Consider the following 57,671-nt stretch of genomic DNA (forward strand, 5'->3'; position numbering starts at 1 on the left):
CTGAAAAAAATATTCGTTCAGGTTATAATTTTGCAAAAGCACTTGGTTTAAAGCCCTCGCTCTATCACATCGATACAATTTCACCACAACTCGAAAGACAATTTCATGCATCATCTACTCGCTCTAGAAGAATAAAGGACCCTGTGTGGAATAAAAATATTGAAGAGACGTCATTAGAAATGGTGAATGCAACCCTAGGTCGTCTTAATATAAGTAAAGAAGATATCGATTTTGAAAATTTTGAAGGTTCAATCAATGAGGGGATTGAACATTTAAGTGAAGACTCTGAAATGGAAATTCTATCAGTTGGTGCTAGTCACCATGGTGATCTTCATCGCTTTTTTCTAAATACATTTGCTGAAAAATCTCTCTTTAATTTAAAAAGGGATGTTCTTATCAATAAATCAGGTGTCGATAATTTTAAAAGAATAACCTATCTCATTCCCTACGAATCTCTTGATAAAGATGATTTAGCTAAAGTTGCTAATTTGGCAAGATGTAACAATGCCAAAGTGCATATGGACTGTATCGTTCCACTAAATTTTGTTAGCTATAACTTAGAAGTTTTTCCTGAAGGGCCGTATCCTAGAGAAATTATAGCTAATGAAATGTCTGAACTTCATAAAGGTGCAGAGGATGAATTACAAAAAGCGGTAGCAATTTTAAAAGAAGAAGGTGTAAATGCAAATTATACTTTAAAAATGATTCTTAATGCTGATCCAGGACAACGTTTAGAGGAGCTAGTTAAAGAAGAGAAGACAGACCTTGTCGTGATAAAACCACAACATTATATTTTTGATCATCTCTCTCTAGGAAGCATAACATTAGATATTATGAAGAATACTGACTGTAACTTATATCTTCTACATGTTTAAGCAACGTCTTCTTCAATTGTTCTTTTTAAATCAATAAAGTCCACGGGCTTGTTGAAGTAGTGTTTGATATCAAGCATTCTTACTTCTTCTAAGGTTTTTTGGTCTTCATATGCTGACATCATGTAAATTAGGATGTTTGGGAAGTTGATTTTTACTTGTTTAACTAGTTCAAAGCCACTTAGGTAAGGCATATTGATATCAGTAACAAGAACAGATATATCCTTACCTTCTTCACTGTTAAGTTTCTTTAGTGCATCTTTTCCAGAAAGAGCAAAGTTCGTTTTAAACTTACCATCTAAAACATCCTCTTCAAAAATCATTGCAATTAATTCGAGAAGCGCCTCTTCATCATCTACAAATAGGATATTAGTCGCCATCACTATGCCTCCATCTTTCTTTAGGGATGTTTAGAATTACCTCTGTCCAGTGTCCAATGTCACTTACAAATGAAATATCAATTCTATCACTTTGAAGTAGAAACTTTGCAATAGCAAGGCCAAGACCTCCTCCTGTCTTCTGTGATGTTGAAGAGAAGAATGGGAGAGTAATACTTTTAACATAGTCTTCAGATATACCAACTCCGGTGTCGTATATCTTGATCATGAGTGCCTGACTCATTTTGTTCACTTCAATACTAATCTTTATCTCTTTTTTAATACCATCTTTTGCTTCTTTAATAGCATTGATTGAATTTTTTAAAATATTTTTAAAGGCCTGAATGAAGTTTGGCCCTGTAATAAATAAATTATAATCTTGAATATTTTTGGGAAGAATAAGTTTTATTTCTTGTTCTTTAAATTCTTGTTTTAATTCAATTGAAATACTTTTATCGATAAGCTTCTTTACATTATATAGTTCTTTAACATTGGAGACAGAGCGGAATGTTAGATCAATTGTTTCGACAATATCATTAATGCGTTTATTAGCATCTCTCATAACTGTAAGTAAGGTTTCAATTCTTTCTTGTCTTTGCTCTTTTCGAAATAACTCGGCCCTTAGGATTTGATATGAGTTCAATGTAAGTGTTAATGGGTTTTTTAGTTCGTGGGCCATGCCCTTTGTAAGATCAAGAATACGCTGAAAGTTGGCCCTTTCAATTTCGCCTTCTTTCTTTTTTAATAATTCTTTGGCCTGTTTTTCGACAATGTCCATAAGTTCGATTTCGGTAAGTTTTTTTATGGTGATATCACAAATATAACCTTCTAGTGCCACAAATTCATCATTTTCAAATATACCAATTCCTTGCTCCCATACATAGATATAGTGACCTTTTTTATGCCTTATACGATATTCGATAGTAAAGAACGTCTTGTTGTCGATGGCCAACTGCACTTCATTCCAAACTCTTGGTAAATCCTCTGGATGGAAAATATCTGAAAAGGACAATTCTTTATTATTGATAAACTCTTCGGCCTTATAACCTAGAATTCTTTCTACTCCTGAGGTCATAAAGAGCATTGTCCAGTTCTTATCATTTAGGCATCGATAGGCAATGCCATCAATATTCTCTAGTAGTATGTCGAGATTAAGCTTGTTTTCCACAAGTGCTTCTTCGGCAATAGCATTTGTTGAGTGGATTAAAGAATGTTTAAATAAATAACTAACTTAAGTTATTAATATTAGTGGGGCCTGTAGACCGTTCACTTTATATACACAGTCGTAGATATTTCAAATATTGAGTAACTTATTTAAAAATCATTTAATCTCATATCTATAACTATGATGAAGAAACTTAAAATTCTATTCTTATGTATTTCATTTTTTTGGAGTACTGTTCAGGCCAATACTTTAGATTATCAGTGTATTGATGCTTATAAAAATAAGATTGAGACATTCTATCATAAAGATCAGTCAGTAAATCAAGATAGAAATGATTGGGTATATAAGTTAAAGGGCTACTACTGGCTTGCAAAGGTTGTTAGTCATCCTGTTGCTGTATTCATTGTGGCGTTTGTACCTTTTTCAATACCTGTCGTTCTAGGGATTACAGCAGTTGCTTCATTCTTTGATATTTTGAAGAATGAAAAAGGGATTATTGGTACGTATATCATTTTAAAGATGTCTGAATTAACTGAAGATGAAATTGCTAACCAAGATATTGATTCAAAAATAGAAGAAGAAGTTCTTGAACTACAAGAAAACAAATATAGCCGTGAAAATAATCTTTTTTTCACATTTGTAAATCGCGTCAATCGTAAATATAAGAATACGAATTATTCATATGAAGAGGTTCGTAAGGCCGTAATCGAGATTGCCACTGAAAATGATGGGCTATGTAAACGTAAGGGAAAAGAAAAGTTTATCTCTCTTAGTCGTTTAATTCGTTTAACAAAAAAGAAACTTAATACTAATAGAGGTTTAATTGAAAATTCGCTTTAGAACATTATCACTGCTGATCACTTTTTTTATCACTTTCAATGCTCATGCAAAACTATGTAGTGAAGAGCAGGAGATGTCTTCTCTGCAGAATATTACAAGAATAATGCAAGAGATGAGTAAAGATGAGATTTATATCACGAATATAATGGACTTAAGGCAAGAGCGTATTAGGATCTATATAACGCAGGTTAATCGTATTGAGCAAACTTGCTCTTCACCTTCAATCTATAGGGCAATTATTAAGCTATATGAAAATATCAACTATCCTAGCGTTTACTTAAAATATGTTCTTTCAAATCAAAGAAAGGATTTAGAAATTAAAGAATATGTAGTTGGTGATGAATGGAATCGTACTCATATTGGAGAAGATGACACTCCAGATGTTGAAGAGCTTAAGAGTTCAATCCTTATCACCGGTCTTGGTATCGTGAATACAGCAAAGAAGTTGACGCTTAAGAATGTCGGAACGGCATTCTATCTTGGTAAGTTTGAAGGTGAGCACCTTGTTGCAACGGCTGCTCATGTAATTGATCGCGAAAATTTTAATGATATGCTCTTTCATTTTATTACAGGGCCAAAATTCTCATTGAAAGCTAAAAAGTTGATCTTTTTTAGTGATGATATTGATTTTGCAATTGTTTCTATCGATATAGAAGATAAAGAATCAGTACTAATGGAAACTGTTTCTGCAGTTAAGCTTAACTTCGATAAAGTAGCTGAAGAGGGAACGCTTCTAACAACGATTGGTTTTGGATTCTTTGATAATGAAAGGCTAGGAGTTGCTCGCTATGAAAACTCTAACGACTGCCAGATCATCTTTGGTGATGATAAAGTCAAAAAACTTGATAAGGTCTTCTCAATTGCAACAGGCTGTGATGCTTCTGGTGGAGACTCTGGGTCTCCAATCGTTGACCGTAATACTGGAGAGCTAATTGGAGTGATGACTAGGATTCGAACTGAAAAAATTGGACTTACTTCAAAGCAATTGATTGAAGAAAAAGAAGAGAATATTTCTAGCATTTGGAATGATGCAAGCTTTGCAACTTCGATGAAGTATATAAAACGTGAACTAGAAAAAGAAGAAAACTCACTTATTAAGTCTTTATTGGAAAGTAATGAATAAGCAGAGTCTCGACTTTCTATATGAAGGATCTGCTCTTGTTAGATTTTGTAAGGGTAAGAATATTTCTGTACCAAAAGAATTCTCTGTTTTACGTAAAAGAGATATTAAGGAAAGTCTTACAGATCAATCTAAACATACTCGTTATAGTCTAAAGAGACCGAAGTATCTATATCAATTCTTTCCTTCAAATGATATCGGAATTAAAATTATTAGAGTAGATGTCTTAATTGCTCCTAAATGGTCGATAGATAAAACTAAGGCCATGGTTGAAGATGCCTTTCAAAATGTTAAGCGTATCAAAAGAGCTCATTTTTATGTTCCGGTAAAGTCTCAGATTTATAACCAGCTCATTGAGCTCGGTGGCCGTAGTCGTGGACAAGAATTATTGGCAACTACTGATGATGGCCTCAAGTACTTATCTCAATATGAATATGATAATGATGTAAAGGTTGTTAAACTTAGTAAGAAGTATAGAGATGAAATTGCTGATATCGAATATTTAGCACATAAATATAGCAAGAGTTCTCGTTGTGAAAATTTCCCACGTAAGATGTTTTTGTGGTTTGTTGACCATTTAATTGAGAATAAGGTTGAGGCCCTTGTCGCAGTAGAAGATGGCAGGGCAATCGGTTTTATTGTTCCAAGTATTACAAAAGCTAGAATTGGTCATATTATGTCGGTCTCTGTACATCCTGATGATCAGGGACGTGGTGTCTCAAAGCTTTTATATTATGAGGCAATGAAGTACTTTAAGAAGAATAAAATTAGAGTTTACGCAGGCGTTTCCTCAACGAATGAGGTTTTAGCTTTCTCAAAAAAGCTCAAACGCAAACCTATATATGCTTATCTGGAGCTAGTTCGAAAGTAACTACTTTTCATACCAACGATAGAAGCCTTTATGAGATCGATCTCTATTTGGAAAGTAAGACTTACGTTTAATCTTTAGTTCATCACAGTCTATTTCTAAGTCTCTATCTTTAAGTGGTATCAAGTAAATAGGGCTTTTTTTCAGATCTGGATTCTGAATGGGATTACTTTGTGTCACCAAGTCCTTTTTAGAAGCACCGATGATATATTGTTGAGAACGATCACGTACAGTGCCAGCTAAAATTCCATTTTTCATTTTCTTTAAGTCGTAGGAGAAGATCTCTTTTCTTGCGATATATAATTCTTCATCTACAAATGGTTTAAAAGTTAAATTAACTGTGACACCTGGTTTACCGTCGTCATCCGCATCGATAAATCGAGGATCGTTAGGGTCAGTCGGAAAGTCTTGAGTATAGTCATCTAATTCAACCCCGAGTAGTGTCGGAGTCTCAGGGCGATGAATAAGTATTTCCCCATTTGTTTGCATGAACTCCATTTCAACTACTTCAGGCTCAATTGCCCTTGTGAATTTATCATCTGTTTTGGCCTGAAATGGGATATTGGCCTTGTACTCAGAAAAGCAAAACTGATCTTTGGACATGAGTTTTCCATCTTCTAAGTAGTACTCAGTGAAGCCATAGCTAATAATGCGGTTCTTAAGTTTTATAGGGCCAAAAAAGTCACCGATATAAGAGACAATATCATAGTGAGCATATCGTCTTAATAGGGATTCTAGATCCACTTGTGCATAACTATTGATTGTAACTAGTGATGCTATTGATAGAATAATTTTTTTATGTTTCATGGTTTCTCCAAATCTTTGGCATTACGCTAAAATATTGAAGTCAAACTCTCAAGTTAGGAAAGGTTAAGATCTATTCATAATAACTAAAAAACTTAAAGGGGCGCGGGTACCAATCGAGAATTCCAATACTTATATTGTAATCTTGAAGTCCTTGAGTCTTTTTAGATATAGTGCAGATATACTTTGTTTTGGAGTGAAGTAGCTCTTCTTTAAAGATTTCCGAATACAATCATCAAATTCTGTATCATATCTTCTTTCAATAAGCTGCTTAGCACCAGCATAGTCTATATGAGGACGATACTGAAATAGTTCTGCCTCAAAACTTGAAAAGTGTAGTGATGTATATGGATAATCAATACAAGCTTCAGAGATTCCTGCTCGTATTGGATTTTGATAAATATAGCGATAAACATTATATAAATAATTTTGTTCTGTAACGATTGACCACTTATATCGATTACTAAATTTATGATTTATTCGACTTGTCCTCAAAGAGATTAAATAACTAATTCGCCAGTTAAAATGCATCATAAAACGATCAATATTTTCATTTGGTGTCGTTAGAAGCAGATGGTAGTGATTTGACATGAGCACAAAACAGTTTATTTGTACCTTTTCTTTTTCTTGTGCATAAATCAAAGCCTCTTTACAAATATCCCATACTTCATACATGGGAATGCTAAACCAGTCTCGGTTATTATTTCGTGTTGTTACATGGTAAGGAAAATCTCCTTGGCGGATTAGTTTCTTTTTTGGCATTACTTCCTCGCTAAAAAAAAAATGGCGCTTAGTGCGCCACATTTACTATTTAAGATTTTTATAAAGTTGATAATTAATACATGCGATTAGAGGTGTTACGATAAAAAGACCAAGTCCAAGTGTCAGCACTGCAAATAGAGCGAGAATGAGATACGTAAGTGTTGTTGCCAGAATAATTTGATAGTTTTCTGAAAAGATCTTTCGACTTTTCTCAAGTAACTCCCACGCTTTCGTGTTTTGTTCTTCTTGTTCAAGCGTTAGAGGTATAACAAAGAGATAGGAAGCAAAGAAATAAATTCCTGGAATAATAAAAAGAATAACACCAAAGAAAGTAATCAGTGTCGATAAAGAGCCCGTTATAAAAATCAAATTAAATTTTTCTTTTGGTATCGAAAGAAAATCGTAAATTGTAAGTTGTTTTTGTGTTTCGGATTTTGTGATCGCTGTATAAGTTGCTGCCAAGTAAAATGGAGTGATAAGGCACGAAGAAAATGGAATGGCAGAGAGAAGCCAGACTAGTAGAGTGACAGCCAGGGTAAAGCCACTGTATATTAAGGCATTGTCTTTATATGTTTGCCATCCAGTATCTAAAATTTGCGATAACTCATTTATTGTTTTTGATTCTTTAAAGTTAGTTAGTAGTTGATTCATATTTACCTCACTTGTTTGTTGAGGTAATAGGCGCCTAGGATCTTTTTCGCATTTAAATTTCATTTTGATATTAAGTTTTTTCAAAATGGGGCGCGGGTACCAATCGAGAATTCCAATAGTTGGTGGTGAAAAATTAATAGCATATAGGCAAATGCGTGTGATTTACATGTAAGTAGTCCATCAAAGGGATGAATTTATGGTAAGTAGACCATGAAATGTGCATAAGAGGCCAGATTACGCGAATTTTGAATTATAAGTCTTCGAAATCTCGATTGGTACCCGCGCCCCTAACTGATAAGATTGTTTTTGCGTAATGGGAGGCTTTTTCAAGGTTGTTGTGGGCGAGGTATGCGCCAAGGAATGCATCGCCAGCTCCAGTGGAGTCGACTACGACATCAATCGGTTGAGGAGTATAGCTAATCGATTCATACTTATTAAAGAAAGAAATTTCACCGGCACCTCTTGTGATGAGTACTGATGTTTTATGAGCTTTTACAAAATCCCTAAGATAAAATTCAAGGTCATGACTTGGTGTTAGTCCAAATAGTGCCAACTCTGCTTCTTTCAAATATTTTTCTATTGTAAACCCTTGGGCATCATGAAAATCAAAGACAAACTTTGCTCTAGGTCTTGCTTCAATAAGTTGGTCTACGAATGGAAGGATCTGTGTATAGAGAGGACAGACGATATGACCTTCAAACTCTTTAATTAATTGAAGTTCTTCTTTGGTGAATTTAAAGTTTTCAAGGACACCACCTTTGTATTCAGTGAAATTCTTTTCGCCACCTTCCAAGGTTTCGATAAATTGAATCGGAGTCATTCCCTTTCGAAGAAGTGGTATGGCCTGAATTCCTTCTTTTTGACAATGGTTGATAATTGCTTGGCCATCACTTGCTGCGGGATAGATTAGAGTTGCTTTTGAATTTGAATTTCGCATAAAATGCGTGGCCACATTTAAAGAACAACCACCAAGATGTCTTTCTTGTACCGATGTATAATCATCAAAGCCAGCATCGCCAATAAAGGTGTACATTATTGTCTAAGCCTTCTTACGATATCCATAAATGGTGCAACCTTTTCATAATCCATACGAGTGTCTGTCATAAGTGCACTACCAACGATAGCACCGTCAAGAGCAGGATAGAGTTCATCTAGATTTTGATGAGAAAGACCTGAGCCAATGATAATAGGAAGCTCTGGAGCGCCTTCTTTTGCTTCCATTATTTCTTTTACACTTGGAGCGATTCCGGTTTCACGGCCAGAGACAACGGCCGCAGCACTTTTAAACTCGTAAGCTTCGCGAGCAGATTGGGCGAGGGTTTTCTCTTCTAACATCGTTGCATACTTAACCTGAATATCTGTTAAGAGTTGAATATCGTCTGCTGCGATTTTTTTGCGATAATTGAGAAGACCTTGAGGATCAATTTTCATCTCACCACCATATTCTTCGCGTGCCATGCGATCAACAAAGTAATCAGTACGGATAAAAGAATTACCACCGGCCTTCGCAATTGCAAGGGAAGCTTCTGGGTCATTGATTAAAAATTCTGAACCAATTGGGTAGTTACCCGCTTGTCTTTGGACCATATTGGCCACAACGCTCATGCTTGCAATAACTTCTTTAGAAGCCGTTACTGTATAAGGCCTGTCGTGCTCATTTTCTAAGAGGGCCGCATCGACTCCGCACTTTCTTAGAACCTCAAGGTCTTCAAGAGCGTAATCAATGACTTGATTAATTCCAGGATGACTCGTGTAGCCAAGTAGTGGGCGTAGATAAATAACTGCAATTATTGGTTTTGCCTTAAAGTCTAGCATCTAATCTCTCCATGCATGTGTATTGTCATAGTAAACGACGAGTGATTTAATAGTCCAGCAACAATTTGGGGGAGCTATGTTACGTCTACTCACACTTACTCTAGTGTCAATTTCAACTTTTGCTATTTGTCAGAAATGGTCTGGTCCACAGGTTATTGGAAGACTTGATACTTCAGTTTTAAATGAGACGTCTGGGATTGCAATCTCTCAAGTTCATGATGATCGTATGTATAACTTAAATGACTCTGGTTCTGGGCCAGAGATTTTTTGGACGACGATTTCTGGAAAGAATACTAAGAAAGTAAAGGTTAATAACTTTAAACCATATGATATGGAAGATATGTCTTTAGGGCCATGTGGTGAACTTAAGTGTGTTTATCTTGCAGATATTGGCGATAATCGTAAGAAGAGAAAATTTCTTTCAATTGTCGCCATTGATGAGATGAAGTTAAAAGCGGATACTACTGAAGTTGGGCCTGAGTTTGTCCTACGTTTCGTCTATCCTAATAAAGAAAAGTACGATGCTGAGAGTATGGTTGTTCATCCAAGTGGTGATATCTATATTTTAACGAAGGTTGTTGACGAAGAGAATCGCCGCGCTATGCCTGCAAAACTTTTTAAGTTAGGTAAAAAGAAAATTTCTAAAGCTATCGAGAAAGATGAAAAGGCTGAGTTAGAGGAAGTCGCTACAGTTGATCTTCCTTATCATCTTTATAATTATAATCTTTGGGGAAGAATTGCGACAGCAATGGATATCTCTAAAGATGGTAAAACACTTCTTGTTCTAACTTATGGAGCTGTTTTTGAATTTAATATTGAGTTTAACTCTTTAAAAAAGTTTAATGCGAGAAAACTAGATGCAAAGAGTGATTTTAGAATAGTAACGACTAAGAAGCTCTATCAGCAAGAGGCCATTGCATACGGGCCTAAAGATAATGAATTTATTTATACAACAGAAGTTGAATCAGGTGATGGCGCAAGTGAAATTGTTAGACACGTATGTGAATAACTTATTTCGAAAATAGCTTGTAACCTAATTGTTTCGCTCTCTCAAAAGATCGGATGAAAAGCCTGCGGTAAGGTGGAACCATGTGGCCATCTTCAGGTGAGTAAAGAATTTTTGTCTCTAGATCCCCGACGTAATTCGTGCCGATACGATTTTGAACACTCATACGAAATTCATATGGTAGCTGTACGTTAAGTGCGTAAATCCCAATCTCTTCAAGAAAAACTTTTTTAGAAATGGCCATATATTCATACATAATTTCTTTATCAAAAGGTTCAATAAAGTAAGGTACTGCTAGTCCTGATTTTAGCATTTCTAAATTTATATCCTGGCCTTCGTATAAAACTGTACCAAGAAGACGACGTGTATTTAGGTCTCCATCTCTTCCTAGGTCAATAACAACTGTACTTCCAATTGGAACAAGTTTTCTAAGGTAGTCTCTAGCATCAAGAGCTATTTGTCCTTGAGTACTTCCATTGAAGTCGACTTCTGGAGTATCAATTCCAAGCATGCGGATATTTTTCTTCTTCCCCAGAAAGTCACTATAAACTGTCATGGTATCACCATCATGAATATACAGAACTCTAGCTTCAAATGAGATGGCAAAGATTGAAAACTGAATTAGTGCTAGAAATAGAAGCTTTATTTTTCTCATAATGCTTTGTAATAAAATAAAGTAGTTATGAATAGGGAGTGGATAAGATTTACTTATCTCGACAATCTTTTAAGTTATTGAAATAACTAGTCTTGACCAAGGTTTTTACATATAATTACTATCCGAATTAGGCTAAGTTTCACATGAGACTCTTTTCTTTTGCTACATTCCTAGCATGAGAAAAGCCCCACTATCTATTATCCTATTACTATCACTCATTTCTTGTTCTGAAAGATCCTTGAAAGTTAAATCACAATCAAGTGCAATTATTGGTGGAGAGGAACTCTCTCATCAAGCTAAAGAGCTAAAATATACAGTGGCCATTACTAAAGAAAGTGATCTTGATAAGTCATTTTGTACAGGTAGTCTGATTTCAAAACGTCATATCATAACGGCTGCTCATTGCTTAATTGGTAGCTCTTATAAAAATATGCAGGTGGCCTTTGTTTCTGAGGCCCCTAAGTTTATTAAAATTAAAGAAGCATACTTAGCACTGGATGCATTACTAAGAATGCACTCTCTGGAGAGTGTTAGAGGAGACTTTGGTCACAATTTTGATATTGCGATTTTAGAGTTAGAAGAAGATGCTCCAAAGAGTGCAGAGGTTATTGAAATTCTCGATGCATCAGAGAGTAATGAAGTTCTTGATAAGAAAGTTAAACTCATAGGCTTCGGTCAAGATGCAAACGGCGTTGTTGGTAAGCCTAAAAAGGTTGATGTTACGGCCACGGCGATTAGGCGTAATCTTTTAGAGCGCTCAATTCTTCTATACGAAGATAAGAGTGGAGCATGCCGTGGAGATTCTGGTGGCCCGGCTACAATCACAATCGATAACCAAACATACTTAATTGGTGCAACTCAAGGATATGCAAAGGCTGCATTTGATGGGGTCGAGGATCTCGATTGCTCTTCTGGAAAAGGAATGTATACATTCTTACCGGATTATAAAGCATGGATTGAAAGTGTCATTAATAAAACTGAATATAGTCCTTCTGATTTTGAATATAACCCATTTCAGTTTTCACAAAACGAAAGTGAAAACTCATTTTCTTTGGAATGTGATAATTTAAAATCTTTAAGCATCGCTCGTTGGCAAGGGCTTTATACCTATGCTTCACGTATTATTGGAAGTTTTAAATGTGACTCAATGAATGAATGGTTTTCTTCGATTAGCACTTATTCTGAAAAGCCTAGTAGTAAGGCCGAGTTTATTCAAGGAAAGTGGTCAATTGTTGGAAATTATTATTTCTTAAGATACTTTAAAAACCTAGAACAGGTCTCAATTGATCAGTCCATGAGAATAACAAGGCGTGACCAAATGATTCTAGGGGTAAATTCAAATGTTATTTACCTTAATAACACCTATGAAGACTTCAAACTTGGAGACAGTGTAAGAGAGCTTGCTCTACTCGGTGGAAGACTTTCACAAGATGATTATGATGCTCTTATTTCAAGATCTGATTTCCTTCTCAAGAAGGTTAGTGTGGGGGAGTAATTCGCTAGAAGTCCTTCCTGTATTGAGTATACTATTCAAGTCTTTGAATTCATTATTAGTATTGTCAGTCAAATTACTTATCTTATTTCTATAAATCCCCACCAGAGATCTGTACTTAGGCCATTATATTATGTTTATTGATATGGTTTTATTTGTCGATTTTTATTGCCAATTAAATTTTTATGAATAGAATGGCCTTCGGTTTTTACGTGTTGTAGGTTTTTGTGAGTTTAAATAAAGAGATCTCAAAGCATATCGAATCTATCTTTGAAAAGTCTGCAAAGACTTTTTCAGACTATCAATTAAATATGGGACTTCCTTGTCTCAGTGGTTGCGGCGCATGTTGCTTGAGTCAGGAAATATCTGCATCAACATCAGAAATGTTACCTAGTGCATTCCGTATACTAAATGAAGAAGGAATTGAAAGAGTCGAAGAGCTATTAGAAGAACTTGAAGGGACTCCTTCAAAAATATGTGTCTTCTATCATCGAAACTCTGAAGACGGAACAAAGGGTTATTGTATGAACTACTCTACAAGACCTGCTGTTTGTCGCTCATTTGGTGTTGCTGCTTACCGAGACAAGAGCGGGAGCAAAACAATGAGTATATGTAAGCGTTTAAAAGAAACGTATCCTGAGGAAGTAAAGACACTAAACCCAAATGAGGCACCGGTTATCGGGGATTTTGCTAAGCAAATTTACCTCTTAGGGCAAAGTTCTGATGCTAGATTAATGCACATTAATGAAGCTCTTTATGAGGCCCTAAAGAAAGTGTGGCTAGGCCACACTTATGGTTTTAATGAAGATTCTTAGTTTCTTCGATTTTATGAATGAAGTGCTTGATGACAATTTCATATAGCTCATCGCCAATTAACTCGTCTTCTACACCAAAGTCTAGGTTTGGGTTGTCATTTACCTCGACAACATAGGCATTCTTTCCGTCATCTTTTATATCAACTCCAAAAAGACCGTCACCGATTTTTGCACAGGCCTTAGTCGCTGTATCAATTACATACTGCGGGACATCTTCAATGGCGAAACATTGTGAATCTCCTGAGCTATCTTCTTCACCACTTGCATGATTATATATCTGCCAATGCTCCTTACTCATAAAGTACTTGCAAGCATAGAATGGCCTTTTGTTAATTACACCAATGCGCCAATCAAAGTCGGTATATAGGAATTCCTGTACTAGGATTAGGGCCGACTTATGTAGGAACTCTTTGAGACTCTCTTTAAGTTCTTGGCGTGTTTCAACCTTTGAAACCCCAATCGAAAAGCTTCCATCTGGTATTTTTAGAACCATTGGCAACTTTAACTCTTTTTCAAGGAGATCTAAGGTTGCATCACTATAGTCACTGACTATTTCACTTTTTATTGTGCTTATTCCATTCTTTTTAAAGAGATTGTGAAGATAGATCTTATTCGTACATTTCAAGATGGCATTGGGATCATCAATAACAACTAATCCTTCATCAACAGCAGTCTTTGCAAAGGCATATGTAGGATTTACTAGCGAAGTTGTCGTGCGAATAAAGAGGGCATCAAATTCATTGATTCGTGCTAGGTCATATTTTGAAATCGTTTCAACATAGAGTCCGTTTTTATTTCCAATATGGATGAACTTTTTAATCGCTTCGGGATTACTGGGTGGAAGCTTTTCTTTATCATCTACTAAGATTGCCAGGTCATACTTGTATTGTTTTCTCGTATTTGGAAGTCGCCAAATACGATTGTTAAAACGTTCAAGATGTTGGGCAAAGAAAGTCTCCTGTTCTTCGCTAAGGTCAGTTATGTGAATAGGTACAATGGAGTTAATTTTCCATATCTTATTAAATACTAATCGTACCTCAAAAATAGGGACAGGATAATTATTAAAGATTACCTTGCCAATATTCCTAAAGAGCTTCTCTTTTGTTTCTCCAAAAAATACTCGAAAAGCAATTGAGCGTACTTCCTCTTTATTGTCAATGTACTTTGTGGCAACTTCTTGGGCCAAGCTTTGAAGCTCATCAAGGTCATATGTATAGTGCTTCTTTTTACATAGGTCATTAATCGTTTTGACCGTAGGCATGACCTTGTGACCTCTGGCTTCTGCGATAAGAGAAGTATAGTAACCAAGAGATAAGTACTTGGAAGAATTACATAAATTTAAAACCCTAAGGTTCTTAACTTGATGATACTCTTCTTTGGATAGGTAGTCTTTGGCCGTAATGACCTGATCGGTTGGGAAGTAGGGTTGCCAGTCTTTTAGACGATCAACGATGACAACAAGTTTTTCCATCTTTTTTATCTCCACATAAAAATAAAGATATTTTTTTACATAAGAATAATATAAATTATAAAAAAAAAGCGAGAGTTTTTTATGCATATTTTTAGAGATGCAACCTTAGAAGATCTGAACGAGCTCCTTAAAATCGAAGAGGAGTCTTTTGATGGCGATCGCCTAAGCGCCACGAATTTTAAATACGCCATTACTAAGTCCCATGGGGCCCTTAAACTTATTCTTGTTAATAAGGTTATTGCTGGCTATGTGCTCATACTCTTTCATCGTGGGACCTCCTTAGGACGTATTTACTCCATTGCTATTAGTCGTAATTTCCAAGGGCAAGGCCTTGCCAAAAGACTCATGTTATTGGCAGAAAAGGTAGGACAAGAGCACTCTTGTTCATACCTACGTCTTGAAGTAAAGAGAACAAATAAAGGTGCTATCTCATTGTATGAAAAGCTCGGCTATAAAGAGTTTAAAATAAAACAAGATTACTACGAAGACCATCAGGATGCTCTTTGTTATGAGAAGCGTATCCGCAAGGCACCGGCCAAGGCCAAAAGAAATATTGCCTATTATCAACAAACTACAGACTTTACCTGTGGACCAAGTGCCTTAATGATGGCCTTAAAGTTTCTAAGACCCAAGGTAAAGTTAAATCAAGAACTCGAGCTAGATCTCTGGCGTGAAGCAACAACTATTTATATGGCCTCTGGACATGGAGGGTGTGGCCCACATGGGATTGCTCTGGCCGCTGCAAGAAGAGGGCTTAAGACTGAGATTTATATTAATCGTAAGTCTTCACTTTTTACGGACTCTGTCAGGGATAAAAAGAAGAAAGAGGTTATTGAGCTTGTTCAACGCAATTTTGAAAAAAAACTCAAAGAAATTAGTGTGAAAACCCATTTTAAAAATTATGGCATAGCTAAGATTCGTGAGATAATTGAAGGTGGAGGACTGGCACTTGTTCTAATTAGTGCATACCGCTTAACTGAAACTAAAGTGCCTCATTGGATTGTTATTACGAATATCGATGATGACTTTGTTTATTTTAATGACTCTGATTTAAAAGATAATCAGGACAAAGTAGACAATATTAATATCCCTGTTGGGATTAATGAGTTTGAAAAAATGGCCAAGTACGGAAGTGGACAGCTTAAATGTGTTATTTCGCTTTTTTCTTAATCTTGGTAGCGGTGATTTATGAATAAGAAGATGGGTGTCCTTAAAGTTTATCGAATTTTTGATATTGCTCATGAGGTATTATTAGATAAAGCCTATGAGAAACTCAAAAGCCTTACAATTCTTAAAAAATTTAGCCTAAATAGGCCATCTAAGAATATGCTCTTTCAGGATCCTCCATTAGTGGTCTTCTTAGGTGAGCATTCGATTAAGAATTTGAAAGTGGCCGTCACTGCAAAAATATGGAGCTATGGTGCTCTTTCTTTTTCTGTGGATATCGAATGTCCATTCTTTGTAGAGAAGAAGGAATTGATTGAATGGGTTGAGCAGTGGTCACAGGGAGATTCTGTTGAGAACTTCTGCCGTGAAAGAATAAGCTTCTTTGTCGAGTCGTTAGGAGAGTCACTCGTAAAACCTAAAATATGGGAGCAAAGTGAAGAATATAGTATATTTGTCACTTCTCCTAAGTATCATAACAAAGATTACTGGCTAGAAGACTCTTTTGTTTATCAATTATTGGCGATGGAAAAGAATGTAAAATTGAGTCCTGCAATGTTAGCACCTGTTGTTGACTGTACAATAAGCTATGGGCCAGACGATCTTGTGGCAATTGATTGGGATAACGCTTTTGTCTACTCTGAAGTTGATGGCCATGATATTTGTGATGTCATTGAGTTTGCAAATATTCAGCTTCTCGAACTACGTTACTTCGATGATCTTCTCGATAAAAAACTATCTGGACTATATCGACAAGTTGTCGAAAAGAATCCTTCAATCTTTAGTAAGGTTTCAGTACTCGCTAAGGATGCCAGTCAGTTGTACTTTGAGACAAGTGAACTAGTTGATCGAATTGAGAACTCTGTAAAAGTTATTGGAGATATCTACTATGCTCGCTTGTTCAGAATCTGTTTAAAGCGTTTACAAGTAGAGCAATGGCAATCACTTGTAGATCAGAAACTTAAGAATCTACTTGATGTTTCTCAGATGTATATGGCCGAAGTAAATAATCGCAAAAGTCACCTCATGGAGATCATTATTATCATTCTAATTGCAATAGAGGTTATACCTTTTGTTTATAACTTGGCCCTAAAGCTTATGTGACTTCAAAATCTGATCAATTTTACTAGCAAAAATAAAGTCGCTTTCGACGAGGTCATCAATTTTATGTGTCCAAAGATCAACCTTTAATTTACCAAAGCTAATAAAGAGATCTGGGTGATGCCATTGTTCGTCTGCAACCTTTGCAATTTCATTTGCTATGGCCATCGGTTGATTAAATTTGTCACATGCAAGTTCAAGGCTGAGTCTTTTTTTGTCATTAGTAAAGCTCCAGCGAGGATCAAGTTGATCCTTTAGTTGAATTTTTTCATCCATAGGTAGGGGAGGAAATCCTCCCTGGCATGGGATACATGTTTTCTCATTAAGGGATGTCATACTTACTCCTAGAAATTTAATAATTCATACAAATCTACCGCAGGCTCTTCATAGGGGTGGGCCATTCGAAGTGCCTTGAGGACATCATCTACTTTGTCATCAGGACATATCGTTTCAACTTTTAATTCGACAACTCGCTCTATTTCGCCATTTTTTCCAATATGTGGATTGGCCTCTTGATTTGGCCTAAATTGTCCCACACCCTCAACTTCAAATGAGCATCGATCATAATTACCAATTGTTCCAGCTCCTGCATCGAAAACCGCATTTTTGACGACCTCTGCATTGGCCTTTGGGACAAAGAAAACTAGTTTTTTCATTAAAATCATCCTTATTAAATTAATTCCATTAGGGAGAAGCATCAACTTTATTAAAGTTTACATTTTTCTGAGCCTGATTAAAATCATAAAAATAATTGAGCTTGGTTCATTAATTAGTTTTTTAAACTGACGAGGAGTAAGAGGTATTCAGGAGGAAATCTAATGGTAAGTTTAAAAGATAAAATCAAATACTTCTTTTCTGCGTCAGTTTATTCAATTTTGTCATCGGCCGTTTTTGTAGTTCTACTATTTGCTGTAACTCTTCCATCGATTAACTCTACTGCTCGAAATGGTAAAAATGAAAGTATAAAGGTTGCGATTCATAATGCTTATAGTATGGTGAAGTATCTTTATGATGAGTCACAAGCTGGTAAGATTTCAGAACAAGAAGCAAAGACTTATGCGAAAAACTTACTACAGTCCCTTCGCTATGATGGGAAGAATTACTTCTTTGTCAGTGATAAGAATTTAAACGTAGTTGCTCACGGCGCAGATCCTTATAAAGTTGGAAATAATATGGCCAAGTACCAAGACGGAAAGGGAACTTATCTTTATAAAGAGTTTCTTAAGATTGGTCTAGAGAAAGGTGAAGGGCCTTTAACATATTATCGTGCTCGTAAGAAAGAAAGTGATATTATTGAAAAGACTTCTTATATCAAGTACTTTGCTCCTTGGGGGTGGGTTATCGGAACCGGTGTTTATCTCGATGATGTAAAGGTTGCTACCTTTGAAGCTAGAAAGAGTACTCTTATTGGTCTTATGATTTGTGTTGCCATTGCTCTAGGGCTTTCTCTGTGGAATGCTCACTCAATGTACGCAAACTTTATTTCGCCAATTAAAAACGTTATTAGAAATTTAAAGGCAGAATATGTTGAGCTAGAGCGCATTGCAAATAATATAAATTCGAGTTCAAGGCAGATCCTCGATGTATCTAGTAAACAAACTGATTCTGTCGACAATGTTGCAGCTGCCATTACTGAAATAAAGTCAATGGTTGACTCAACTAGAGATAATGCCGATCGGTCAAGTGGCCTTGCCAAACATACTGCAAATACCTCAAATGAATCAAAAGAAAAAATCTTAAGACTAGTTCATTCATTTGATATTATTAAAAAAGATAATGAGGAAGTTATTCAAGTTATTCGTGATAATAGTATTCAGCTAAATGATATTTCAAACACAATTAATGATATTCAAGAAAAAACTGAAGTCATTAGTGATATCGTTTTCCAAACAAAACTTCTGTCTTTTAATGCCTCTGTTGAAGCGGCGAGGGCAGGTGAGCACGGTAAGGGCTTTAGTGTTGTGGCCGAGGAAATTGGAGGCCTTGCTAAAGTCAGCGGTGAGTCGGCCATTGAAATTGCTACTATTATTGAAGAGTCAACTCGTCGAGTGAAAGAATTAACAGATATGACAACTAAGACTGTAGAGAACCTTGTTCAGGTAACAGAAAAAGATTTACTTGAAGGCCAGAAACTTATGGCCGATTGTCGAGATGCTCTTGAAGAGCTAGTTGGTCAATCAATGGAGTCTTCTAGTATGTGTAATGAAATTCTAGGTGCACTTTCAGAGCAAGAAAATGGTATTGCAGATGTAAATACATCCATAAACACTCTAAATGAGTCTCAGTGGCAATTAAAGAGTTCACAAGAGACTTCTGCTCGTGAGGTTGAAGATCTTGTGAAAAAGAGTGAACAAATTAAGACTGCTGTTGAAAAGTTAGAAAAAATCGCAGCATAACAAACTAGTAATTGATTCAGATGGCCCATTAAAGTATGGAACAAGCCTTAAAGGAATTAAGTTATTCTTTTGGAAGTACTCATTCTCTTCTTCATGAATAAAAATGTTAGCGATATAAGAAAGAGACCTGCCTCGTGCAGGTCTTACTTATAGTAGCTCTTTCAATTTTGATATGATTTTTTCATCTGTCGGTGCGATATCTGGGAAGAATCTTTCAATAATTTCACCATCTTGATCTAGAAGAAATTTTTCAAAATTCCAATGAATGTCGTGAGGCATGCCAGATATTAGTCCTTTATTAGTAAGAAGTTGTTCAAAGTCTGGTTTGTCATTTCTAACAGCATCTTTTTTTGATTCTGTTAGCGCTTTGTATAAAGGGTGTTGCCCTTCGCCCTTAACGATAATCTTTTCATTTACCGGAAAAGTCACGTTGTATTCAAGATTGCAGAATTGCTGAATTTCTTCGTTAGTTCCAGGTTCTTGTCCAAGGAATTCATTTGCTGGGAAGGCCAAAATTTCTAGACCTTGATCCTTATATTCGGAGTAAAGATTCTGTAGGGCCTCATACTGTGGTGTTAGTCCACACTTAGAAGCAACATTAACAATAAGATAGGCCTTGGCATTAAAGTCCTTAATTGTCTTATCTAGCCCTTTACCATCTTTAAATTGAATTGTATTTAGATTCATATAGGTAACCTCCTAAAGTTTTCTAAGAGGTTACCATAAAGGTTTATTTTAGAAAGTTGTGGCGTGCCAATTGAAGCTTTTTATAACTTTCAATTAACTTTAAATGTTTATCAATTCCTTCAAGGTTCATTCCTGTTGGTGTAAGTCCATCAAAACGATTCTCTCCAGAAATTGTCTTACTTACTCGCTCCATTAATTCGCTACCATACATACGAGTTAAGTTTTCGATGTAGTCTGTCATTTCTAAGTCTTCACCTAGTTCAATATCAAGAGCGATATTAAGTACTTGATAGAAGCGTCTTCTTTCAATTGTATTGTCATTGAATGTTCCAAGCATTTCAACAAGCTCTTTGGCATCTTCAAATTGCTTTAATGCAAGGTAAGTGAGTGCCTTAAGTTCTCCAATAACGAGTTGTCCCCATACTGTACTTTCGTCAAAGGCCACACCGATAAGTTCTGATACTGGCATATAGTTATCAAGTGAACTTTCTTCAAGTTGCCCTACTAGTTCAGACAGGTCTTCTTCATCAAGAGCATGGAGATTTAATATGGCCTCTCGGTAGTCTAGTGCTTGATTATGATTATCCCAAATTAAGTCTTCTGGTAGATAGATTTCAGAATAATTTGGAACTAGAATTCGACATGCGGCCGCCCCCAGTTCATTGTAATCGGCAATATAAACTTCTTTTTCAAGTTGATTAAGAATGTCCATTAAGTAGTTATATTCTTCTTGTGTTGTTCCTGAAAAGTTCCACTCGTTAAACTCATATTGTGATTTCGCACCAAAGAATTTCCACGAGATAACACCTGTTGAGTCAATAAAGTGATCGACAATATTATTTTGCTCACGAATTGCAAACTCGTTAAATGTTGGTGGAAAAGTATCATTCATACCTTCAAAGCTTCTTCCTTGTAGAAGCTCTGTTAATGATCTCTCAAGAGCTACCTCAAAACGAGGGTGTGCCCCAAAAGAAGCAAAGACTCCACCGTTTCTTGGATTCATTAGCGTCACACACATGACAGGAAATCGGCCACCAAGAGAAGCATCTTTAATGACAATTGGAAAGCCAGCTTCTTCAAGTTTAGCAACCCCTTCCATAATTGTTGGGTACTTTTCGAGAACTGCTTTTGGTACATCAGGAAGGGTTATTTCATCGACAATAATTTGTTTCTTTACCGCTCTTTCAAAGATTTCAGAAAGACATTGTACGCGCGCCTCATACTTAGTATTCCCAGCACTCATCCCATTACTTACAAATAGGTTTGCAATAAGGTTTGCCGGAATATAAACAGTCTCTCCATCTGATTGGCGCACATAAGGAAGTGCACAAATACCGCGCTCATAATTTCCTGAGTTTGTGTCAACAAGGTGAGAAGCTGAAAGCTCACCATCATTATCATAAGCAGCAATTAGGGTATTATCCATTAGGCCATCTGGAAGTGTGTCATCTTCTGGTATTTCAAACCACTTCTCATTAGGGTAGTGAACGAAGTCGCTATTTGCGATCTCTTCACCAAGATAGTAATCACTATAAAAGTAATTGGTGCTGATACGTTCAAGATACTCACCAAGGGCCGAAGCAAGGGCAGCGTCCTTTGTCGCTCCTTTTCCATTCGTAAAGCACATTGGAGAGTCTGCATCTCTGATATGAACAGACCAAACGTGTGGGACTTGATTGCGCCAAGAGGCGATTTCAATCTTTATTCCTAGATTCGCAAGAAGCGAAGTCATATTCTCAATTGTTTCCTCGAGAGAACAGTCTTTTCCTGCAATCATGGTCTTAGCGTCATTTACTTCATATTCAAGTTTGACATCATTTCCTAAGATTTCTTTGGCCTCGATTTTAAAGTCGATTTCATTTTGGATCACACGCTTTACAGTACAGCGATTCATTGATGCAAGAATACCCTTCTTATCTTTTTCAGATATTGAAGCTGGAAGTTCTGCATGAATCACAAATGATTGTTTGTAACGATTATCGGGATCCACAATATTTTGCTGACTGATACGAATATCTTCTGTCGGGATATCACGACTATTACAATAGACCTTGGCAAAGTAGGCTGCACACATGGCAGACGATGCTAGGAAATAGTCATATGGGCCAGGAGCTGTACCGTCACCTTTGTAGCGAACAGGCTGGTCTGAAATGATTTTAAAGTCGTCGAAGCTGGCTTCGATTTTTAAATTGTCGAGGTATTTTACGTTTACTTGCATAGCGCTATAACTACCATAAATAGGTATGTTATGGCCCTATCCTTCTTCAATCCTATAAGAATTACTGCTATTTATGCCATCGTAAGTATATGAAAATCAATAAATTTAACTTTCTTAAGTTGTCATATATTGCCATTCCATGATCTTTATTGCGAAAATACTCGTTCAATTTAAAGGAGAAGTTAATGAAATCTATCATTCTAATGCTGGCAATGCTGCCTTGCCTTGTTTTTGGTTATAACCACCCAGACGCAAAAACACTTATGACTGAATACCAAGAGTTTCGTTCGATGGTTTCAACAATGAAGCACGACTACTTAGTTGGTGATTGGTATAAGGCCAAAGACTTTGGTGACACAACTCTTATGTGGAATCTTGGTGATAATCTTACGGATCGTGAAGTTATTCGTTTTTTTAGAAGAAAAGCCGATGGTTCTGTTTTCACTGTAACATATCATCGCTCAGACTATATTGTTGATGGAAGAATCGTTCTTCGTCGTTTTGTTGGTCCAGAGCCAACAGGTTGGATCAACCATACGATCGATTATGAAACAGGTGAGCAGCTAGGTTCTCAAGGCTGGTGGCCAATGTTTGATGATTCAGATCATGCATTCATGCAACAGTGGGGATTCCATTACTAAGAATTAAAAATGAAAGCCTACAAAAGTAGGCTTTTTTTTATTTTTATTTTTATCTCTGACCTGCCTCATAAAAATTTAAAAACTCTTTTGCTATTTTTTTTATATAAAAAAACACATAAGGAGTTTTTGTGAAAAAAACATCAATCATTTCAATTCTATTTTTCTTAATGTTTAATTCTTTTTCATTCGCGCAAGAAAACGCGATGGTGCGTGTAAGAGCACTTGGTGTAAGCCCTGATGTTAGTGATAATATCGGTGGTAATATTGCAATTAATAACGAATCAGTACCTGAAGTCGACTTCTCTTACTTCTTCCATCCAAACTTTGCTGTTGAATTAATTCTTGCAACAGCAACTCATGACGTAAATCTTAATGGAACAGGAAGCCTTGGAAGTGTTTCTCTTCTACCTCCAACATTACTTGCTCAGTACCATATGGACTTTGGAGTTTTCAAACCATATGTAGGAGCAGGGATCAACTACACAATCTTTTATGGAGAAGTACCAGGAGATATGGCATCAACTAAGTACGATGATTCATTTGGATATGCATTACAGCTTGGTACAGATATCAAGGTTGCACAAAATATGTATCTAAACTTTGACGTCAAAAAACTTTACTTACAAACAGATGCAACAGTTGATACTGGATCTGGAGTAGTGAATGCTGAAGTTGATATCGATCCTCTCCTTGTTGGTGTCGGTATTGGTTTTAGATTCTAATACTCTAAAATGGGGGAGGTTATGTGGCGTAGCCTCCTCTTTAACTCTTCCTTAATTCATTTGCACCCATCGATATTTCCTGTATCATTTCTCTATGATGGAATTTGAAATTAGAATCCTAGAAGGCAAAGAATTTGATAAGTATTATCAAGCACACAAAGAGGCAGTCTTTGAAGAAGACCATAGTTATGTTCTTTGGGATATTCTCTCGGAAGAAGAATTAGCTAATATTAAAAGATTAAAAGAGAATATGGGCAAACCATATCAGCTCTGTCTTGCGGCCTTCGATAAGGATGATAATTTCATTGGCTGGAGCTGGGGTTTTCAAGAAAATAGTACAACTTATTATATGTGTAACTCGGCAGTTCTTCCTGAGTATCGTCGCCATGGTGTTTATGGGGCCATGCTTGATAAGACTCTCGCTATTTTAGAGGCCGAGGGCTTTCAAATGGTCTACTCTCGCCACTGTGCTACGAATAATGCTGTTATTATTCCAAAACTTAAGGCCGGCTTTCTTATATCTAAAATGGAAATTGATGATAAGTTTGGCATCTTGATTCATCTTCATCACTACTTTAATGAGAAGAGAAAAAAGGTTATGGACTATCGTGCCGGGCAAATCAAACCCGACACTGAAATTAAAAAACTTTTTAAGCTTTAGCGAACACAGTAGTAATTCATTACTTTTGCATTCACTGACCATGGGTCACGTACTGGTGATGGATTCATAAGTCCTGGGTGGTATACCTTTCCACCGCGAAGTGCCCAGATATTTTGATGAATTGAAACTCCGCCATTCCAATCACCATAAGCATCGATGGCCTCAAGTTCATTTCCATTAGGAAGTCTTGCATACATATTGTCACAGGCCCTCTCTGCTTGTCTTAATGATGTTACTCTTCCAACTGATCCATTATGAGTTCCAATAATAGTAAGCTTTCGTCCATTCACTCTTAGTGTTGATGGAAATTGAGTTCTTTGAAAGTCCTCAAACATACGTGAAGCAATTTGAGACATCACAACTGAAGGTTGTCCTATTCCCTGATAATTCTTTGTCGAACCATCTGATCCTACAAGAGTAAGTGTAACTTGGATATTACCTCGACAATTAGGGGCAAATGAATATGTACCATAGGCCATATAATCAACAAGATCTCCTGCATTATCAGGAATCCAACCTGGTCTTTGACCGTTATTGATTGAGTTAATGATATAACGAATATTATTCATTTGAACGAATTCAAGCTTTCTATCAACCACTGGAAAATCACGATAGTAACCATCAAAGTATGCCTTTAATGTACTTTCGAGTGTCACATCAAGATACTTATGTTGAGTAGCAAGTCTTACGTTCTTGTCGTACAAGGCATCGAAAGTAACAAGCATCTGCATGGCCTCACTACCTTTTGCTCCTGATTGCATAAGCTCTGAGGCCAGACCTGTCATCTCGCTCATATATTCTGAGCGTGTTTGTGAGTAAGCCTGCTTATAAGCGCAAAGGTCCGCACCTCTTACAAAAGGTATAGATGACCAGATACGGGCCGCTTGAGCTTGAGCACTAATTCCAATAAGAACAATTAGAGCTAAGGATTTCAACTTATTCATAATATCTCCAAATTTCCTGACTATGGGTGATATCGATATTTATCGTTACTAGTTTTGTGACCTTAAGTAAGCTTCATAGATACAGGCGCGGATCTTCTCTTTTCCTTCTGGCATCTTTTTACATTGAAATTCTCCCTGAGAGTTCTTTCTCTTAGGTGTCCACTCAAAATTAACCATGAAGGTACTTGATTCAGCGTTCCAGCTTGGAAAGACCATTAGTCCACCTTCGCTATCATCACTTTCATGCATTCTGATAACAAGTTTCGTGATAAGATGTCCTGCGATTGCACCTGCAAAAACATCAGATAACCAGTGTTTTCTGTCGTGTAGACGTCCGTATGAAGTTAGGGCCGCAACACCATAGGCTAGATAAGGAACAACTTTATTATCTTTGTAGATTTCTGCAAATACTGTTGCAAATGACCAAGCACCAGATGAGTGCCCAGAAAAGAAAGACTTTCCTTCTGTTCCAAATGCATAGGCACCGAGGTCTTTATTTGGTCTTTGTCGGCCAAAAGTTTTCTTAAAACCTTCTGTTACAATTTGTGTCGCAATTTGTGACGTGACAACGTATAGTCCTGCTTTCTTGAGCTTTCCATCTTCAAGGACAACACCCATGAAGTAAGAACCAGCTGCGGCACCACCCATAATAAGGCGCTCATGATTGTTAGTTGGATATACTAATTTTTCTGTAAAGCCATTTTTATGATCTTGAATGAAGTCCATTGTTTCTTCATCCGAGGCAAACATAACAAGCCCTAGTGATGTTGATGCTGCTAGCATTAGTGCTTCCTTGTCGCTTAGGCCAAGGGGAATAAAGTATCCTTTTTTACTATCACTAGGATCGTATCTTCTTAGGAATTCAGAAAACTCTTTAGGGTTCATACCACCACGGATTGTTTCATTTCCAATACGTCCTTTGATACCTTCCATATCATCGATACGTTTTTGTTCTTCATCGCTACAACCTTGAATAGTATTCTTACAACTGTAGATATTATCAAGCATCCTCTTTGCCTGAGAACGCATATCGATTTGATTTTCATCTACTGTTACACAGCCTTCATAGCGCCATTCACAATTTTCTTGGAGCGTATTAAGCATCTCCTGTTGCCAGAAGTAGTTATTCTCTTGTGCTAAAGCACTCGATACGATAGTTGATAAAATTATGCCTTTAGTTACGATCTTTCTTATATTTTTCATGTGTCGAATATAGCTTAATGCAGAAATAAGTGGTGTTAAGTGTAAATAATTATAAGGTAGTCAAAAAATAGACAGTGTAAGTATCTAAAAATAAGAAGAATAAATTACATACATACGAATACTCATAGACGATTAAATAGAAATCTTGTTATTTAGACAAAAAACTATGAGGAGAATTAGATGAAAAAATTACTAATGGTAGCAATGCTATCTCTTACTTCAATTGCAGCACCTGTTTCAAACTCAGTAATCACTCAAGCAAAGAAAGCTGTTGATAAAACTGCAAAAGCATATTTTGGGCCTAAAGTGTATGTTTACTACTCAAAAAGTAGTGCAGAAGATAAAGAAGTATTTTTTAACGTACTATGGACTGAAGAAACAGCAGATGTATACTATGATGAAGGTGAGCAAATCTATGTTCCTGTTAAAACTGAATGTGAGCAGGAAATGGTTTACCTAGTAGATTCTCAAAAAGTTCTACTTACACAGAATGCTTATTGCTACTAAGATATAAAGGGAGCTTGTTGCTCCCTTTTTTTAAATGAGTTATTACATAATGATATAGATGGTTGTTTGAAATATTAAAGTGATATGGTAAGAAGATATCATGAATATCAACCTCAACTATATTGAAGTTTTTTGCCACCTCGGCCAAAATTTAAATTTTTCTCAAACAGCTAGAGAACTTAATACTTCTCAACCTGCAATTTCACGTAAGATCAAACTTTTAGAAGATGAACTGGGTTATGAGCTCTTTGTTCGATCAAATAAAACAACTTCTTTAACAACTAAGGGACAGGCGTTTCTAGATCAAGTCCTTCCAAGCTTTAATACAATAAGTGGTGCTATTCAAAATAAAGTACAAAAAATCAACTTGAAGGTTGGAAGTATTTTTGAAGCAGGGGAGAAGTTTCTTTTACCCGCCTTAAGTGAGTTACACGATAGGAAGAATATTGGTCACTTTGATTTAGTTTTTGACTCTGCCATGAAGCTTATTGAGAAATTACAGGCGGGAGAGTTAGATATTATTATGACTCATATTATTCCGACACAAAAAAGCTTGACCGCTTTTGAGGTCTGTCGTGATGGGACATACCTAGTAGGTCCTATAAATGAAAAGAGCAGTGAAAATAGAAAGCTTGTTACTTATCGTAAGGAAGACCTTTATACCGAAAAATTCTTGACTCGTTCAGTTGGCAAGACTTGGCGATCAAAATTTGAAGTAATTGGATGTGTAAACTCTCATAAGGCAATGTTAACACTTTGTGAGATTGGTGGACTTTTTTGTGTTGTTCCGTCATCTAGTTTTAATAACTCTAAAATGCTAAAGATCTATAAGAAGAAGGAAAGTAGTCATGGTATCTATATTTGTGTCAGACAAAACTACCTTGAAAATAGAGATACGAAAAATCTTATTTTGGAGCTAATTGACTGCTTAAAATAGATTTCTAATTCTTTACCTTTTCGTAAATTGACAGCAGTTTCCCTACAATTGAATATATCTTCATTTAGTAGGAGATTGCTTGGGATTTCTTTCATCACTAAATGATGCAATTTGAATTAACTCAAAAGCTTTGGATTTTTCTGAAGATCAGCTTCTTATGATTCATAATATGGGACAATCATGCCGTTATTGTACACTATGGGGGATGAGAGTATTGAGAAGTTCTTGAATGTTTGATAGGTAGGGTACATAATATTTATGTATTTTGTTAAGAGGGAGATGGCGTGAGCCTTGATATTTATATTCATATTACACGTTATTTTACGATATTTTTCTTGGCATTTTTCACTTATCAGTTCTTTTCGGGTCTGGTTAGCTATTACACTATTAAGGAACGTTCTAGCCTTTGGTATACACAGATGTGTCTCTTTTCTGCACTATACTGTCTTTTCTTCACTATTAATACTCATGTTACAGATATTAAGACATCAAATGCCATATTGAATCTTTTATGGATTTTTGCATTTATTGCTTTCTTCTCATATATGCATGCGATTGAAGCATTCTTGGGTAAGAGCTTGAAGTACTTAAAAGCTCCTAAAGTTGTAATTGCTGTTCTTACTGTAATACAATTCATTTCCCTGGGCTCTTATATAATTTTTAACAAAAGCTTTATCTTCACAGGCCAGGGAGTCGTCAATGAGACATTTTTTTATCAATCGGCACAGATTGGAATGTCTCCGAATGTCTTTGGACAGATTGTCGGTAGCCTAGGTGCTCTATCTGTCTTCTTCGCTAGTGCTATTATATGGAAGGAATTACAAAAATCGAATTCAAAAGAATACCTTTTAAAAATAGGGATTCTTTTAACTATATTGTCTGTAATAAATGATACGTGCTTAAGTCTAGAGGTCTCAGGTGCACTCGTTCCAATATATTATCTAGCAAATGCTTTTGAGGCCGTTAGATTTAATTTCTTTTATCGAAAACTTGCCTTTGAAAAATTATTCAATCTTGAAAGAGAGGTCATAAGGCTCTCGAAGGTTGCCCAATTTGGTTTCGCAGCTGCAAGCATTGCTCACGATATTAAAAATCATATATTTGTTATTAAGTTAAGAATAAACTCGCTTCTTAGAAATAAAAATGAAGATAAGGAGAAGACATACCAAGAAATCTTAAAGCACAATGATAAACTTCTAGAGATAACTGATCTCTATATGAATATCTTTAAAAATAATATTGCCTCTAGGAAAGAGAATTATTCTAGTTTAGAAATTATTCAGGATGTTAAAGAACTAGTGAGTACTAAATTTGAAGGCTCTAACGTGAAGTTTGAAATTGCTGCTGATGACTTCATCATTCACTGTAATAAAACAGAAATAGTTATCTCTGTTGTTAATCTTATAAGAAATGCTCTTGAAGCTGTACAAGGCCATAAGAGCACAAATAAATGGGTAAAACTAATTTTTAAGGGGGAAGATAAATCAATTCATGTCGTGGATAGTGGGAGTGGAATCGAGCCGAATACAGCTGAGCATATTTTTGATTTTGGCTTCACTTATAATAAGGAAAGCTGTGGGCATGGAATTGGCCTTGCTATCACAAAAGAGCTTTTAAGTCGCTCTGGTTTTAAATTGTGGCTAAATGAAAAAACACCCAATACAACCTTTACAATTGACCTTATTGAATAACTCTATTGTAAGTTATTGATCTTATTTAAATTATATAACCTATTAACAGGTAGGTTATTATTACAGATTAAGGTGATTAAATTTTATTTTTTAGGTATAAGCTTCTTTATAAATATTAATAATAAGGGAGAATTATATGAAATCATTATCTTTAGCAGTCTTATTTACACTTTCTGCACTTGGTGCAAATGTATCTGCCAACTCTAATGTTGATAGTTTTGTGTCAGATTTAAAAAGCTTAAGCGGTAAATCAGGTAAGGTGATGATGAACGGAGAAGAAAGAGGGAGTTGTACTGTAGTTGTAGAGAGTGATAGTGATGCAGTAAGAGTAGAATTTGATACTCCTGAACTATATGCAAATCCAGTTTCTGTTGCACTTCTTGATAGTGCCGAGCTTTTAGATAATGATACTCTTTTAGTTTCGACAAATTCTAATCGTCCAGGAGGCGATGCTTGTGGGGACTTCGGTGGAGCTTCTAATTATAAAGAAAAGATTCTTATCGATGATAATTCAGTTTCAATTGATATTAGCTACCGTTGTTTTCTATTCAAAAAGAATGAAATTAATTACACTTGTGAGCTAAACTAAGAAGTGTCTAAAGTTTAATCTTGGACATAGTTTTTTCAAAGTTCAAATATAGTATTCAAAATTAAGATATAAAGGGATTATGAAAATAATCCCTTTTTTTATTACCCTTATTTCAGTTACAAATATTTTAGCAGTAGAGTCATGTACTCTTGATGGTAATGTCAAAACATGTATTGACGGTGCAAAGAAAAGTATTTCTAAATACTTTGAAAAGAATAAAAAAATCTCATCAGAAGAATATTTTTTAGATAATAAACTGATAAAGCAAAACTTCTATACGATAGAAGGAGAGCAGATCTCAAGTATTACTTATGAATACAAAAGCGACTCAGTTTTTTATAAAACGGTATTTAATACTCAAAATAACCACGTTCAATCTAAGGTTTTAATTCAAAGAAATGGTAATCAAGAAATTATTCTTAAAGAATTTGGTTTTGATAAGAGAACACATGCATTAGAAAGCATTGATACGATTTTAGATGATTTAATTGTTGAAAGAAAAGTTATCAATCCTGATGGTGAGGACTATAAATATAAATTTATCTATGATGAAAAGCGCATCATTGGATTTAATGTCTTCAATAATAATGACGTCAAAATTGGTGATTATATTCAAAATGAGATTGGAGAGGTTTCAGGCGGACCTAGTGATGCAGCTGTTAAGATTGCAGTTATTGATTCTGGCTTCGATCATAATCATCAAGATATTCAAGATCATATTCTCGTTAACTCGATCGAATCTTTCAATATGGAAGACAGTGATGGTGATGGCCTTATTGATAATGTTCTAGGTGTTCACTTTGATGGAGATAGCGATATAAAGTTTATGAATCCTTTCTCTGGCTTCTTACCTCGTACGGGAGGTAGCTCAAGTCAGAAAGCGGGGATTTACGGAATTCCTTTTGAGACAATTAAGGCAAAGGGGACGACTGGTCCAATCACTTCTCACGGAACTCATGTTTCCTCAATTGCGCTTAACGGTCTTCAATCCGCATCACTTCTTGCTTTTGCGGGGGACTTTGGTGAGTCAAAGTATCTGGATATGATTTCTAAAAAGCTTCAAAATTCAGAAGTTGATTTTGTTAATATGAGTTTTTCTTTTCCACATCAATCCTTAGGGCTTGTAGATCGTAAAACTTATCGTAGCCTTCAAAATATGTTCTTAAATAACCCCGAAGTAGTTTTCTTTGTTGCAGCTGGAAATGATGGACGCTACTTAAATGGAAGTCGTGATTGTATGTATCCGGCCTGTTACCCTTATCCAAATGTTATAACTATTGGAGCAACAGCGGATAGTGGTTGGCGAAATGATGAAAATTATGAGATGGCCGACTTTTCAAATTATAGCTCCAGCTATGTTGATTTCTTTGCCCCTGGAACAAAAATTGAGGCGGCCCTTCTTGGAGATATGAAAATTCGTCATTCAGGAACTTCGATGGCATCGCCAATGGCCCTTAATATGGCAGCACGTCTGAAGGAGTTAAACCCGAATATGCGTCCATTGGAAATTGTTGAACTAATGAAAGAACAGAGTATTAAGAAGAACTCAATTCAATCAAAATTTGGTGTCATAAGACCTTTACCAACTATCTTGAGATAATTTTAATAAATTCGGGCATTTTTAAGTGTTTTAATTATTTTAAATATAGTATATTTACTGTATGAGCATCGAGGAATACAAGGTTCTTACTAGATATGTAACGACCTTTGCATTTGCGTTTTTCTTGTACCAAGCTTCGATAGGGGTTTATACCTCTAGGAAGTTACTGAGTCGCAAGGTCTTTTGGCATATCGCTATGTGCTTGAGTGCGGGCTCGTATGCCATCTTGATTGCCTTTAATACTCATATTACAGATACTAAGTTTTCAAATTTCTTACTTCTTACATATTGGTTTTTCGCATACTTTACTTATTATTGTTATATCAGGGCAATTGAAGGTTTCTTTGGCCGAGATATAAAGCTCTTAAGGCCATCTAAGATTTTCTGTATTGGTCATTCTATCTTCCAGGTCGTAGGAGGGGTCCTCTATCTCTTTTCTGATATAGACCTTATGTTTATTCCTCGTGAAACACCACCAGCAACACTTTTTACCAAGAGCTTAAATTTAACAATATATCCAAGTAATTTAGTAGTCGTCGTTGGATTCTTCGGCATTATTACAATTCTATATACAACCGTTGTTATATGGCGCGAGCTTAATAAGAAAGAAGGTAAGGAATACCTTTTTAAAGCAGGTATTTTGCTAACATTATTTGTTTCTTGCTGGGATACGATAATTGGAACAGAAGTAATCGGGTATCTCGTACCGATCTACTATTTAGGATATGTTTTCGAATCGATGCGTTTTAATATGTACTATCAGGATCTGGCCTTTACTAAGATGTATAACCTTGAGAAAGATATGGTTAAGCTTTCAAAGGTAGCTCAGTTTGGTTTCGCTTCTGCAAGTATTGCTCACGATATTAGAAATCATCTCTTTGTACTAAGTACGACAAATGATCGACTTGATAAGTTGATCGATAAGGAGTTCTCCCCGTATACACAAAAGCTACGTCGCCACATTGGTAAAATTCTTGAGGTAACTGAACTCTATATGAATATTTTTAAAAAAAATTACTCATCTTCAAAACAAATTATTTCAGTTTCACATATCACACAAGAAGCGCTTGAGCTTGTTAGTGATAAGATTACACGCCATTGCGTAAGAGTTGAAGTTGAAATGGATGACTTTTCTATTGAGGGAAATGAGACGGAGTTAAGCCTTTGCCTGGTTAACTTAATTAAAAACTCTTTAGATGAGATAAAGTCCACTGACTCACCTTGGATTAAGGTTGTCGCGTCTTCCACAGAACGTTTTATTAAGATAATTGACAGTGGAACAGGCATACCTCTAAAAGCTCAAGAGAGGATTTTTGAATTAGGTGATTCAAGAAAGAAGTGTGGTAATGGCCATGGTGTTGGACTTGCTATCACAAAGCAAATTATAGAACGTTCCGGATATAATTTGTTTATCGACAACGAAAGTGAGAACACAACTTTTGTTATTAATTTTTAGATTTCGTTAAGAATATATTATTGTTTTATTTATTGAGTTTACCATGCTAGAAATTGTTAAACATATTAAGTATTAGGGAGCTCAATATGAAAACAATTTTTAAAACACTCATATTTGTGAGTGCTATTTCAACGTTTGCAAATTCATCAAATTCGACCTTTATCGTTACATCTGATCTAAAGCTTGGGGCGATTATTGGCTTCAGTGATTCAAGTTTTAATTACAATCAAGATGATACAATTCGGTCACGTCAGTTCTGTTATGTTGGTGAAGTAAATCAGGTTTGCAACCAGATCTACCAAGCAGCAAATGACATGAATGGCCGATATTATCAAGGTTCACATGATCGTATTGAAATATTAAGTTGTGTAGAAAGTCTTACAACTGATGAGTATTCAAACGATGAAGTCTTTGTAGAATATAATCTAAGTGATGATTATGGATCAGACTTCAGTGTGACTCGCAATATTGGTCCATGTGTTAGCATTTAGTTACAGGCCTTGTAGGCTTTAAGTGTTTGATGGTAAGCAATTTTATGATCAATTATTTCATCTGGGTATTCTGATGTTCCATATTCAGGTACCCATTTCTTTATATATTTGAAATTAGGATCAAATTTCTTCTGCTGAGTATAAGGATTAAAGATTCTAAAGTAGGGAGCAGCGTCACAGCCTGTTCCTGCAACCCATTGCCAATTGCCATTATTGGAGGCCAGTTCAAAGTCATTAAGCTTCCTTGCAAAATACTCTTCACCCCAACGCCAATCAATAAGTAAGTCTTTGACAAGAAATGAGGCAGCAATCATGCGAACGCGGTTATGCATATATCCTGTTTCGTTTAGCTCACGCATTCCTGCATCAACGATAGGGTAGCCGGTTTTTCCCTCACACCACTTCTTAAATTGCTTCTTGTTATTGTTCCATTTAATTTGACTATACTTTTCTCTAAATGGCCCATTTATAACATGTGGAAAGTGATACATGATTTGGATGAAAAATTCGCGCCAAATTAATTCACTTAGCCAAACTTGATTTCTTTTAAAACCAACTTGTGCACATTTTCTAGGTGAGAGAGTTCCAAAACGAAGATGAACCCCTAGCTTTGAAGTTGCATCTAGTGCTGGAATATCGCGATTTTGATCGTAGCTATCAATGATCTTTCTCTTTATAGTTTTTACTTGATCCTTTGCTTTCTCATTGTAGATAAATCCCATCTCTTCTAAATTTGGATAACTTTTTATTTTAAATTTGTGAAAGTTATTGAAGTACTTATGCGTTTCAATTGTTGCGATATCTTTTGGAGCAAGCGTCGAAAGCCATTTGTTTTTAAAGGGGGTGTAGACAACATAAGGTTTACCATCTTCTTTTAGTATGTCGTCTTTTGCAAAGATACAGTGGTCTTTGTAGCGTGAGAATTTAATACCTTCTTTCTTAAGAAGTTGCTCAATTTTATTATCTCTCTTTATTGCATAAGGCTCATAGTCTTCATTAGTAAAAACCTCTGCTAGATTGTAGCGTTTAGTTAACTCTTTATAAGCCGCTTCAGGAGTGGAATGAAAGACTAAGATATCACTGCTTAGTTTATTTAACTCCTCTTTCAATTCTTTAATTGTGTCATGAATAAAGCTAACTCTAAGATCATCTTCATCTTGAAGTTTTGAAAGAATATTCTTATCAAAGATAAAGACCGGAATAACTGGCCTACCTGATTGAAGTGCGAAGAGAAGTCCTCGGTTATCTTTTAATCTAAGGTCTCTTCTAAACCAAAATATATTAACTTCTTCTTTATTTTTCATTTTATGCAATATTCTTTAATAGTTTTAAATCTTTTGGATATGGACCAAAAATATACTGATCTTGAAGATAAGACTTTTTGTGTGTATTTGTGAGAATGTTTAAAAATGAGTTCACCGTTAGATAATTAGAGTTACCATTCTTATAGTCTTCCATCATTTTTATAAGAATATCTTTTTCGTGAGAAGTTAGATCTTTTTTAAAATACCCGAATACATGAAAACAGGCATTGAGACGATTCTTTCTGGTAGGAAGAATATCTAGGGTCTCCATAAAGAGATTGAAGTACTTTATATAAACCTCGCTCGCTTCTAACTTATCATGGTTGGCCGCAATACCTCCAAGCGTTCTCAGGTTATTCTGATTGTGCTCCATGATAGAATACTTATACATTTGATGAAATTGTTGTAGTTCTCTAATTGTGCCATCGAGCTCTTGAAATCTTACATGTGAAAAAACTTTTTTAACAAAATTCTCTCTTAATTCGAGATTCTTAATTCTCCCACTATCGATATAAGGAAGGGTTGGCATGGCATTCATGATATAATTAGCATAAAGCCCTGTGGACTTTGTGACATAATTTTCATCACTAAGAGTGATCGTTTTTACATTATCGGTTCCACAAGTAGGGGATTTCCTTGTAAATATATGGCCGTTTATCTTTTCAAGTGAAATTCGTTCTTGAATTCTTTTATATATTTCATTGGCCTCTTCTGTGAGATCTTTTTTAGATAATTTCGATCTTAATCGAATTTCATTAGAGTCTTTATCAACTTTGAATAAATGAACTTCTTCTCTTGGAACACCTAGGCCCATTTCAAATTCGGGGCATACTGGAACAAAATCAACAAATTTTGAAAGTTCAGAAAACACCCAGTCTTCACGGCAGTGACCGCCATTGTAGCGAATATTCTCACCTAACAGACAAGAGCTAATGGCAATTTTTGGTCGCAAAGACATTGGGTTCTCCTTATTAGTAACTATTGCTTTGTTTTAATTAATTTAGATGTATCAAAGTGAAGATCCTTGGCCTTGGCAACTAGTTCAAGGTAGATCTTTTCATCAAGTTCTCTAGTTCTTGATAGGATCCATAGGTACTTTCTAGATTTATCTCCAACCATGGCATATTCGTAATTATTACCTAGGTCTAAAATCCAATAATTTCCAGCAAAGATAGGAAGTTTTATTCCACGTAGGAAGAATTGAACTTTAAGCTTTGCATTTGTTTCTTTATCAACAACCCAAGCTCTTGCCTTGGCCGTTTTCAATTCGCCTGATGGAGAGCCTTGTCGACATGTGTTTAGAACTTCGATATCTCCATCGGATCTCAGGCTATAATTAGCTGTAACTGCGGTACAGCCTTTTTGAAAGCTTTGCTCAAAGCGTGCAATTTCATACCATTTACCAAGGTACTTTTGTAGTTCGACATAATCAACTGTATCCAAAGGGAGAGTAGACCCAGAGAAAGTAAGTGAACTTGATAAAATGGCAATAAGTAACATGAGCTTCTTCATTTTTTCTCCTTTATAATTTTATTCAACATGGTTTTTAGTTTCACCAAAAATTTTGTATAATTTTTGGCTACGATAATTAAAAATTTTATTAATATCCTTTCTAATAAAGGCGCCAGCAAAGATTCGTCCAATCTCGCCCATAGGAACTTTATATGTAATATTATCAGTCATTAATGTTCCATTGGCGTACCTCTTAAAGCCGTGAGTATGAACCCACTTCTTATATGGCCCCTTAAGTTGTGTATCAGTGAATTCTTTATTGCGATTGAAATTCGAAATCTCAGTCTTCCACTTGAATGGCAGGCCGTAGAGACTTAATTTATAGTCAATGATTGTACCGGTCTCAATCTGTTCAGTACTTTTTCCAATTACTTTGAAGCTAAGTGATTCAGGGGTAATTGTTTCAAGATTTCTTTCATCACTAAAGAAATCAAAAACTTCAGCTAATGGATGTTTCAACCATTGTATTTGTTTAAATTCTTCTTCTGGCCCAACAAGGTTAGTAAGCGCATCTTCAAGGTGTTCAAATTTGAATTTATAGCCTTTCTCTAAAAGATTCTTCGGATATACATTTTGTCCATCAAGCACAAGTGTGGCCATTTCCCCAAGAGCTATCCTTATTGCAAAAGCTGGAGCTGGAAGTAATGTTGGACGTTTTAAAACCTTTCCCAAAATTCTCGTGAAATTAGAATTTGAGTGGGCCTTAGGTGCAACAGCATTAAATGCTTTTTCAGTAAAGTTATTCTCCACTAGGAAGCGATAAATTGAAACCATATCCGAAAGATGAATCCAACTCATCATCTGCTCACCACTACCTAGTTTTCCTGCCACTCCTAGCTTAAACGGAATAAGCATCTTCTCAAGAGCTCCACCATTTCGTGCAAGGACAACTCCTGTTCTGACATGATTGACGACAATTTCTTTATTTTGAATATTAGCAGTTTCTTTCTCCCAAGCAATGCAAGTCTTAGCGAGAAAGTCACTTCCAAAATCTGCTTGCTCATCTAAGATTTGGTCTCCATTTTGATTACCATAGATTCCGATGGCACTTGCGCTAATAAACTTTTTAATCGGCAGAGTTTTATTTTCATTAATTGTATCCACGAGTAGACGAGTTGAATGCACGCGCGAGTTGATGATCTTTTCTTTTTGTTTTTTGGACCACCTTCTAGCTCCAATATTTTCACCAGCAAGATGAATAATAGTATGAACTGAATTAAGTGCAGCTTTATCAATTTTGGCCTTTTCAGGATCCCAGTAGAAGCATTTGATTGGAATATTGAAGGAAGCCTGCGCCTTCTTAGGATTTCTAGTTAGAACGTGAATATTTTCGTGTCCATGGATGGCCAAATCATGAATTAATTCACGGCCAATTAGTCCTGTTGCACCGGTAATTAGAATTCCCATTAATTACTCCTTGTGTAGGTTATGTATATATAATATAATATACAACACTTAAACAATATATTGTGAGATATTGAGGTAGAAATGAAGCAAAATGTAGCAATTCGAATAATATCAGGTATTTGTAATGTTCAACCTCACACAATTCGCATGTGGGAGAAGAGATATAATGCTTTTTGTCCTATTCGAGATGAGGCCGGTCAACGCTTGTATGGCCCAGAAGATCTGGCCCGAGCTAAAATCATTGCCTCGCTTATAAAGTCGGGCCAAACTATTTCAAAGGTGGCAAGTCTTTCATTAGACGATTTAAAGGAGATGAGTCTTGTCATAAATCAGTCAAGTATCTCGCAAGAGGATAAAGTCGAAAAATCAATTGATATCCTATTTGCGTCATTAGCTCTATATGAAATTGAAAATGTGAGAAATGAAATTGAGTTTCTAAGGCTAAGTCTTAGTGCTCAAGATTTTATTTTTTTAGTTGTTCTTCCAATTATGCAAAAAATTGGTGGTTTAGTTTTTGATGGGAACTACAGTGTTACTCAAGAACATATTATCTCCACGATAGTACGTGATCAATTAGGACAGATTCGTTTACCTAATAATGACCTCAAAGGCCGATATGTACTTGCAACCCCAGAGGGGAATCTTCATGAACTCTCAATTATTATTGCAGACATACTTTGTCGTACAAAAAGAATAGGCACATACTATCTTGGTGCTGCAAATCCTGCTGATTGTTTAGCTGAGGCCATTAATGCGCTAAATTGCAAAGGTCTTATCTTGGGTGCTGTTTCATCTGATGGCTGGGATTATTTTAAAAGCATTATTCCATATCTACAAAAAATCGATGAGAAACTTGAGCGAAAGATAGATGTAGTGATCGGTGGAGGCCATCCTATTAAGCTACCTAAATTCAAAAATATTGAGTTAGTATTAATTATTAATGACTTTCAGACTTTTAATAATACTTTTCTGGCAAATGCCATATAAATAACGCAGTATGTTTTGTCATATTATTGTTTGATAGGTAAAACTTCCTCACTTTTATAAGGGGGAAAAATGAAAAACACACTTATGATGTTAGTGGCACTATTTGTTAGTACACAAGTTTTTGCTATCAACGGATCCAATGAATGTCTTAGATTTGAAAATGATGCAGTTAAGGTTGAAGCAATACAATTTACTGCTGACCTTTTAAATTACGAAAATGTCGAAGCTTTTTGTACAGCAGATCGTCTATGGGACCTTCAAGTTTCACACGCACCAAATTTTTGGCCAGTAGGTGAAGAAGAGGATCATCATGTTAAATTAATGCTTCACTATGAGTACCATAGCTGCACGATCTACTATAATCAAACTCAAAAGAAGTTAAGTCGCCAACGTTGTTACAATACTTGGTAATCTAGACAACATATTTTCATATATTTAAGGCCCACAAATGTGGGTCTTTTTTGTCATTTTTTTCATGATTATTCCGATAAATAAATATCATGATGAATTCATACTTAAAATTTCTTATCTTACTTACTTTGTCTTTCTTTAGCATACTTGCCAGAGCTGAAGATAGGCAGGTCTTTGAATTTGATGATAATAAAGATGGAAAAGTAGATAATATCTTTCGTTATAAAAATCATCGCTTAGTAGAACATTTAAATGATCGTAATTACGATGGAAAATTTGATTATCAAATGAAGGTAGTAGGAGAGCTTACAACGATTGAATCGGATAATAATTTCGATTTAAACTTTGATCGAGTGGAATTAATTGAAAAACTGGAGAAAGAGTCTATATACAAGCTCTACCGTATTGAAAATGGTAAGCGTATTCTGGCCATCGAAAAAAGAATTCAAAACATTCAACATAGTGAAGCCGTAAATATGTGTTCTTATGAAAGCTTTTTAAATTCGATCAGTTCACTTGATAACCTAATTTCTGATTTTGATCCAATTCTTGAAAAACTTAATAATGGCTTCTATGAATTCACACCTGGAGTAAAAATTCATAAAAGTTGTCTTGATAACTTTGGTAATGATAATTTTGAAACTCTTATGCGTAACTCTCTGGATAAGGGAATGAGTTGTCTTTCTGAATTGGGAACTAATAATAAAGAGACTGGTGCAAAAGGTGAGATTGCAAATATAATCAACCTTCTAAATATTCAGCTAAGTGGAAAGGTAAAGCCTACATCGATAATGTGTAATCAAAAAGATTACTCATGGGATGGAACAATAGCTTTTGCTTCTGTCGGGAGCAATAGGCACAAAAGCTACGGAGTTAATGGCCCATTTATCTCCTTAAACCCAAAAATGAAATCTGGCTTTCTAAACTCAATTAAAAATGGCCCACCTAAAGACGAGCTTGAAGGAGTTGTCTTTCATGAGCTTCTACATAACTTAGGTTATCGCCATGGACACGGGGTTGATGTGAGTTATGGTTGTGAAGTCTGTTGTTTCTCTGATAATAAGTCAGCAAAAGCTTCGGCATGTAATATTTGTCTGGGTGCCTATGATCCGAAAAATGAAATAGATCCAAACTACTTAAGAGATATGGCCACACTCTCTAGCGAGACGGGATTAGTTAGTGCTGAAATTTTTATTTATAAAAATATAAGTCGTATTCCAGTTAATCAAAAAAATATTGATTCAGTTTTTCTTGGACTGGCCACGCGTGGGCCTGGTGTTATGCAGGAGTTTATGCGACAAATAAAAGAGCGAGGGCTTGAGGTTTCTGAAGATGGAAGCCGTATGAAAAAATATATCAAAAAGGCCAATAGGTATCGTCCGGTTAATAAATTCATTGCTCAAGTGAATGAAGCCTATGTCTCAGCAGTGATTACTGGTTTTATTGATAAGCAGGCCACGACGGCAAAATTTAAGCTCTCTAGGAAGATTAAATCTAGTGACTTAAGAGAAATTGCAAGTCGAAATGAAAGAGACTCAGAAGCTTCTAGCAAGCTAGCTCGTGGTGTTGAGATGATTGAGCAATTATTTTAACCTATCTAAAAATTGAATCGTGTAAATACTATTAATAGGATTTACATACAATATATCACATTCTATATTCCCAAAAAATCAATATTGGGAGATCTGTCATGAAAAAAATCATTATTCTAGCATTCTTTACATCATCAATTTTTGCAAATACTTTAACGAAAGAAGAAGAGAGCATAGTTGTTACTGAGATTGATAATATCTGTGGTGATACTTGGTGTGAAGGTGATTTCAATTTTAGATTTGATACTTTCAAATGTAATGCTGAAACAAACTCTTGTGTTCTAGACTTTGTTATTCTAGATGAAGTTTGGGGGGATGATGATTCTTATTCGGCAACTGAGAATGAGGCATCTTGTGAAATCAAGGGATATACAAAGTATGATCAAATGATTGAAGTTTCTCGCAATGGTTGGCCAAGATTAAATAATGATTTTTACTTTGCAGTTTCAGATTGTGTGACTGAGCAGGAAGAAGTTGTTTACGAAAAATTAGGTTACTAAAAGAATAAAGGCCTCTCTAAGAGGCCTTTTTTATTACTTTAAATTATAAGGTAGATTCGTTTTAGGATTCTTTAAAGCACTTTTACTAGATGTCGTCGGCATTTGATTTCCATCTGAAAGAATCGTTACATTTACTTGGTTGGCATTTGGAAGGGCCTCATATGCAAATGAAATTTCATTATTTTCAAAAAGCTTAATATTTTTATTTTCGCTTGGATCAAAAACAGTGTCATATTCTTTATAAGCATACATTTCATTTAAGAAGCTAAACTCAATTGGACGATGAAATTGATTTGCCCAACCAACTGCATACTTTGCACTTTGAACAATGATCTTAATACCACTTGTACACTCCTTACCGTATTTAAAGAATCCACTCATTTCTAAACTTTGAGTGTGATTTAAAGAAAAAGTGTAACGAGTAAGCCCACTTGATTGATTAGATTTTTTTACAGTTAGTGGTGTTGTCTTATTCTTCTCCTCAAATTTTGCGCTATCTCCCCAAACTGGAATTTCATAGCGACATCTCTGCTCTAGAGTTACCTTAAAGTTTAGCTCTTTAGAAGGAGCATAAACGTCAAAGCTAAATGGCCTGGCCGTCGTCTCCACTGCGGCTACATTAAAGCTTAGGAATAAGGCCGCAACTGATAGTAATTTCTTCATAAAATGTGTCCTTAATTAATTATTGTTGAACCTGAATACCATGTCCAAATAAATTAGCCAGCATAATTGTAATTCTTATTGCCTTTAAGTTTATCGAGATTTAGGATAGTTAGCGCTAGGTGGTGAAGTTGGTGTAATTCCAACACTGTCCCGCAACGGTAAAGTCCGATCCCAAGCTAGCGAAATCTTTAAATCCCGAGGAGGAATCAATGAATAAAGCGCAATTAAGCGAAGCAATTGCACGCGCAAAAACTACGGTAGTTAGGGCCGTTTTTCCTAATAGTACAAATCACTATGATACCTTATTTGGTGGTAACACCCTAAAATGGATGGATGAGGTGGCCTTTATCACAGCAACTCGTTTTGGCCGTAAAAAGTTTGTCACGGTCTCAAGTGACCGAGTTGACTTTAATATGCCTATTCCTGGAGGGCATTTCGCAGAGCTTGTCGGTGAGATTACGAAGGTTGGTAATAGCAGCTTAGTAGTTGAAGTAAGACTAATGCTAGAGGGAATGTATGAGGAAGGTCAAGTTGAAGCTGTTAAGGGAAGTTTCACATTAGTGGCCATTGACGATGATCGCAGACCTGTACCAATTTTCTTATAAATTTTAAAATAGCCTCGTTAATAAATTTAGTTTAAAATGCTTCCATGCCATATTTTGAAGATGAAGTTTTTGATACTGAAAATATTAACGAGGTCAGTGAGTTAAGGGGGAGTGAATTTATCTGCTGTGAATTCGTTAGTATTGATATTAGTGAACTCGATGCATCGAATGCAAAATTTATCGAGTGTACTTTTACAAACTGTAACTTGAGTAATTTAAAACTACTCGGGGCAAGCTTTCGTGATGTGACATTCGTTGATTCTAAATGCATTGGCCTAAACTTCAGTGACTGTAATACGCTTTTCGAACTCAAGTTTAATCGTAGTATTCTAAACTATGCTTCCTTTCAAGATTGTACAATCCATGGAGCTCAGTTTATTTCTTCAACTCTCAAAGATACTGATTTTACTCAAAGCACTTTTGAGAGTGGTGACTTTTCAGATAGTGATCTGCTGGGAACAAATTTTACGAGAACTAATTTAAAGGGTTCTAAGTTTCTAAATGCGCGAAATTTCTATATTGATATTACAAATACAAATTTAAAAAACTGTAAGTTTTCAATGCCTGAAGTTCTCAATCTGTTGAGTCCATTTGGTATTGAAATCGAATAATACATTTTTAAGCTAGGAAGGCAAAATGAAGAATCAAGGTAAATTCTCAATTAGAGTTAAGGATAAAATCCGCTCTCAAGTCAATAGTGCGACTTCTCCTGAACATCTGTACTCTCAAAAAGATTTCATGTACGAACGAAAAGGTCCTTGGCCGCAGCCATCACCTGTACATCCATGGGGAGAGTCGCCAGCGGTTATTCATATTCCATTAAGAGAAACTCTTGATTGGTGGTTATTTATTGGTTCACGTTATGTTGCGACACTGGCACTTTCGCCATATTACTTTATTAAAGGTCTTTTATTTCCAGGCCTAAAAGAAGTGCGAAATGATGAATTTGAAGATCTTTTAAATTATTCTATGATGAGTAAATTTCTTACTGATAAATTAGATGACGAAGATTGGCAGTGCTTTCACAATTATAACAAAGATGAGAAGAGTTGGTTTATTGTGGACCTAGATGCCGTTCGTGTTGTTAAGCCTTTGAAAGGGATTCATGTCAGTGCGACAAAAACTCTTCTTTATAAAGAAGGGGATCGCTTTAAAGTTCAAGCGATTTATGTTCAAAAAACTGAAACTATTTTTGACTTCTCGACTCCTAGTGATGGATTAGAGTTAGCTAAGTACTTTGTTCTTCAAGGGGGGGCCTTATGTGCAACTCTTGTTGTTCATCCTTTGTTACATTTTCCTTTTGATTCAATTAATGCCATTTCGAAAACGTCATTACCAAAAGACCATATCCTCTTTAGACTTCTGTCTCCACATTTCAGGTTTACTCTTCCGCTAGAGAACGCAGTTCTGAATTATAAGAGTTCTCTTTTACAGGAGAAATGGTGGATGACCTATGCTCCATATCCTGGAGGACCTGAGGGACTAAGAGATCTACTTGTGGAAGGCTATAAAGGTATTAAAGGAAATCTTTCATATCCACCTTTTTCATACTCTCTTAAATCACCATGTGTAGAAGGTAAATACGGGACGTATTTGAACCGTTACTATGAAGTGTTTTATAAATTTGTAAAAGGTATTTTGGCAGATGTGAGTGTCGATGATTTTTGGATTAGTAAATGGGCCGACTACTGCAATCAACATGTAAATGACTTTCCTTCGAGCAAAGAGATTTTCAAAGAGGATACATTAGTACGCGCTGTTACTACCTATCTTTTTACTGTCACAGTGGCCCATGCTACTGATCATTATAATTATGGAATCTTAGATAAAAGAAAAGTACCTCTAAGGTTAAGACAGGCACCTCCAAATAAGGATACGAAAATGATAAAGAGGTCAAAGCTTGTAAATGCAATTGATCAAATGAAGTATTCAATGGCCGATAATTTATTTTTTTCTCCAACAACAGTTACAAAGTTAATTAATGCTCGCTATAAGTTTAAGGATCCAAAACAAATGAAGGTTGCTCAAAACTTTAAAGAAGAATTGAGAGCTTTAGATAAATCATTGAAGTTAGAAGGGATAGAGTATATGCCACTTAGGAGAATTTCTGCCAGTATACAATTTTAAATTGCCACTTTTATAGGGCGATTACTATGCTGTTTAGCGCTCTTGTAAAAATTACTAAAATTGGTCAGTTCTGGATTTGTTCTTTATTTTTAAGGCCTTATCAATTAAAAAGAAGAGAATCTTCTAAATAGAATTTGTGTTTATGGTATTAATAAATGATTATGAATCCAGTAAGTCCAATTAATAAAATCATTAGGTTTCTTGCGCTTAGGAATCCTGATATGCCTGCACGCGAGCTTTCGCAGCTAGGTCTTTATATTTATACTGTTTTTTTAACTGCTCCTTTAATGTGGGGACATTTAGTTATCTCGTACTTTTTTTGCCAGAATCCACTACTTTATCAGATTGGTATAGCTTCGTGTTTAATACATTTCTTCAGTCCTGTATTATATTACTTCTTTGGTTCGTTATCACTTGCGCTAAATATTACAATCCTGGCAGGATTTATCCATGAGTTTTCTTGGTCTATTTTAACAGGAGGTTTTATTAGTGTCTCCCCAATTTGGTTTGCTGTTCTACCAATGATTGCTGGACTTATTGGAACAAAGAGAGAACTTTTCCTTTGGTTTATTTTATCTATATTGGCCACGTCGTATTTATTCGCATTACATTTAAATGGCGTTATTTTGCAAAACTACTTGAGTCATTCAGGTGAGGTCTTGGCACGTGTTTTGATCATGATCGGTTTTATTTTATTAAACTCGCTATTCATGTTTGCGTACATGGTGGATCGCGATCGCTTCTATCATGCTATTGTCGAAAAGAAGGAGCAGATTGATACTCTTCTAACATTAGTTGGACACGATATTAGTAATCCACTAACTGTCGTTAATCTTTCAGCTAAAAGACTAAGTAAGCTACTAACCTCAAATGAAGATCCAGATATCCACAAGTGCTTAACTCGAATTAACTCGTGTACATCTGGAATCAGTAATATATTGACCCAAATTCGAGACCTGCAATCAATTAAGCAAGGAAAAGTTGAACTTAAGTTTGAAAAAGTTTATTTAAATCAAGTTATTGAATACTTATATCGAGTTTTTGAGTCAAAACTACATGATAAGAATATCAGTCTAAAATATGATTATTCTGCTAATGAGCATATCTATTTTATGGGGAATTCAACGGCCTTAAAATATCAAATTTTTGGAAATCTTTTATCTAATGCGATTAAGTTTTCAGACATTGGACAAGAAATTGAAATCTCTGTTGAAGAAAGAAGTGATGGTGTTCAGGTTCATTTAATAGATAGAGGAGTTGGCATTGAAGAGGAATTATTAGAAGTTCTCTTTGAAAATAATGCTATACCTTCAAAGATTGGAACAAGCGGGGAGAAGGGGACTGGTTTTGGAATGTCAATCGTTAAGACATTTGTTGAACTAAGTCACGGTACTATCTCTGTACGTTCAAAGACCAAAGATATATCACCTGACAATCACGGTACACAATTCTCATTGTTATTTAAAAAGAGTCTGTTTTCTTAGACCAAAGCTGTCTGCTTTTGATATAATATTTTAAATTATAACAAAAGAGGAATTATGAGGTCGACTAATCCGACACTAAGAAATGATGTATTTAATACTGGAACTCTATCTGATGAAAGAATGTCTTTTTCTGGAGTATTTAATAAAGGGATGATTCTCTTTGCTCTAATGCTAATGACATTTATTTATACTTGGAATGTAACACTTGGAACGCTAGAGAATTCAATGCAGCCGCAAATGGGAATGTATCCTATGATTGGTGGTATTGGTGGCTTTATCTTTGCAATGGTTACGATCTTTAAACCTAGATTGGCGATGTTTACAGCGCCTGCCTATGCACTTTGTGAAGGGCTACTTCTGGGGTCTATTTCCGCTATCTATGAATTCCAATTTAGAGGAATTGTTTTTAATGCCGTAACAATTACATTTGCGGCCTTCATTACTTTATTCTTTCTTTATCGTTGGGGCCTTGTTAGAGCGACTGGAACATTTAGAAAGATTATTATGACAGCAATGTTCTCTATTATGGGAATTTATCTAGTGAGCTTTATCATGTCTTTCTTTGGAGCATCGATTCCAATGATTCATGGAAATGGGCCAGTAGGAATTGGTTTTAGCCTTATCGTCGTTGGTGTTGCAGCATTTAGTTTAATTCTTGATTTTGATTTTATTGAAAAGAGTGTTGATCAAGGTGCTCCAAAGTATCTTGAGTGGTACGCGGGCTTTTCATTAATGGTGACTCTTGTATGGCTTTATATTGAAGTTTTAAGACTTCTTTCGAAATTAAATAGTCGCGATTAATTTTAAATATTCATGGACCAACTTGCTCCAAAGAGTATTTGGTCCATGATTAACTTTTGAGCTGTTAATTCACTTCCCGTATTTCCATTTCTTTCTTGAAGCATAAGACGATATTCATCAAATAAATTTCGGCCCTCTGGTAATTGTTGCGACATCTCTTCTAAAATATGTGCTGCTTGAGCAAACTCTTTCGCAACCGAGGAATTAGACTGGCCCGCTATCTTATAACTAGGGTAAACTTTCTTTAAATGATCTTTGAACTCTGTTAGAAGCTTAAGTGTGTACTCATTCTCTAATGGGATAGACTGTTTGGCCCATTCTTTTATTTCTTTAATATTTGTTTGATGTGCATAGAACTCTTCGGTGCGATCGTAGTCGTATCCCCATTTTGACTTCTTTACGACAACGCCTTGGCAAACAACTTTTAAGGCATCATCAGTAAGGCTTGTAACAACTATCTTTGAGATACCCGATATTTTCTCCGTTGATTGACCTTCCATATCGCGACATTCGTACTGACAACTAAAGATCACTTCCTTTGGATAAGGTGCTGTGAAGTCATTTTGGATATATTTCTTTGTCGTATATTTAGCGAGGCAGAAGCCCGAGCTAGGTTGTACTGCAAAAATATTTAATGTAAGGAGTCCAATTAGTAATGCCTTCATTATTTACCACTCATTCCTTGGTAGAGCGCAAACCATATATAAATACTCAGAATTAAAAGGACTACTTTGAAGCTAATACGCCAGTAGTTAAGTGGTTTTTTATTTTTCATGCCGCGATTATATGTATGTCATCATCTTTAGGCAAGAATGTAAGTTGCTGTTATTACTTGGTTGGTAGTCTTTTCGTCAAGTATTCTTGTGGGGTTACCGAAACGTATGTGAACAATTTATCGCTATTAAGGACGTTCATGAAGTTTTTTAAGAACTCTTCTTTTATCTTAGTATTTACATTTTTACTTGGTGTATTCCCTCAGGTTTACTTTACTTACAGTGGTTTACCAGAAGTCGATTGGCGCACGCCTGCTTCCTCTAAAAAGACTGCTTATGATATTTGGGGAGAGATGATGGAAGCATCTGTTGGCTACAGTGCCAAGGCCACGGGAGTCTTAGGCTCGGGTAATCGATCAATCACGTGGGGGGCGGAGAAAGAAGGTTCATCTTCATATATTACAAGGTTGCTAGGCCCAAACTTTAATGCATTTAATAATGCTCTTTCTGCTGATCAATCTGATCGGGCCAAGTTTTTAAAGATATTCTTCACTCGTTGGATGGATGATACACCAGAAAATTCAATAAGGGTTTGGATAGACGATAAGGGAGAGTACCACGATCCAGCTAAAGAACTCTTTGATGAGAAGGGAAGAAATAAGTCGATGAGTATAGCATTTCTTAATGGCCTTAACCCTGAAGATGCCTCATTGCAAGATCTTGAGGAGAAGTGGCAAGAATGGGGGAGCAGAACTAATAACAGCCCATTTAGTTATCTATCACCACAAACTAGAAGAGAACTCTTTAAGGGAAAGTTTCCTTATATTGATAAAAAATTAAATCCTTACTCTCAAATGACTCCTATTATAGGCGAAGCCCAAAAATATATTGATAGGGCCGAGGCAACCTCTGTTGGTTGGGAAATCCTCTTTAAACCTCAAAAGTCTTTTGGTGAATTCCAAGAAATGATCGCATGGTTTAAGGAGCTTATGGGAAGAAATGGTGAGTTATTTCAAGCACCAGGTCATCAGCGAATGGTCGTACCTGTTGGAGATAATTTTAATCGTCAAAAGGCCGCGGAGCTGACTAAGGCCGCCCAAGCATTAATTGTACTTGAAGGGATTGCCGGACGATCAGGTATTGAAAGTGCGGACTATAAAGACGTTTTAGATGACTGGGAAATTTCAGAAGGAATTATCGACGGAGAAGAAACAGGCCGAGGACCATTAAGAGTGGATTATGAGGGACGCTTTGTTAAAGACTCTGTTTCAATTGAATTTCGATCGGGGACAAAGAATTTAAGAGTTGCACGCTTTATACAAGCTAGTCTTGCTTCTCGTTTTTCACGCAACGACTTTAGTGGGATTGAAAAGGTACACTCATGGACTTTAGTGGATGATCAAACAATGAATCATGTAGATACATTGGATATAAAGTATAGATTTGGTCTAACAATGGAGCAGGCAAAGAGTGCTGCATCTAAACTTAATCAAGCTTCGCTAGATGGTTATAACGTTGCGCTTTGGAATTGGTACAATGAATGTCCAATGTTTGGAAAAACTAAAAAGACAATTCTTAAAAACTTAACTAAAGACTATCTAATTGATGTTGCAAGTCTTAAACATACAAACAGAGACAATCTAAAAAAAGCAATCATCTCTCTTCAAAGAGAGTGGGTTGCTTCATCTAATATTATCGAAGATATTCGAAAGTACATGATGCCACAGAGAAATTTTTTAGATCGTGAAAGCTTTCATAAGTTTAAACCAGGTACTAATTTGCCAATTGATGTTAATAAAATTGACCTTGGTATTGAGTATTCAGCAAAGTTTCCTCTTAAGTTTCAAGGTGATTATGCAATGATTGAAAATGAGGATGGAAGTTATAAGAGAGAAAGACTATTAGATGGAAAGATGTCATGGTTACAAACTCGTGTGGATATGTCTGCAGATGAAAAAGAAGCATATCTAGAAAAGCTTGCTACAGACCTCCGAGATCGTCTAGGTGGAGAAGGACAGGTCGAAAGGCTTTATGAAGACGGCCATGGCCACGGTCTTGATATTGCTTTTAAGATTCGTGATTCCAAAGATCGCTCATGGAGAGTTGAGTGGGATGGGATTGGCCGAAACTATACTCCTGCTGGCGATGTGATTATTGATTCTGTTAGGGCCGGATCTATTGAAGTTGTCACTCCAAAGTTTGAACCTAATATGGATGAAATACAGGCCGTATTTGATACATTTCAAAAAAACAATGCCCTTCCCTATATTAAAGCAGGGGGAGGTCACTTAAATATTGATCTAACGGTTTTTGAAAATAAGCCTTACGAGTTTGCTCGTTTTCTTGCTATTTTTAATGAGTATCGATCTGTCATTGCTTTTATGTTTCAAGACCTGAACCGTGTTAAGAGTGCTGAGCCTGTTGTAATCTCAGATGAATTTGCGAAGAAACTTGCAAATTGGAATGGCACAGAAACAGAACTTAAGATGGCCCTTTATAATGAAGGTTACTTTAACAAGCGAGTCGGTAGAAAGGCACGATATACTCACTTAGATGTGTCAGCATATTTTCAAGATGTTATTCCTGAAAAATTTATTAGTGACGATTTTGATATTTCTAATCCAAAAGTACCATGGCGACCAGCATTCAGAGTTAATCCAAAAATTAGAAAAGCCGAAGTTCGTTTAATGAATGCGCCTCGTGATGCATATGAGAGCGCACTACAAATGAAACTATTCAGGGCCATCTTAAACAAGGCCTTAAATACGACAAGTGAGATATCTGGCACATTACAAAATATTAGTCATGAAAGATATCTAAATAATTATGCAAGGCTTATTGAAGATCTGAAGAAAATGACAGATGACCTAGGGCTTGAAATGCGAGAGTATCGTCCAATTATTGGCGAAGGGCTTGCGAACGTTGAACAATACACAAGTATGAAGTTTTATCGACCACTTAAAGATCAATTAGTTAATAACCCTGTCTTTAATGGTTGGGAGAAGGCGGTTAGGCCAAGAGGTAAAAATAAGGCAATTACATCAGAAGCAAGAGCTTATACTGGTCCAATTTATCCAGAAGCACTTGAATTTCAGGAGCTTCGTATTGAATCAAGCAAACAAAGTGAGACTTATCGTACTACACTAGATCCGAATTTCTATGGTGGAGAACAATTCACACGAAAGACAAATTGTGCAGAGGCAATAAAAGGGCTCATTGCAAATTAAATGAAAACAAAGCTAATCTATACAACTTTAATTTTAGAAGATGCAAAACAAGTAAGAGTGATATTAGAAGAGGCCGGTATTAAGGTAAAGTCTTCTAGTGGCCATTTAAATGAACATATTTATTTAAACTCAGCGGCCGCACAAGAGTATACGATCTCTGTTGAGGAATTATACTATGTGGACGCTAAGTATATTTTAGAAAAGAATGGTATCGAGGTCTTAGGCCCTCAAGAGAATAAATCTGAAAAAGAAGTGGATTATATGCACGATTCTCTAAGGCTTGCTATTTTTGGCATGATCTTCGTTCCGGTCATCCTCAATCTACTATCTCTTTATAAATTTGGATTAGGAATTAAAAACAAGGAACAGTTTAAAATTTTTCAAGTTACTCAAATTATTGTCTTAAATATTATAGGATTAGCGTTTTGGAGCACTGTTCTTTATAATAAATACTTCTTATCATAGGGTCGCACTATTTTGTCTTAACGAGTCGGTGAGGATTGGTTTAGCGCAAGTCTTTGAATAAGAATTCAAGTCCATTTAATTTGATCTCTGCAAGCTCTTCAAGGAGTCTGCCGAGCTGACCTTGAGGGAAGCCTTTTTGTGAAAACCAAACGAGGTACTCATCTGGAAGATCAATAAGAAGTCTACCTTTGTATTTCCCAAAGGGCATGGTTGTTTGAACGAATTTTAAAAGATGTTCTTTATCAAATGTAACTTCCATATGCTTAGTATAATGGATTACTCGTTGACTGGCCCCTATAAACTCTGCTAAAAATGACGAATGGCAGAATTTACGCACTTGGGTTTATCCAAAACTATTGAAGATGCCCTTTCAAAGAAGGGATATACACAACCTACTCAAATTCAAACACAGGGAATTCCTGCTGTTTTGGAAGGCAAGGACCTACTTGCAATTTCTCAAACGGGAAGTGGGAAGACTGCCGCGTTTTCAACGCCAATTCTTGATTTAATTTCTAAAACTAAATCAAAACTTAAACCGTACCATATACGATCTCTTGTCATTGCTCCAACTCGTGAGCTTGCGATGCAAGTAGAAGAAAGCTTTAAAGAGTATGGTAAGGGCCTTGCTCTTTCAACACTTGCTGTTTATGGTGGTAGTGCCAAGAAGCTTCAAGTTCAAAAACTTGCTAAAGGTGTTCAAATCTTAGTTGCTACACCTGGGCGTTTAGTTGATCTTATTAAAGACGAGAAGATCTTTCTTGATGAGGTCACGCATTTAGTTCTTGATGAAGCTGACCGCATGTTAGATATGGGCTTTAAAGATGATTTGGAGTTTGTTTTAAATAAGGTTCCAGATCAAAAACAATGTCTTTTCTTTTCTGCAACAATGCCAAGGGAAGTTGAAGTTATTGCTAATAAACTTTTAAAAAATCCTCATAAGATCGAAATCGCTCCTATTAAGTCAAGACATGAGGGGATTCGCCAGATGGCCTACCTCGTAGAAGAAGAAAAGAAGGCAGACTTTCTTTTAAAATTTTTAAAGGATCGTCATGTCAAAAGTATTATTGTCTTTGTGAAAACTAAGTCTCAGGCCAATAAATTAGAAAGACATTTAAAGGCCAATCATATTAAGGCCTGTGCAATTCACTCTGACCGTGATCAACGCCAGCGTATTTATAATTTAAAAGAATTTCAAAAGGGTAATATGCATGTGCTTGTGGCCACCGATATTGCAGCTCGTGGGCTTGATATTGACGGTGTAGGTTATGTTTTGAATTTTAATCTTCCGCAGCAGATTGAAAACTACACTCATCGAATTGGCCGCACAGGACGTGGAGGAAGAAGAGGGATTGCCATCTCTTATATTTCACCAAGTGAAGAAAATTATTTTAAAAGAATTCAAAAAGAACTTGGACTTGAAATCCATATAAAAGGGCCTACAAAGTAGGCCCTTCTTCTTAGTATTTATTTTTCGATATTTGCACCAACAACAGCTGCCATTTGCATCATGTTGATTGTTTCACCTTCCTTCATATTACGAAGGTCAGTAACTTTACCAGACTTTGAAGTTGAGTTTGTATGCTTAAAGACAGAAAGTAGAGTTGCATCAGCTACGATGAACTTTCCTGCGTTCTCTGGGCTTCCATTTTCAGTCTTAGTTTGAAGACCTTTTTCTTTAATATAGTCCCACAGTCTTTTAGTGATTTCAGTTCTTGGAAGTTCTGTTTCACCAAGCATTGCTGCTAAGTCTGCTTTTAATTTTACTGGTTTTTTTAATCCTTTTTCTTCACTCATAATTTAATCCTTTAATTAGTGTCTCTAATAATTGTTTAGGAAAAGACTTTCTTTGTACAGAGAAAATCAATTACCCATCGAGTCGATCATCTGCAATATGAGTATTTAAATCCTCAATTACCGATAATTCAACTATATTTGATGCTTTATCTAGTAGTACTAGACAGTCTTTACTTAAATTAAGAAGGTGTAACTTCTTACCTTGCTGTGCGTAGCGTTCGGTGATATTTTGTAAGGCTTCAATTCCTGAGTGATCCCAAACACGTGAATTGTCAAAATCGATATACACGTGCTCTTTATCATCTTTAAAGTCAAAAAGGTCTTTAAATGAAGTTACTGAACCAAAGAATAGTGGCCCATCTAACTCATAAATTGTTTTATCGTCTTCATCTTTCTTTTTTGCATGCATTGTCTTTCCATGCTCCCATGCAAACACTAGCGCCGAAACAATGATACCGACAAGTACTGCAATGGCCAGGTCCGCTAGAATTGTAACAACTGAAACAAGGACAATTACTAAGAAGTCTGAAAGTGGAATTCTTTTAAAGAGACGTAAGCTTGACCACTCAAAAGTTCCGATAACAACCATAAACATAACCCCAACAAGAGCACCAAGAGGAATCATTTCTATTAACGGAGCTCCAAAGAGTACAAATCCTAGAAGTAGGATCGCTGCTGTAACTCCTGAGAAACGACCACGTCCACCACCTCGGATATTGATCATTGATTGACCAATCATGGCACAACCACCCATTCCTCCGAAGAAGCCATTAACCATATTGGCAAGTCCTTGACCAACACATTCTCGGTTTCCCTTTCCACGTGTATCAGTTAGCTCATCAACAAGTTGAAGTGTCATTAGTGATTCAATTAGACCAACTGCGGCCGCAAGTAGTGCATATGGAAGAATCAACTTTAGGTTATCCATTGTTAACTCTACAAATGGGATCTTAAATGTAGGCAGACCCGCTGCAATTGTTGTGATTGTCTTATCTTGATCTTGAACAAAATCAAGTACTGTTCTAACCAGCCCTGGGTTTGCTTCATTTAATAGGTAGCCAATAACTGTAGAAGCGACGATCCCTACAAGGGTAGCAGGAACGGCCTTTGTTAATTTTGGAAGGAAAACACTAATTCCCATCGTTAGGGCAATTAGTCCACACATAACTAAAAGTTGAGCTGAAGGCAGAAGCTCTCCACCAACAGTGAATTGCGAAAATTGTGCACGGAAAATAATGATGGCAAGACCATTAACAAATCCAAGCATTACTGGGTGGGGAACAAGGCGAATAAACTTCCCAAGCTTAAGTAGCCCAAATACTATTTGAATTAGACCCATAATGACAACAGCAGCAAAAAGGTAGCTTAGTGCATTGTCCATGGCCGCATCAAAAGTCATCCCACTATCTTTGCTCATTTCCATTACTTTATATACAAGTGGCGCAAAGATAACTGCTACGGCCCCTGTGGCCCCTGAAATCATTCCTGGACGTCCTCCAAAGATTGCGGTGATAAGTCCCATCATGAAGGCCGCGTAAAGACCAACTTTTGGGTGGACACCTGCAACAAAGGCAAACGCAATTGCTTCAGGAACAAGTGCTAGAGCAACAGTTAATCCTGAAAGGAAGTCATTTTTTAAGTTCTCTGGTTTCTTGATCGTTAGATCAATAAAACGATTTTTAAGTGAAGCACTCACATCTTCACTATGCTTGATTTTATCAGCTGACATGTCTCTCTTCCTATTTAAGTGTAAGCCTAAATACTATAGTATTTGACGCAACATTTAAAGGCTTTGTTCATTAAATAAAAATATCTTTTTGTTAAAGTTACAATAAAAATTATTATTTTGGGGAATCCACTGACTTATTATGAGCTTGATAGCAAGAAAGCTCAGTAGGCCCTCTATTTTTTTGAAATAGACTTCGATACTTTTTCCATTATAATAATATTTATGGAAAATAAAATTGAAGTATCAGACAAAGTTAAGCAGGCATATGAGATTGCAGTCAAAGCACGTTCAAATGCACATGCTCCATATTCAAAATTTCAAGTAGGTTCGGCACTCAAGATTAGTGGTGTCGATGCGCCTGTTCCTGGCTGTAATGTTGAAAATGCAAGTTACGGTGGAACAATTTGTGCTGAAAGGGGAAGTGTCCTTTCAAGTGTTGCAAAATTTGGTAAAAAAGACTTTGAATTTATCGTAGTTGTAACCGACCAAGATGCGCCGGCCGTTCCATGTGCATTCTGTCTTCAGGTTATGTCAGAATTTGTAAATGCAGACTTTCCAGTTTACTTGGGCAATCTTAAAGGGATTACGAAAAAAGTTCTTTTTAAAGAACTTCTTCCGCATCCATTTACTGAATTTACTGTTTAATATCTTTAGCTACGAGAAAAAATGCTTTGTGTATGGGCGCTGTAGATTTCAAGGTCGTTGAGATTCTTTAGTTGCCCGATAAGCTTCTTGTCTTCACTATCGCTAAGCTCAGCTTCCAAAATTGTGAAGAAGCTTTGACGATCACTTGCTTCAAATGATGCCTTTTGAACCATACGATATAGGTCTTCTCTTGTATTATTTGAAACCTCAATTAACTTATGTAGTACAAAGCTAGAAAGATGTTTAAAGTTTTGGGTTACTTTCGCTTTCATTGCTTCTTTGTCAATGACAAGGTCTCCAACTGTATTATTCATGCGCTCAATCGAGTAGAGTAGAATTCCAAACATATCTGGAAGGAAGAATCTTTCCGCACTTGAATGACTAATATCTCTTTCGTGCCAAAGGAGACAATTGTCCATGGCAACTTGGTTATATGTTCTTAGCATTCTTGCCATTCCCGTAAGATTCTCACTAGAGATTGGATTCTTCTTGTGTGGCATTGTCGAAGATCCTTTTTGACCCTTCTTAAAGCCCTCGAAAACTTCTGCAACATCAGAGTGTTGAAGATGACGGATTTCGACACATAGTCTTTCTAAGGCACACCCAAAAAGAGCGATGATATTAGTTAGCTTTGCAATTCGATCACGGGGGATAACTTGAGTCGAAATAGGTTCTACTTTGAGACCGAGATAGCTTAAGACTTCTTCTTCAATCTCGGGAGTCAGGATGGTAAAATTTCCAACCGCTCCGGACATTTGACCAGTTAGTTCATTATCATAGAAGTCTTTTAAATCATTATAGCGTCTTTTAAATTCACAAAGATGACCTCTAAGCTTTTGTCCAAAGCTCATTGGTTCAGCAAAAATTCCATGTGAGCGTCCAATACAAATTGTATCGATATGTTCTTGAGATTTTTCATCGAGGGTTTTTAAAAGATTTTCAAATGCTGGAAGGATACGATTAAGTGATTCCTTGATTTGAAGTGTAAGTGCCGTATCGATGATATCTGACGATGTAACACCGTAATGAAAGTATTTACCTTCATTTGTCTCTAGTTGTTCGGTAATTGACGTACAAAAAGCGATAACATCATGTCTTGTTTCTTTTTCAATTTCTTTGATTCGTTCAGGGTTAACTGTGACAAGGTTAAGTTTATTAGAGAACGCCTCTTTGATAACACCTGCATTCTCAAGAGCTTTTGTTAAAGAGTGTTCAACTTCGAGAAATTTCTCAAATTTAAATTGCTCACTCCAGATCTCACTAATCTCTTTCTTTTCATACCTTTCAATCATAAAAATTCCAATTTCTTAAAAAATAAAACCTACTCCAAGCTGAGCACTTACCCAACTTGCGGATGCTTCTGCTGTTACCACTTCATCAGAACTTTTAAGGGCCATTAGGTTATAGATAAGCCTTGTTGAAAAGTGAAGGCCGCTGCTAGCTCGATAAATTACCCCATAGCCAGCATTAAATCCAGGCCCTGATAAGTCTGTTCCAAATGCTTCAGAGTCAGTCATATTATAGGTAATATGGACATGAATTTCATCGTAAATAGACTTAATATTAATGAAGTCATTTATTAAAACGGAGCGTCTGCTTAGTCCGAGTCCACCAGTATAAACACTTAGGCTGGCATCGAGGTTATCAAATTCAGTTACACTTGCCACATCAAGAGTATTTAGAGCACCGTAAAGACTTAGAGAGTATCTATCACTATAGAAAGTTAGTGTTCCACTAATTGTATTTGTTGAGGCAAATTCACTTAGATTTGTAATTCCACCATAATTAAACTCTAGTGAGAAGTTATCATCCTTAATATTGTAGCGTGAGGTCTCGAAGCCGTAGTCTTCATCAACAATATTGATATCCTGAAAGCTTGTTAAGTCTTGTGAAAATACAGAAGAACTTAAAGCTAGAAGTAGAGTAGAGATTAAACTTAACTTTTTCATTAACGTCCTCCTCCTTTAATAATCGCCTTATCAAA

At 36.0% G+C, this 57,671-nt stretch carries 60 protein-coding genes and 1 riboswitch (2 of these 61 only partly in view); of the genes, 33 read left to right on the plus strand and 27 right to left on the minus strand.

The annotated features are described in order from the left end of the window. Positions 1-875, plus strand: partial view of a universal stress protein gene (locus tag M902_RS03735; RefSeq protein ID WP_021266464.1) — the 3' portion only. Its footprint begins 40 nt before the window's first position; the window shows 875 of its 915 coding nt (coding positions 41-915); the start codon falls outside the window, past its left edge; it ends in the stop codon at positions 873-875. Here M902_RS03735 and M902_RS03740 read toward each other — a convergent pair. Both M902_RS03740 and M902_RS03745 read right to left on the minus strand, forming a co-directional pair. Further along, positions 872-1,252: a response regulator gene (locus M902_RS03740; RefSeq protein WP_021266166.1), complete on the minus strand. Its 381-nt coding sequence runs from the start codon at positions 1,250-1,252 to the stop codon at positions 872-874. The two genes, M902_RS03735 and M902_RS03740, sit on opposite strands and share 4 nt — an antisense overlap. Next, entirely contained in the window at positions 1,242-2,417 is a 1,176-nt protein-coding gene (locus tag M902_RS03745; protein WP_021266270.1) for a PAS domain-containing protein, read from the minus strand. The genes M902_RS03740 and M902_RS03745 overlap by 11 nt, the downstream gene beginning before the upstream one ends. Before the next feature lie 177 nt (positions 2,418-2,594). Here M902_RS03745 and M902_RS03750 point away from each other — a divergent pair, with 177 nt between their 5' ends. The 3 genes from M902_RS03750 to M902_RS15710 are packed head-to-tail and all read left to right on the plus strand — an operon-like array spanning position 2,595 to position 5,245. Continuing rightward, on the plus strand, positions 2,595-3,254 hold the full coding sequence (locus M902_RS03750; protein WP_021266385.1) for a hypothetical protein: 660 nt from the start codon (positions 2,595-2,597) through the stop codon (positions 3,252-3,254). Further along, a complete protein-coding gene (locus M902_RS03755) occupies positions 3,238-4,377 on the plus strand; it encodes a serine protease (protein ID WP_021266031.1) in 1,140 nt (379 codons plus the stop codon). The genes M902_RS03750 and M902_RS03755 overlap by 17 nt, the downstream gene beginning before the upstream one ends. Continuing rightward, on the plus strand, positions 4,370-5,245 hold the full coding sequence (locus M902_RS15710; RefSeq protein WP_021266151.1) for a GNAT family N-acetyltransferase: 876 nt from the start codon (positions 4,370-4,372) through the stop codon (positions 5,243-5,245). Before M902_RS03755 ends, M902_RS15710 begins: the two co-directional genes overlap by 8 nt. On the opposite strand, the gene M902_RS03765 is transcribed toward M902_RS15710, so the two are convergent. The 5 genes from M902_RS03765 to M902_RS03785 all read right to left on the minus strand — a co-directional run bounded on the left by M902_RS03765 (position 5,246) and on the right by M902_RS03785 (position 9,274). Further along, on the minus strand, positions 5,246-6,049 hold the full coding sequence (locus M902_RS03765) for a hypothetical protein (RefSeq protein ID WP_021266074.1): 804 nt from the start codon (positions 6,047-6,049) through the stop codon (positions 5,246-5,248). It lies immediately after the preceding gene. Positions 6,050-6,178: 129 nt separating this feature from the next. Beyond that, on the minus strand, positions 6,179-6,808 hold the full coding sequence (locus M902_RS03770; protein ID WP_021265735.1) for a transposase: 630 nt from the start codon (positions 6,806-6,808) through the stop codon (positions 6,179-6,181). Between the two features lie 45 nt (positions 6,809-6,853). Continuing rightward, positions 6,854-7,459 (minus strand): hypothetical protein, encoded by a 606-nt coding sequence (locus M902_RS03775; protein WP_021266209.1) that lies wholly within the window; start codon positions 7,457-7,459, stop codon positions 6,854-6,856. 250 nt (positions 7,460-7,709) lie between these two features. Further along, the gene (locus tag M902_RS03780; RefSeq protein ID WP_021265975.1) at positions 7,710-8,492 is read right to left on the minus strand and encodes a carbohydrate kinase family protein; all 783 of its coding nucleotides are present in this window, start codon (positions 8,490-8,492) and stop codon (positions 7,710-7,712) included. After that, on the minus strand, positions 8,492-9,274 hold the full coding sequence (locus tag M902_RS03785) for a BtpA/SgcQ family protein (RefSeq protein WP_021266517.1): 783 nt from the start codon (positions 9,272-9,274) through the stop codon (positions 8,492-8,494). The genes M902_RS03780 and M902_RS03785 overlap by 1 nt, the downstream gene beginning before the upstream one ends. Before the next feature lie 76 nt (positions 9,275-9,350). On the opposite strand from M902_RS03785, the gene M902_RS03790 reads away from it, so the two are divergent. Then, positions 9,351-10,283 (plus strand): hypothetical protein, encoded by a 933-nt coding sequence (locus M902_RS03790; protein ID WP_021266148.1) that lies wholly within the window; start codon positions 9,351-9,353, stop codon positions 10,281-10,283. A gap of 1 nt (position 10,284) precedes the next feature. On the opposite strand, the gene M902_RS03795 is transcribed toward M902_RS03790, so the two are convergent. Next, positions 10,285-10,935 (minus strand): thermonuclease family protein, encoded by a 651-nt coding sequence (locus tag M902_RS03795; RefSeq protein ID WP_021265767.1) that lies wholly within the window; start codon positions 10,933-10,935, stop codon positions 10,285-10,287. A gap of 175 nt (positions 10,936-11,110) precedes the next feature. Here M902_RS03795 and M902_RS03800 point away from each other — a divergent pair, with 175 nt between their 5' ends. Next, complete coding sequence (locus M902_RS03800; RefSeq protein WP_040313853.1) at positions 11,111-12,430, plus strand: trypsin-like serine protease; 1,320 nt, start codon at positions 11,111-11,113, stop codon at positions 12,428-12,430. 224 nt (positions 12,431-12,654) lie between these two features. After that, positions 12,655-13,242, plus strand: coding sequence for a YkgJ family cysteine cluster protein (locus tag M902_RS03805; protein ID WP_021266160.1), 588 nt, complete (start codon positions 12,655-12,657; stop codon positions 13,240-13,242). On the opposite strand, the gene M902_RS03810 is transcribed toward M902_RS03805, so the two are convergent. Next, positions 13,226-14,713, minus strand: a complete 1,488-nt coding sequence (locus M902_RS03810; RefSeq protein ID WP_021266075.1) for a RimK family protein — start codon at positions 14,711-14,713, stop codon at positions 13,226-13,228. The genes M902_RS03805 and M902_RS03810 overlap by 17 nt on opposite strands. A gap of 81 nt (positions 14,714-14,794) precedes the next feature. Here M902_RS03810 and M902_RS03815 point away from each other — a divergent pair, with 81 nt between their 5' ends. Together M902_RS03815 and M902_RS03820 are read left to right on the plus strand one after the other, a co-directional pair. Beyond that, on the plus strand, positions 14,795-15,883 hold the full coding sequence (locus tag M902_RS03815; protein WP_021266429.1) for a GNAT family N-acetyltransferase/peptidase C39 family protein: 1,089 nt from the start codon (positions 14,795-14,797) through the stop codon (positions 15,881-15,883). An 18-nt stretch (positions 15,884-15,901) separates the two neighbouring features. Continuing rightward, complete coding sequence (locus M902_RS03820; protein ID WP_021266426.1) at positions 15,902-16,981, plus strand: hypothetical protein; 1,080 nt, start codon at positions 15,902-15,904, stop codon at positions 16,979-16,981. Here M902_RS03820 and M902_RS03825 read toward each other — a convergent pair. Both M902_RS03825 and M902_RS03830 read right to left on the minus strand, forming a co-directional pair. After that, positions 16,967-17,314 (minus strand): 4a-hydroxytetrahydrobiopterin dehydratase, encoded by a 348-nt coding sequence (locus M902_RS03825; protein ID WP_021266374.1) that lies wholly within the window; start codon positions 17,312-17,314, stop codon positions 16,967-16,969. The genes M902_RS03820 and M902_RS03825 overlap by 15 nt on opposite strands. A gap of 8 nt (positions 17,315-17,322) precedes the next feature. Next, positions 17,323-17,634, minus strand: coding sequence for a YqfO family protein (locus M902_RS03830; protein ID WP_021265723.1), 312 nt, complete (start codon positions 17,632-17,634; stop codon positions 17,323-17,325). Positions 17,635-17,796: 162 nt separating this feature from the next. Between M902_RS03830 and M902_RS03835 the strand changes: the two genes are divergently transcribed. Then, positions 17,797-19,374 (plus strand): methyl-accepting chemotaxis protein, encoded by a 1,578-nt coding sequence (locus M902_RS03835; protein WP_021266016.1) that lies wholly within the window; start codon positions 17,797-17,799, stop codon positions 19,372-19,374. A 147-nt stretch (positions 19,375-19,521) separates the two neighbouring features. Here the strand turns inward: M902_RS03835 and M902_RS03840 are convergent, their stop codons facing one another. Beyond that, positions 19,522-20,061, minus strand: a complete 540-nt coding sequence (locus M902_RS03840) for a glutathione peroxidase (RefSeq protein ID WP_021266132.1) — start codon at positions 20,059-20,061, stop codon at positions 19,522-19,524. A 43-nt stretch (positions 20,062-20,104) separates the two neighbouring features. Next, a complete protein-coding gene (locus M902_RS03845; RefSeq protein ID WP_021266013.1) occupies positions 20,105-22,279 on the minus strand; it encodes an OsmC domain/YcaO domain-containing protein in 2,175 nt (724 codons plus the stop codon). Positions 22,280-22,464: 185 nt separating this feature from the next. Here M902_RS03845 and M902_RS03850 point away from each other — a divergent pair, with 185 nt between their 5' ends. The 3 genes from M902_RS03850 to M902_RS15715 all read left to right on the plus strand — a co-directional run bounded on the left by M902_RS03850 (position 22,465) and on the right by M902_RS15715 (position 24,303). Beyond that, positions 22,465-22,920 (plus strand): hypothetical protein, encoded by a 456-nt coding sequence (locus tag M902_RS03850; protein WP_021266502.1) that lies wholly within the window; start codon positions 22,465-22,467, stop codon positions 22,918-22,920. Between the two features lie 128 nt (positions 22,921-23,048). Next, on the plus strand, positions 23,049-23,642 hold the full coding sequence (locus tag M902_RS03855) for an OmpW family protein (protein WP_021266186.1): 594 nt from the start codon (positions 23,049-23,051) through the stop codon (positions 23,640-23,642). A 94-nt stretch (positions 23,643-23,736) separates the two neighbouring features. Then, positions 23,737-24,303, plus strand: coding sequence for a GNAT family N-acetyltransferase (locus M902_RS15715; protein WP_084710438.1), 567 nt, complete (start codon positions 23,737-23,739; stop codon positions 24,301-24,303). On the opposite strand, the gene M902_RS03865 is transcribed toward M902_RS15715, so the two are convergent. Both M902_RS03865 and M902_RS15720 read right to left on the minus strand, forming a co-directional pair. Continuing rightward, a complete protein-coding gene (locus tag M902_RS03865) occupies positions 24,300-25,247 on the minus strand; it encodes a hypothetical protein (protein WP_021265736.1) in 948 nt (315 codons plus the stop codon). The genes M902_RS15715 and M902_RS03865 overlap by 4 nt on opposite strands. 48 nt (positions 25,248-25,295) lie before the next feature. Next, the gene (locus M902_RS15720) at positions 25,296-26,450 is read right to left on the minus strand and encodes a phosphatase PAP2 family protein (RefSeq protein WP_021265758.1); all 1,155 of its coding nucleotides are present in this window, start codon (positions 26,448-26,450) and stop codon (positions 25,296-25,298) included. A 180-nt stretch (positions 26,451-26,630) separates the two neighbouring features. Here M902_RS15720 and M902_RS03875 point away from each other — a divergent pair, with 180 nt between their 5' ends. The 7 genes from M902_RS03875 to M902_RS03905 all read left to right on the plus strand — a co-directional run bounded on the left by M902_RS03875 (position 26,631) and on the right by M902_RS03905 (position 33,721). Beyond that, positions 26,631-26,957 (plus strand): hypothetical protein, encoded by a 327-nt coding sequence (locus M902_RS03875; protein WP_021265824.1) that lies wholly within the window; start codon positions 26,631-26,633, stop codon positions 26,955-26,957. 100 nt (positions 26,958-27,057) lie between these two features. Beyond that, positions 27,058-27,894, plus strand: coding sequence for a LysR family transcriptional regulator (locus tag M902_RS03880; RefSeq protein WP_021265967.1), 837 nt, complete (start codon positions 27,058-27,060; stop codon positions 27,892-27,894). A gap of 284 nt (positions 27,895-28,178) precedes the next feature. Beyond that, on the plus strand, positions 28,179-29,585 hold the full coding sequence (locus tag M902_RS03885) for a HAMP domain-containing sensor histidine kinase (RefSeq protein WP_156979707.1): 1,407 nt from the start codon (positions 28,179-28,181) through the stop codon (positions 29,583-29,585). A gap of 136 nt (positions 29,586-29,721) precedes the next feature. Beyond that, positions 29,722-30,174 carry a hypothetical protein gene (locus M902_RS03890; protein ID WP_021265904.1) on the plus strand — a complete coding sequence of 151 codons (453 nt, stop codon included), beginning with the start codon at positions 29,722-29,724 and terminating at the stop codon, positions 30,172-30,174. Between the two features lie 79 nt (positions 30,175-30,253). Further along, positions 30,254-31,774 carry a S8 family serine peptidase gene (locus M902_RS03895; RefSeq protein ID WP_021266198.1) on the plus strand — a complete coding sequence of 507 codons (1,521 nt, stop codon included), beginning with the start codon at positions 30,254-30,256 and terminating at the stop codon, positions 31,772-31,774. Positions 31,775-31,835: 61 nt separating this feature from the next. After that, positions 31,836-33,230, plus strand: a complete 1,395-nt coding sequence (locus M902_RS03900; protein WP_084710439.1) for a sensor histidine kinase — start codon at positions 31,836-31,838, stop codon at positions 33,228-33,230. Positions 33,231-33,316: 86 nt separating this feature from the next. Beyond that, positions 33,317-33,721: a hypothetical protein gene (locus tag M902_RS03905; RefSeq protein ID WP_021266342.1), complete on the plus strand. Its 405-nt coding sequence runs from the start codon at positions 33,317-33,319 to the stop codon at positions 33,719-33,721. Here M902_RS03905 and M902_RS03910 read toward each other — a convergent pair. The 4 genes from M902_RS03910 to M902_RS03925 are packed head-to-tail and all read right to left on the minus strand — an operon-like array spanning position 33,718 to position 37,944. After that, on the minus strand, positions 33,718-35,025 hold the full coding sequence (locus M902_RS03910; RefSeq protein WP_021266349.1) for a deoxyribodipyrimidine photo-lyase: 1,308 nt from the start codon (positions 35,023-35,025) through the stop codon (positions 33,718-33,720). The genes M902_RS03905 and M902_RS03910 overlap by 4 nt on opposite strands. A gap of 1 nt (position 35,026) precedes the next feature. After that, entirely contained in the window at positions 35,027-35,983 is a 957-nt protein-coding gene (locus M902_RS03915) for a DUF523 and DUF1722 domain-containing protein (RefSeq protein WP_021265815.1), read from the minus strand. A gap of 20 nt (positions 35,984-36,003) precedes the next feature. Further along, positions 36,004-36,537 (minus strand): lipocalin family protein, encoded by a 534-nt coding sequence (locus tag M902_RS03920; protein WP_021265713.1) that lies wholly within the window; start codon positions 36,535-36,537, stop codon positions 36,004-36,006. Positions 36,538-36,555: 18 nt separating this feature from the next. Then, the gene (locus M902_RS03925; protein WP_021265773.1) at positions 36,556-37,944 is read right to left on the minus strand and encodes a TIGR01777 family oxidoreductase; all 1,389 of its coding nucleotides are present in this window, start codon (positions 37,942-37,944) and stop codon (positions 36,556-36,558) included. 81 nt (positions 37,945-38,025) lie between these two features. Here M902_RS03925 and M902_RS03930 point away from each other — a divergent pair, with 81 nt between their 5' ends. The 4 genes from M902_RS03930 (at position 38,026) to M902_RS03945 (ending at position 41,434) form a co-directional block, all read left to right on the plus strand. Continuing rightward, positions 38,026-38,931 carry a MerR family transcriptional regulator gene (locus tag M902_RS03930; protein ID WP_021265880.1) on the plus strand — a complete coding sequence of 302 codons (906 nt, stop codon included), beginning with the start codon at positions 38,026-38,028 and terminating at the stop codon, positions 38,929-38,931. Positions 38,932-39,000: 69 nt separating this feature from the next. Beyond that, positions 39,001-39,342 carry a hypothetical protein gene (locus tag M902_RS03935; RefSeq protein ID WP_040313859.1) on the plus strand — a complete coding sequence of 114 codons (342 nt, stop codon included), beginning with the start codon at positions 39,001-39,003 and terminating at the stop codon, positions 39,340-39,342. An 89-nt stretch (positions 39,343-39,431) separates the two neighbouring features. Next, on the plus strand, positions 39,432-40,934 hold the full coding sequence (locus M902_RS03940) for a hypothetical protein (RefSeq protein WP_021266165.1): 1,503 nt from the start codon (positions 39,432-39,434) through the stop codon (positions 40,932-40,934). A 98-nt stretch (positions 40,935-41,032) separates the two neighbouring features. Further along, a complete protein-coding gene (locus tag M902_RS03945) occupies positions 41,033-41,434 on the plus strand; it encodes a hypothetical protein (protein WP_021266162.1) in 402 nt (133 codons plus the stop codon). A 33-nt stretch (positions 41,435-41,467) separates the two neighbouring features. On the opposite strand, the gene M902_RS03950 is transcribed toward M902_RS03945, so the two are convergent. Continuing rightward, positions 41,468-42,097, minus strand: a complete 630-nt coding sequence (locus M902_RS03950) for a hypothetical protein (protein ID WP_021265927.1) — start codon at positions 42,095-42,097, stop codon at positions 41,468-41,470. Positions 42,098-42,182: 85 nt separating this feature from the next. Further along, a riboswitch (cobalamin riboswitch) is annotated at positions 42,183-42,287 on the plus strand. A 19-nt stretch (positions 42,288-42,306) separates the two neighbouring features. On the opposite strand from M902_RS03950, the gene M902_RS03955 reads away from it, so the two are divergent. The 5 genes from M902_RS03955 to M902_RS03975 all read left to right on the plus strand — a co-directional run bounded on the left by M902_RS03955 (position 42,307) and on the right by M902_RS03975 (position 47,114). Then, entirely contained in the window at positions 42,307-42,702 is a 396-nt protein-coding gene (locus M902_RS03955) for an acyl-CoA thioesterase (RefSeq protein WP_021266051.1), read from the plus strand. A gap of 44 nt (positions 42,703-42,746) precedes the next feature. Continuing rightward, complete coding sequence (locus M902_RS03960) at positions 42,747-43,313, plus strand: pentapeptide repeat-containing protein (RefSeq protein ID WP_021265720.1); 567 nt, start codon at positions 42,747-42,749, stop codon at positions 43,311-43,313. 25 nt (positions 43,314-43,338) lie between these two features. Next, positions 43,339-44,829 carry a hypothetical protein gene (locus M902_RS03965; protein ID WP_021266049.1) on the plus strand — a complete coding sequence of 497 codons (1,491 nt, stop codon included), beginning with the start codon at positions 43,339-43,341 and terminating at the stop codon, positions 44,827-44,829. Between the two features lie 161 nt (positions 44,830-44,990). Continuing rightward, a complete protein-coding gene (locus M902_RS03970; RefSeq protein WP_198011853.1) occupies positions 44,991-46,313 on the plus strand; it encodes a HAMP domain-containing sensor histidine kinase in 1,323 nt (440 codons plus the stop codon). A 54-nt stretch (positions 46,314-46,367) separates the two neighbouring features. Continuing rightward, positions 46,368-47,114, plus strand: a complete 747-nt coding sequence (locus M902_RS03975; RefSeq protein ID WP_021266314.1) for a Bax inhibitor-1/YccA family protein — start codon at positions 46,368-46,370, stop codon at positions 47,112-47,114. A gap of 2 nt (positions 47,115-47,116) precedes the next feature. Here M902_RS03975 and M902_RS03980 read toward each other — a convergent pair whose 3' ends face one another. Continuing rightward, on the minus strand, positions 47,117-47,779 hold the full coding sequence (locus M902_RS03980) for a hypothetical protein (protein ID WP_021266526.1): 663 nt from the start codon (positions 47,777-47,779) through the stop codon (positions 47,117-47,119). Positions 47,780-48,027: 248 nt separating this feature from the next. On the opposite strand from M902_RS03980, the gene M902_RS03985 reads away from it, so the two are divergent. Next, positions 48,028-51,054, plus strand: coding sequence for a hypothetical protein (locus M902_RS03985; protein WP_021266396.1), 3,027 nt, complete (start codon positions 48,028-48,030; stop codon positions 51,052-51,054). Then, on the plus strand, positions 51,055-51,519 hold the full coding sequence (locus M902_RS03990) for a hypothetical protein (protein ID WP_021266519.1): 465 nt from the start codon (positions 51,055-51,057) through the stop codon (positions 51,517-51,519). Positions 51,520-51,559: 40 nt separating this feature from the next. On the opposite strand, the gene M902_RS03995 is transcribed toward M902_RS03990, so the two are convergent. Then, a complete protein-coding gene (locus tag M902_RS03995) occupies positions 51,560-51,778 on the minus strand; it encodes a DUF3820 family protein (protein ID WP_021265764.1) in 219 nt (72 codons plus the stop codon). Positions 51,779-51,838: 60 nt separating this feature from the next. On the opposite strand from M902_RS03995, the gene M902_RS04000 reads away from it, so the two are divergent. Continuing rightward, positions 51,839-52,966 (plus strand): DEAD/DEAH box helicase, encoded by a 1,128-nt coding sequence (locus M902_RS04000; RefSeq protein WP_021266194.1) that lies wholly within the window; start codon positions 51,839-51,841, stop codon positions 52,964-52,966. A gap of 17 nt (positions 52,967-52,983) precedes the next feature. Here M902_RS04000 and M902_RS15725 read toward each other — a convergent pair whose 3' ends face one another. After that, positions 52,984-53,313 (minus strand): SWIB/MDM2 domain-containing protein, encoded by a 330-nt coding sequence (locus M902_RS15725; RefSeq protein WP_021266248.1) that lies wholly within the window; start codon positions 53,311-53,313, stop codon positions 52,984-52,986. Positions 53,314-53,383: 70 nt separating this feature from the next. Further along, a complete protein-coding gene (locus tag M902_RS04010) occupies positions 53,384-55,042 on the minus strand; it encodes a SulP family inorganic anion transporter (protein ID WP_021266501.1) in 1,659 nt (552 codons plus the stop codon). A gap of 222 nt (positions 55,043-55,264) precedes the next feature. Between M902_RS04010 and cdd the strand changes: the two genes are divergently transcribed. Beyond that, complete coding sequence (gene cdd, locus M902_RS04015; protein WP_021266181.1) at positions 55,265-55,687, plus strand: cytidine deaminase; 423 nt, start codon at positions 55,265-55,267, stop codon at positions 55,685-55,687. Between the two features lie 5 nt (positions 55,688-55,692). Here cdd and purB read toward each other — a convergent pair whose 3' ends face one another. The 3 genes in view from purB to M902_RS04030 are tightly spaced (at most 15 nt apart) and all read right to left on the minus strand, a layout consistent with a single transcriptional unit that may run on beyond the window. Next, complete coding sequence (gene purB / locus M902_RS04020; protein WP_021265850.1) at positions 55,693-56,979, minus strand: adenylosuccinate lyase; 1,287 nt, start codon at positions 56,977-56,979, stop codon at positions 55,693-55,695. A 15-nt stretch (positions 56,980-56,994) separates the two neighbouring features. Beyond that, positions 56,995-57,636 (minus strand): hypothetical protein, encoded by a 642-nt coding sequence (locus M902_RS04025; RefSeq protein WP_021266404.1) that lies wholly within the window; start codon positions 57,634-57,636, stop codon positions 56,995-56,997. Then, on the minus strand, positions 57,636-57,671 hold the 3' end of the coding sequence (locus tag M902_RS04030; RefSeq protein WP_021266472.1) for a TolC family protein. 1,407 nt of this gene lie beyond the right edge of the window; the window shows 36 of its 1,443 coding nt (coding positions 1,408-1,443); its start codon lies off the right edge, out of view; its stop codon occupies positions 57,636-57,638. Before M902_RS04030 ends, M902_RS04025 begins: the two co-directional genes overlap by 1 nt.

This window comes from Bacteriovorax sp. BAL6_X (assembly GCF_000443995.1).
Classification (GTDB): domain Bacteria; phylum Bdellovibrionota; class Bacteriovoracia; order Bacteriovoracales; family Bacteriovoracaceae; genus Halobacteriovorax_A.

Coding starts and splice junctions, on each gene's coding strand:
- M902_RS03740 (WP_021266166.1), bottom strand. CDS start 1,252: ATGGCGACTAATATCCTATTTGTAGATGATGAAGAGGCGCTTCTCGAA.
- M902_RS03750 (WP_021266385.1), top strand. CDS start 2,595: ATGATGAAGAAACTTAAAATTCTATTCTTATGTATTTCATTTTTTTGG.
- M902_RS15710 (WP_021266151.1), top strand. CDS start 4,370: ATGAATAAGCAGAGTCTCGACTTTCTATATGAAGGATCTGCTCTTGTT.
- M902_RS03765 (WP_021266074.1), bottom strand. CDS start 6,049: ATGAAACATAAAAAAATTATTCTATCAATAGCATCACTAGTTACAATC.
- M902_RS03770 (WP_021265735.1), bottom strand. CDS start 6,808: ATGCCAAAAAAGAAACTAATCCGCCAAGGAGATTTTCCTTACCATGTA.
- M902_RS03775 (WP_021266209.1), bottom strand. CDS start 7,459: ATGAATCAACTACTAACTAACTTTAAAGAATCAAAAACAATAAATGAG.
- M902_RS03780 (WP_021265975.1), bottom strand. CDS start 8,492: ATGTACACCTTTATTGGCGATGCTGGCTTTGATGATTATACATCGGTA.
- M902_RS03785 (WP_021266517.1), bottom strand. CDS start 9,274: ATGCTAGACTTTAAGGCAAAACCAATAATTGCAGTTATTTATCTACGC.
- M902_RS03790 (WP_021266148.1), top strand. CDS start 9,351: ATGTTACGTCTACTCACACTTACTCTAGTGTCAATTTCAACTTTTGCT.
- M902_RS03795 (WP_021265767.1), bottom strand. CDS start 10,935: ATGAGAAAAATAAAGCTTCTATTTCTAGCACTAATTCAGTTTTCAATC.
- M902_RS03800 (WP_040313853.1), top strand. CDS start 11,111: ATGAGAAAAGCCCCACTATCTATTATCCTATTACTATCACTCATTTCT.
- M902_RS03810 (WP_021266075.1), bottom strand. CDS start 14,713: ATGGAAAAACTTGTTGTCATCGTTGATCGTCTAAAAGACTGGCAACCC.
- M902_RS03815 (WP_021266429.1), top strand. CDS start 14,795: ATGCATATTTTTAGAGATGCAACCTTAGAAGATCTGAACGAGCTCCTT.
- M902_RS03820 (WP_021266426.1), top strand. CDS start 15,902: ATGAATAAGAAGATGGGTGTCCTTAAAGTTTATCGAATTTTTGATATT.
- M902_RS03825 (WP_021266374.1), bottom strand. CDS start 17,314: ATGACATCCCTTAATGAGAAAACATGTATCCCATGCCAGGGAGGATTT.
- M902_RS03830 (WP_021265723.1), bottom strand. CDS start 17,634: ATGAAAAAACTAGTTTTCTTTGTCCCAAAGGCCAATGCAGAGGTCGTC.
- M902_RS03835 (WP_021266016.1), top strand. CDS start 17,797: ATGGTAAGTTTAAAAGATAAAATCAAATACTTCTTTTCTGCGTCAGTT.
- M902_RS03840 (WP_021266132.1), bottom strand. CDS start 20,061: ATGAATCTAAATACAATTCAATTTAAAGATGGTAAAGGGCTAGATAAG.
- M902_RS03845 (WP_021266013.1), bottom strand. CDS start 22,279: ATGCAAGTAAACGTAAAATACCTCGACAATTTAAAAATCGAAGCCAGC.
- M902_RS03850 (WP_021266502.1), top strand. CDS start 22,465: ATGAAATCTATCATTCTAATGCTGGCAATGCTGCCTTGCCTTGTTTTT.
- M902_RS15715 (WP_084710438.1), top strand. CDS start 23,737: ATGATGGAATTTGAAATTAGAATCCTAGAAGGCAAAGAATTTGATAAG.
- M902_RS03865 (WP_021265736.1), bottom strand. CDS start 25,247: ATGAATAAGTTGAAATCCTTAGCTCTAATTGTTCTTATTGGAATTAGT.
- M902_RS15720 (WP_021265758.1), bottom strand. CDS start 26,450: ATGAAAAATATAAGAAAGATCGTAACTAAAGGCATAATTTTATCAACT.
- M902_RS03875 (WP_021265824.1), top strand. CDS start 26,631: ATGAAAAAATTACTAATGGTAGCAATGCTATCTCTTACTTCAATTGCA.
- M902_RS03880 (WP_021265967.1), top strand. CDS start 27,058: ATGAATATCAACCTCAACTATATTGAAGTTTTTTGCCACCTCGGCCAA.
- M902_RS03890 (WP_021265904.1), top strand. CDS start 29,722: ATGAAATCATTATCTTTAGCAGTCTTATTTACACTTTCTGCACTTGGT.
- M902_RS03895 (WP_021266198.1), top strand. CDS start 30,254: ATGAAAATAATCCCTTTTTTTATTACCCTTATTTCAGTTACAAATATT.
- M902_RS03900 (WP_084710439.1), top strand. CDS start 31,836: ATGAGCATCGAGGAATACAAGGTTCTTACTAGATATGTAACGACCTTT.
- M902_RS03905 (WP_021266342.1), top strand. CDS start 33,317: ATGAAAACAATTTTTAAAACACTCATATTTGTGAGTGCTATTTCAACG.
- M902_RS03910 (WP_021266349.1), bottom strand. CDS start 35,025: ATGAAAAATAAAGAAGAAGTTAATATATTTTGGTTTAGAAGAGACCTT.
- M902_RS03915 (WP_021265815.1), bottom strand. CDS start 35,983: ATGTCTTTGCGACCAAAAATTGCCATTAGCTCTTGTCTGTTAGGTGAG.
- M902_RS03920 (WP_021265713.1), bottom strand. CDS start 36,537: ATGAAGAAGCTCATGTTACTTATTGCCATTTTATCAAGTTCACTTACT.
- M902_RS03925 (WP_021265773.1), bottom strand. CDS start 37,944: ATGGGAATTCTAATTACCGGTGCAACAGGACTAATTGGCCGTGAATTA.
- M902_RS03930 (WP_021265880.1), top strand. CDS start 38,026: ATGAAGCAAAATGTAGCAATTCGAATAATATCAGGTATTTGTAATGTT.
- M902_RS03935 (WP_040313859.1), top strand. CDS start 39,001: ATGAAAAACACACTTATGATGTTAGTGGCACTATTTGTTAGTACACAA.
- M902_RS03940 (WP_021266165.1), top strand. CDS start 39,432: ATGATGAATTCATACTTAAAATTTCTTATCTTACTTACTTTGTCTTTC.
- M902_RS03945 (WP_021266162.1), top strand. CDS start 41,033: ATGAAAAAAATCATTATTCTAGCATTCTTTACATCATCAATTTTTGCA.
- M902_RS03950 (WP_021265927.1), bottom strand. CDS start 42,097: ATGAAGAAATTACTATCAGTTGCGGCCTTATTCCTAAGCTTTAATGTA.
- M902_RS03955 (WP_021266051.1), top strand. CDS start 42,307: ATGAATAAAGCGCAATTAAGCGAAGCAATTGCACGCGCAAAAACTACG.
- M902_RS03960 (WP_021265720.1), top strand. CDS start 42,747: ATGCCATATTTTGAAGATGAAGTTTTTGATACTGAAAATATTAACGAG.
- M902_RS03965 (WP_021266049.1), top strand. CDS start 43,339: ATGAAGAATCAAGGTAAATTCTCAATTAGAGTTAAGGATAAAATCCGC.
- M902_RS03970 (WP_198011853.1), top strand. CDS start 44,991: ATGAATCCAGTAAGTCCAATTAATAAAATCATTAGGTTTCTTGCGCTT.
- M902_RS03975 (WP_021266314.1), top strand. CDS start 46,368: ATGAGGTCGACTAATCCGACACTAAGAAATGATGTATTTAATACTGGA.
- M902_RS03980 (WP_021266526.1), bottom strand. CDS start 47,779: ATGAAGGCATTACTAATTGGACTCCTTACATTAAATATTTTTGCAGTA.
- M902_RS03985 (WP_021266396.1), top strand. CDS start 48,028: ATGAAGTTTTTTAAGAACTCTTCTTTTATCTTAGTATTTACATTTTTA.
- M902_RS03990 (WP_021266519.1), top strand. CDS start 51,055: ATGAAAACAAAGCTAATCTATACAACTTTAATTTTAGAAGATGCAAAA.
- M902_RS03995 (WP_021265764.1), bottom strand. CDS start 51,778: ATGGAAGTTACATTTGATAAAGAACATCTTTTAAAATTCGTTCAAACA.
- M902_RS04000 (WP_021266194.1), top strand. CDS start 51,839: ATGGCAGAATTTACGCACTTGGGTTTATCCAAAACTATTGAAGATGCC.
- M902_RS15725 (WP_021266248.1), bottom strand. CDS start 53,313: ATGAGTGAAGAAAAAGGATTAAAAAAACCAGTAAAATTAAAAGCAGAC.
- M902_RS04010 (WP_021266501.1), bottom strand. CDS start 55,042: ATGTCAGCTGATAAAATCAAGCATAGTGAAGATGTGAGTGCTTCACTT.
- cdd (WP_021266181.1), top strand. CDS start 55,265: ATGGAAAATAAAATTGAAGTATCAGACAAAGTTAAGCAGGCATATGAG.
- purB (WP_021265850.1), bottom strand. CDS start 56,979: ATGATTGAAAGGTATGAAAAGAAAGAGATTAGTGAGATCTGGAGTGAG.
- M902_RS04025 (WP_021266404.1), bottom strand. CDS start 57,636: ATGAAAAAGTTAAGTTTAATCTCTACTCTACTTCTAGCTTTAAGTTCT.